Genomic DNA, 57,671 nt, shown 5'->3' on the forward strand with positions numbered 1-57,671 from the left:
ATTGCGGATTGGGATCATTCGTGCGAAGCATAAAAAAACACCGCGCTTTCTGTGGGATGGTTACTAACTACATTATACCATATTAACGCGGTGATTTATTGAAGTTTATAACTTTCTCAACAGCCTGGAATTCGCGGCTGTTTTTTTGTTTCCGGGTTTTATTCCGCGGCTCCGCTGGGGGAGGGAGATTACTCGTGTGGGTAACGACGAATGGAATCGGATGAGCAGGGGAGGGAGAGTAACCGGGTTTTCAGATGTGCGTGGTGGGGCGGTGGAAGGGTCGTGTTCGAGGGAGTCAGGTTTTCTAGAGTAACTAGTTAGTCGATTTCGTTCGTGTGTGGTGCGGCGGTGAGGCTGATGTTCGTGTACAGGAGTGCGAGGACTGGCGTGCGTACCTACCCGCTCGCTCGCTTGCTCGAAATAGCGGCATTTTCGGAGTTATTTTTATGTGTGAAGGAGGGGTGGCTGGGAATAGCGGCAATAATACCGTTATTTTTGAGGGCAGCTGGATAATCGGGCGATATGGGCTGCAATAAAGGTAAAATCGCCGCTATTCTCAAATCAAGGGTAGTTTGGTCAAAAATAAGGGTACTATGTCCGCTATTTCATCCCATTTCTTCTATTCCGGAACGGCTGTGGCAGGACTCACCTCTCCCTCGCAGCCGATGCCGGCTAAAGAAGCAATAGCGCCGACGGCTGAAGCTCGTACCGTACTGTTCGTCTACTGTCTGCCCCAGTTATCCCTCGAAACCACCCTTCATCCGTTAATTGCTGCATCTTGCGAATCGCCGTTTTCTGATTGATGCGAAGATGGCTCACTACGTCGATGGGACGAAGCGGGCGCGCAAGCGTGCAAGCTAGCCGAATGATCTCGCGCGTTGCCGCGAAATCGTGATTAAGCGGTGTAGGAGTGACCTGAAACCGGCTCATCACCATGCGAAGCAGCGTGATGCACACCTCGGGCCGGTGGGCGACATCGTCGTAGGAGAACGAGATGACCTGGTAGCCCATGGCGACGAGGAAGGTTTCCCTATTGAGCTCCTTGCAGTACTTCTGCCGATCCATATCGCGGACATGGGGGCCGAAGCCTTTGATTTCGATAACGAGCCGGACTGACCGCGTAATCCACAAAAAGTCGCAAAAATAAGATTGGCCGCGCCAGTGGAGCACCTCGTATTCCGGATGTAAATGCTCAAGGCTGCCGACCAAGGGCCACCAGACGTTTTGGCAAAATAACCTCTCCGCTTCCCGGTGCCCTCGCTCCAAACGTCCGCGTCTCTCGCCGCTCCTCCTCTCCAAGTGCTGCCGCAAAAATGCTTCATGCGCTTCATCAAATGTCATGTTCCTTCCTGCCTCCTTAAGAAAATAAAAACGTCCCGTCTCCATTCGCCAAGGAATGAAGCGGGACGTTCTTCGTCATCTGCCTCCTATTATAGTTGTCCGGCGCGCGGAGGTCCATCTGATTATTGGGATCGGCGCTTGTGGGAAGATGTTAGTATGAAATTGATGTTGTGAGATTACGATATATCGCATAGACTAAAGGTGTTAAACTAATGCGATATATCGTATCTGCAATTTGTGATTAGAACGAAACACGGAATGAGCTGCGGTCTGTGCCAAATGGCATGAAGCATACGGCGATGAAGTGAAGCATGTAAAAACAGTTAGTACGCAATTTTTGCCGGATTGAAGACGGAAGACGATTAATGTTTACGGTATACGACACAAAGGAGCCAAGATCCATGAACCAAAGCTGGACACCCGAGGAGCAATTGTTCCTCAATCATGGCGCCGGGCGGGAGCGAAGCTCTTCGGGACGGCGGTTCTTCACGAGAGGCGGCGTCAAATACGCGCTGCTCGAGCTGCTCACGGCGGAGCCGATGCACGGCTACCAGATGATGAAGTCGCTGGAGGAGCAGTCGGGAGGGACGTACAAACCGTCGGCGGGCTCGATCTACCCGACGCTGCAGATGCTGCGGGACCAAGGCTTCGTCACGTCTTACAAGCAAGAGGACGGGAAGAAGATATTCGCCATAACGGAGGAAGGAAAGACGTTCCTCCGGGAGGAAGCAAGCAGCATGCTGCTGCAGCAGATGGATGAACGCAGCCGTACAGGGCGCGGCTTCGAGGAGGAGCGCGAGGAATGCCGGTTTGATCGGGGGCACGACCACCAGCACGCCCCCCAGCACGAGCACGAGCAGGAACCCGAGCAAGAGCGAAAGCGTAACCGCCGATTGACCCCGGCGGGCAAGGAGCTGCTTCATCTGCTTAAGGCGGCCGAAAAATCGGCGATGGAGGATGCGGCCAAGGCGGTCAAGCTCCGCGCGATTCTAGCCGAGCTCAAACAATCTTTATCCGACATAGCGGAGAGGGGAGACGCGACATGAGAGGAGACCAAGGCTTACAGCAGAATGCCGTGAATGCAGCAAGAGGAATGGGCGTCCGAAAATTCGGCTCGGGCGAGAAGGTGAAGCCGGCCAGCATCTATTCCATGTTCCTCCGCATCTTCGACCACGCGAGGACGGAGTGGAAATCGCTTGCGATCGCGCTCGCGAGCATCATCCTGATCTCGCTGCTCGAATTCGTCGTGCCGCAGCTAACGAAATATACGATCGACACGGTTATTCCCGGGAAGCTGTTCGGGAAGCTGGCGTTGATCGGTGCGGGCGTGTTAGGTGCGGCCATCGCGCTCGGCATCCTCCGGTATCTAAGCACTTCCGTCATGGCATCGATCGGGCAGAAGGTGCTCTACAAGCTGCGCAACGACTTATACCGCCATCTTCAGCGGCTCGACGTTGCGTATTACGACCGCAACCGAACGGGAGACCTGATGTCCAGGGTGACGAACGACGTCAGCATTCTCCAACAGTTGATTTCCTCCAGCATGATGCAATTGTTCACCGACGTATTCACGTTCACGGCCATTGCCGTATATATGCTTGCCATAGACTGGAAGCTGACGGTGCTCCTGCTCGCGACGTTCCCGTTCATGATCTGGACGACCCGGCTGTTCGGCAAGCGGATCCGGGCGTCGTTCCGCAAGGTGCAGGAGTCGCTTGCCGACGTGAGCGACCATCTGCAGACGACGCTTACGGGCATCCGTCTGGTGAAGTCGTTCACCGCGGAGGACTTCGAAGCGGAGCGCTTCTCCGAGCGGACGCAGCGGAACATGGACGCGAACGTGCAGGTCGTGCGGCTTCGCGCCATGTACGAGCCGATCATCGACTTCATTAATTTCGCGGGGCTGGCAATCGTGCTCGTCTTCGGCGCTTGGCTAGTCATGAAGGATGCAATGACCGTCGGGACGGTCGTCGCCTTCATCGCCTACCTGCGACTGCTGCAAAATCCGGTGCGCCATTTCAGCCGTATCCTGAATACGATTCAGCAGGCGGCGGCCGCGTACGAACGCGTAATGGAGGTATTGAATACGAAAGCGATCATCACCGATAAGCCGAACGCCATCGAGCTTCCGCCCGCGAACGGCCGAATCCTCTTCCGCGACGTCAGCTTCTCCTATTCGCAAGCGGCCCATTCCGAGGTGCTCCGCGGCTTCAATCTGGAGCTGAAGCCCGGCGAGGTAACGGCGCTTGTCGGTTCCTCCGGCTCGGGCAAAACGACGATCGCCCATCTCGTGACGAGATTTTACGATGTGCAGGACGGCAGCGTGACAGTCGACGGCCGCGACGTGAGGGACGTGACCTTGCATTCTCTAAGAGAACAGATCGGCATCGTGTCGCAGGACATCGTGTTGTTCAACGGAACGATCGAAGAGAACATCCGGTACGGGCACCAGGACGCGACGGATGAAGAGGTGCGAGCCGCGGCCGAAGCGGCGAACGCGGCGGAATTCATTCAAGTGTTCCCGGAAGGCTACCGGACCCAGATCGGCGAGCGCGGCGTCAGGCTGTCCGGCGGACAGAAGCAGCGCATTTCCATCGCGAGGGCGATTCTGAAAAACCCGAAAATCATCATCCTAGACGAAGCGACGGCTTCGCTCGATACGGAATCGGAGCAGCTCATCCAAGCGGCGCTGGCCAAGCTGCTGAAGGGCCGGACCTGCCTCGTAATCGCCCACCGTCTCTCTACCATTCAGCAAGCGGATCATATTTACGTGCTGGAGAACGGGCAGATCGAGGAGCATGGCACGCATGACGAGCTATTGGAGCGGAGAGGCAGGTACCGCGAGCTGTATGAGCTGCAATTCCCGGCCGCGACCGATTCCGCATCGATATAGTAACAGAAGGCAACGGTTCCGTTGCCTTTTTGCATAATTTTGCACACGATTTTGATAGAAATAGATGGTTTCTGATCTTGTAGAACCTAGCAGCGGAAGGTAGAATGGAAAAAAGATGCAATGATTCAAGCGCTTATATAAAAATGGAGGCGAAAAATAGTGACGCTAGCTGAATCGGACATCATTGTCGCGAGCGGAATCAAACGCACCTTCGGCAAAGGCTCGGGCTCTGTTCATGTGCTCAAAGGCGTCGACCTTGCCATTCCTTCCGGTTCGTTAGTCGCGTTCAAGGGCAGGTCCGGGTCGGGCAAGACGACTCTCATCAACCTGCTGAGCGCGCTGGATCGTCCGACCGAAGGAACGATCACGTTCGAAGGCCGCGAGCTGTCCGGCTTGTCGAACAAGGAACGCGACAACGTGAGGCGCACGCGGATGGGGCTGATTTTCCAATCCTTTGCGCTTATACCGTTAATGTCCGCCTACGAGAACGTGGAATTTATTCTTCGCGTATCCGGATTCCCGGCGGCCGACAGGAAGCTTGCCGCGACGACGGCGCTCGAGCAGGTGGGGCTTGGGCCGCGGATGAACCACCGGCCGTTCGAGCTGTCGGGAGGCGAGCAGCAGCGTACGGCCATCGCCAGGGCGATCGCCCATAAGCCAAGCCTGCTTCTGGCGGACGAACCGACCGCGGAGCTGGACAGCAAGACCGGGCTGCAAATTATGAAAGTGTTCCGGAACCTGGTCGAATCATCCGGAATGACCATCATCATGACCACGCACGACCCCGCCATTATGGAGATTGTAGATCATGTGTACGAATTGGAGGATGGACAAATTGTCGTTCCGAGCTAAAAACAGCGCATTCGCCGCTCTTGCAATGAGTTTTATGATAGCGCTTACCGGGTGTACGCTTCTTCCCGCGGAGGAAGAGCCGCTTAAGCCTCCTCTCGTCAAGCCGAAGCAGGAAAATTACCGGACCACGGCCGTCGTGAAGGGATCGATCGCCCAAGAGGTGAAGGGCAACGGCACGCTCGAGTCGTACGAATCCGACTCGATCTCGTTCAAATCCGAGGGCGGCCGCGTCAAGGAAATGCTGGTCCGCGCGGGAGCCGAAGTGAAGCGAGGCGACGTGCTTGTTCAGCTGGACGTCGGCGACATGGACATTACGCTGAAGCAGCTGGAGATGAATCTGCTCTTGTCCAAGGCGAAGGTAAGGGACGCGAAGCTCGCGGGAGACGACGAAGCGCTTCGCATTGCCCAGCTGCAGCAGGAGATCGACGGGATGAAGTACGAGCGCATGCTGGAGTCGGTGAACGGCAAGCAGATTGTCGCCACGATGGACGGGACGGTGACGTTCGTGGCCCCGCTGGAGGAAGGGAATATCGTGAAGCCGTATGAGACGATTGTCATCATCTCGGATCCATCGAAGCTTCGCGTTTCATTCCAGGTGAGCTCCACCGCGGATGCCAGCAAGGTAGGCGTCGGCTTCAATGCTTCGCTAAAGCTCGGGGCGGACGAACCGATTGAAGGCAAAGTCTCGCAAACGCCTTCAAGCGCGCCTCTGACGGAGGACGAGATGCTGAGGGAGCGGTACAAAAGCCATGTCTACGTAGAGACGGACCAGCTCCCGGCAACGGCAAAAATCGGAGACCGCGTCGACGTCACGATCCGCCTCCAGGAGAGGGACGGCGCGCTTATTATTCCGAAGAGCGGATTGCGCAATTATTTGGGCAGAACGTTCGTGCGCGTGCTGGAGGATGGCGATAAGATCCGCGAGATCGACGTCGAACAAGGCATCGTCGGCTCGACCGAGGTGGAGATTACGAAAGGCGTGGAAGAGGGGCAGCTTATTATTTTGCAATAACGCCAAGGTTCCGCGCCACGGCACTTCGGTCCAGGGAGGTTAATTGAAGCATGGCTTTATTCGTAATGATTATTCGCAAGATGGTGCAGAACAAATGGCTCGTATTCAGCTTGCTTATCGGCATTATCATGTCCGTCGCGCTCGTCAGCAGCATGCCGATCTATTCGGAGGCGATTCTGTCCCGCATGCTGAAGAAGGATCTGGAGATGTCGCAGACGGCCTCGGGGCGGTATCCGGGCGCGGTCTACTCGTCTATCTACCTCCCGAACAACAAACCGGAGCAGCATCTCCCGATGTTCGAACGCGTGGATCGGGTCATCAAGGAAGAAGCGGCCCCCGGGTTCCGGCTTCCCATTCAAGCGCTTGTGACGGACCTGGTCTCCTCCTCGATGCGGATGAAGCTGGCGGACAATCCGGATACGAGCTCAAGATCCTATTTCTCCATGAACGTCAAGGCGTTCACCGATATAGAGGATCATATTAAGCTCAAGGACGGCAAATTACCGGCCGCCGAGCCGGTCGACGGCATTTACGAGGTGCTAGTCACGGAGCAGGCTCTGAACAAATTCAAGACGGTGCTGGGTGCCGTATTCGCCGTGGAAGACGACAAAGTGGCGGAGAGAATGCTGTTCAAGCCCGTTGGCGTCATCGAGAAGGCGAAGGACGATGATCTTTATTTCCGCAACGCCAATCTTAGCGATCTAGGGAGCAGCTTCATTCTTCCGTATGAGACGGCGGAGACCTTGCTGCTGCACGAGCATCGGATACCGGCGGCCAGCTCGGGCTGGTATCTGGTCATGGATTATTCCAAAATCGAATATCAGCATATTGAATCCTATCTCCGCACGCACGAGCTGTTAAGCGAGACGCTGCTTAAGACGGTGTCGCTGTATCAGCTGAAGCTTGAGGCGCTTGCCTTCGATACGATCGAAAAGTATTTGGTGCGCGCCGAAAATTTGAACGTGCTGATGTGGGCGCTCAACGTCCCGGTGCTTATCATGCTGGCGTTCTATATGTTCATGGTCGCGAATCTGATCGCCGGCAGGCAGAAAAGCGAAATCGCGGTGCTCCGGAGCCGCGGCGCCGCCCGCTGGCAGATCATCGCTTCCTATCTGGTGGAAGGCGTTCTGCTCTGCGGAATCGCGGTCGCCCTAGGGCCCTTCTTAGGGGCGATGCTCACGAAGCTGCTCGGCGCGTCGAATGGCTTCATGGAGTTCGTGCAGCGCGTCAGCCTGCCGATTCGCATTACGGAGACCCCTTATCTATACGGCTTATGGGCCGCGCTGGCCTGTCTCGTCATTACCATTATTCCGATCATTCTGGCGACGAGAGTGTCGATCGTGGATCATAAGCAGCAGATGGCCAGATTAGTGAGGACGCCGATATGGCATAAGCTCTTCCTCGATGTCATTGCGCTTGCGCTCGCGGGCTACGGGCTGTACACGTTCAAGAAGAGACTCGCCGATATCCAGTCTTTGGGGCTTGGGGCGACGGACCTCAACATCGACCCGCTGCAGTTCATCGTGCCCGCCCTGTTCATCATGGGCGCCGGATTGCTCTTGCTGAGGCTGTATCCTTGGGTGCTCAGGCTGATTTATTGGATCGGGAAGAAGTGGTGGCCGCCTTCCTTGTACGCTACGCTCATTCAGGTGGGGAGATCCAGCAGCCAATACCAATTTTTGATGATCTTCCTTATTATGACGATCGCGACGGGCGTGTTCAGCGCGTCGGCCGCTCGGACGATTAATCTGAATACGGAGGATCGCATTCGATACGGCAACGGGGCGGACATCGTCATGAACGTGAATTGGGTGAATGACGCGCCGCCGCCCGAAATGGCGGGCCCTCCCGGCGCCGGCGGAGGCGAGGCCGCGGTTCAAGCCGCGCCGGATCAAATCAATTATTTGGAGCCGCCGTTCGAGCCGTTCCTGGAGCTGCCCGGCGTCGAGTACGGGGCGAAGGTATTCACGAAGGAGAAAGCGTATTTCTCCAAAGACCAGACCATGGCGCAGGTTACGCTCATGGGGATCGACACGGATCAATTCGGCATGACGACCTGGTTCAGGGATTCGCTGCTTGATTATCCGCTGAACGATTATTTGAACCTGATGGCTTCGGAGACCGATGCGGTCTTAATATCCCGGACCGTCGCGGAGCAGAAGGAAGTTAAAGCAGGCGACACGATCTGGATCGGGTGGGAAGGCGTATCCCAGCAGCCGTTCCGGGTGTTCGGGATTATCGATTATTTCCCAACCTTTAACCCGCTGCCTCCCGAAGGCTTGATCGATTTGAACGACGAGAGCAGGGCGCCGATGCTCATCGTCGGCCATCTGTCGCGCATTCAGCTGCAGCTTGCGCTGGAGCCTTATCAGGTGTGGCTGAAGCTGAAGCCGGACGCGACGGTAGCCGAGTTTTATCAGGGCATCGAGGACAGCGAATTATCCGTGCAAAGCATCGTGAATACGAGGGACGACCTCGTGATGGCCAAAAACGATCCGTTCCTGCTCGCCTTGAACGGCATCCTGACGCTAGGCTTCGTTATTTCGCTGCTCGTCAGCTTTATCGGCTTCCTGCTGTACTGGGTGCTGTCGCTTCGCGGCAGAACGCTGCAGAACGGCATTTTGCGGGCGATCGGTTTATCCGTCAAACATCTGATCGCCATGCTTGCGGTCGAGCAGCTGCTGACGTCCGGCGTGGCGGTCTTGCTCGGGATCGTCGTCGGCAACGTCGCCAGCATGCTCTACGTGCCGAATTTTCAAATCGTCTTTAATCCGAACAGCCTCGTGCCGCCGTTCCTCGTGCAAATCGAGGAGGGCGATCTGCAGCGCATTTACGTCATCGTGGGTCTCATGCTCGCGGTCGGAATCGGCATTCTCGCATACATGCTGTCCAGGCTCCGCATTCATCAGGCGCTTAAGCTCGGGGAGGATTAGGAATGATTCATTGCGAAGGACTCGTCAAAATATACAAAACCGCCGATTTGGAAGTGTTCGCGCTGCAAGGCCTCGATCTTCACATCGAGGACGGCGAGCTCATGGCCATTATCGGGAACAGCGGAAGCGGGAAGTCGACGCTGCTCAACATGCTCGGCGGCCTCGACCGGCCGACCGCGGGCAAGCTGCTCGTGGATGGCAAGGATATGCTGAAGTTCACGGAGCGCGATCTGGTCCGGTACAAACGGAAGAGCGTAGGGTTCGTCTGGCAAAATAATGCCCGAAACCTGATCCCGTACCTGACCGCGCTGGAAAACGTCGAGCTTCCGATTCTGCTTACGGGCAGCCGCAAGCGCTGGCGGGCGAAGGAGCTGCTCGACGCGGTCGGTCTCAGCCACCGGGCGAACAACAAGCTGTATGAGCTGTCCGGCGGGGAGCAGCAGAGGGTCGCCATCGCCATCGCGCTGGCCAACCATCCGAAGCTGCTTCTGGCGGATGAGCCGACGGGCTCGGTCGACTCCAAGATGTCGAACCAAATTCTAGACCTGTTCCGTGAATTGAACCGGTCTATCGGCATTACGATCGTCATCGTCACGCATGATCCCGAGCTTGCGAAGAAGGTAGACCGCGTGGCGGCTATTCGCGACGGGAAAATTTCCTCGGAAATGCTGAGGAGAACCTCGTATGCCGAGGAGCTGGCCGCCCTCGAGCAGGAGGAGGAATCGCATGTGGAATATGCGATTCTGGACAAGGCGGGCCGGCTGCAGGTGCCGGCCGGCTACCTGGATTCGCTGGGGCTGAAGAACAGCAACAAGGTAAGGCTGGAGCTGGCGGAAGGGAAAATCATGATCCTCCCGCCGGAGGAGGAAGGGGAATCATAGGCCGATGCAAAGCTTATTCGCTTTCGTCTCGGGAGCTGCTGTATGGCAGCTTCTCGGGGGCTGGCGAGTAAGCTTTTTTTTCGCGTGCTCCCAGCTTTAAAGCCGCACAGGCGATTGCTCGTAGTGGAGCGGGAGCTTTGAGCATGGGTGAGGCACGTTTGTATCGCATTCCTCATACTCGAGCCCGACTAACCAACTAGTTACTCCGATCCCCCCTCCGCCTGCCACCAGCCATTCCGCATAGCTTCCGCTCCCCGGCCGCATAACGACCGGCACCGAAATAGCGGACATAGTACCTTTATTTTAAGCTAACTTCCCCACTTTTGCGTAAATAGCGGCGATTTTACCGTTACTGCGGTCCATATTAATCAAACGGCCTTCTTCCCTCAAAATTAACGGTATAATGGCCGCTATTCCTAATCAATCGGCTGCATCCAAGAAAATAACTCCGAAAACGCCGCTATTTTCGAGCAGCGGACACAGCAATTAGGGCGGGAACACGTAGTGAGCGGGAACGTGTAGTGCGGAGCGAGCAGATTTCTCGCATTTAAGGTTGACTTTCCGGTAGCATAATTAATAATAAGTTATATAACAAATGAATGGGAAAACGGACAAAGAAGGAGAATCGGACAGCGATGCAAATCGATCTAAACGGAAAAACGGCGTTAATTACGGGGGCTACCGGCGATCTGGGACGGGTAATGGCGCGCACTCTCGCCTCCTGCGGGGCGGATATTGTTATTCACTACCATGCTAACGAGAAGAAAGCGGCGGAGCTTCAGAACGAAATCCGGCAGCTCGGCAAAAGGGCGATCACGGTTCAAGGCGACGTGACGAAGGAAGCGGACGTGCTACGAATGAAGGAGACGGCCAGCGCGCAGTTGGGCCATGTCGACATCGTCGTAGCCAACGCCGTGATCCAATATGAGTGGACAACCGTGCTGGAGCAGCCGATCGGCGACTACATCAGCCAGTTCGAGTCCTGCGTGCTGCAGAGCGTATTCCTCGCCAAAGCGTTCGTGCCGGCCATGAAGGAGAAGAAGAGCGGCCGATTCATCGGCATCAACACGGAATGCGCGATGCAGAACTTCGTGAACCAATCCGCCTATACGGCCGGCAAGCGCGGCATGGACGGCGTATTCCGCGTGCTAGCCAAGGAAGTCGGCGAATACCAGATTACGGTCAACCAAGTGGCGCCGGGCTGGACGATCAGCGACAGGGATCGGGATAACGGAACCGAGGTCAGCGAAGGCTACAGCTCCACGGTGCCGATGAAGCGCAGAGGCACGGACCAGGAAATCGCGAATGCTGTCGCCTTCCTCTCGTCGGATCTGGCTAGCTTCATTACGGGAGCCTTCGTGCCCGTGAACGGCGGCAACGTAATGCCGGCGATATGATATGAGCCTACGGAGAGTCTTCTCGCGCGCGGGAGGCGCGATCGGCAGCCTCAGGATGGAGCGGAAGCTGTTTCTCGTTTTCCTGGTGCTGATTTCGCTCCCGCTTTCTTTTATCGGCTATATTACGTACAGCAACTACTCGGCTTCCATCGAAGAGAAAACGACGGTATTCTCGGCGACGATGCAGGAAGCGATGATGGCGCGGATCGACGATTACATCGAGGATATGATCCGCATCTCCTCCATTCCCGCCTATCAGGATGACATCAAGCAGAACCTGATCCGCTCGAACCGCTATTACGAACGAATGGGCGAGGCGCAGGGAGACGACGAGAGCACCTTCATCCCCGAGGATTTCAACCTGCTGCTGTCGATACAGAGAGGAATCGAAGACAACGTCTCCTTCATCAATATGATTAAGCGAGGCTCCAACACCGTCTATGTGTTCGATCAGTACGGCAACGGCTACTATTCGACCGTGAGCGGGAACATCCGCTTGGACATTAAGGAGAGCTACGAGTTTTGGAGCGAGCAGCTCGAGGCTTCCAGCGGCGAAGAGATGATATTCGGCACGCAGAAGTACATCAGCAACCTGCAAAGCGAGAAATTCGCGTTCACGGTCGCGCGCAAAGTCATCGACAAGTCGCTTCAGCCCATCGGGCTCATCGCGGTAGACGCGAACGTAAGCGTCGTGGAGGACGGGATTGGGGAGCTGGATACCGCGACGAAAGGAAGCTCGATTATTTTCGACGAAGCGGGTACGGTCATCTACGACAGCACCGGCGAGCGGACGGCGGCGGGCATTGGGGACGACCCTGTCATTAAGCGCGCCAAAGGGATTAAGGGCAGCTTCTATGAGAAGCTGGACGGAGTGAATCGCCTCTATATTTATTCCACCTCTTCGAAGACGGGCTGGAAGATCATGACCGCGATACCGGAGAGCGAGCTTACGAGAGACGCCGTGATCATCCGCCGGGTTACGTGGATCGCGACGATCGTAACGCTGCTCGTGGCGCTGCTTCTCTCGTTCATTCTCTCCTACGCGCTGACGAACCCGCTGCGCCGGATGACGAAATTGATGCGGAATGTTCAGGAAGGGGATTTCGCCGTGCAATTCCCGGTCAAATACCGGGACGAGGTCGGCCAGCTGGGCAATCAGTTCAACCGGATGATCGTGCGCATCGACCAGCTGATCCGGGATATTTACGAGATGGAGACGAAGAAGAAGGAAGCGGAACTGCAGGCGCTTCAGAATCAGATCAACCCTCATTTCATGTACAACACGCTCGAGACGATCCGCATGACGGCCGAAATTAACGACGATACGGATGCGGCGGATATGATCGCCATTCTCGGCAGGCTGCTTCGCTACAGCATCAGCGATCTGCACGAAGAGGTGACGTTGTCGGATGAAGCCGGTCATGTGCGCCATTACGTCGAGCTGCTGAATTATAGGTATCCCGGCCGTTTCGCGCTGACGGTGGATATTCCGGAGCATATGACCCGGTACGCGATGATCAAGCTGGCGCTTCAGCCGATTGTCGAGAACGCGATCTATCACGGACTCGACGAGACGAAGCAGGTCATGCATATTCGAATCGCGGCGGAGACGAGAGGCCATGAGGCCGTCGTTACGATACGGGATGACGGCATCGGTATGAATGAAGAAGAGCTTGAGAGGCTGAACCGGTCGCTCGCGGGATTGGATGGCGCGGGAAAGATCCGGAACGAGAAGGGCGGCGGCATCGGGCTGCGCAATATTAACGAACGGCTGAAGCTGCATTACGGAGCCGGTTATGGCATTCAAGCGTCGAGCAGGCCGGGAGAAGGCGCCGAAATTACGATACTGCTGCCGGCAGGGAAGGGGAGACAATCATGAAGGTCAAAGCGAAGGGCTGGTTTGCGCTGTTCACGGCAATCTTGTTGTTGATTGCCGGCTGCGATGAGCAGAATGCCGGCGTCAGACCGACTGCGACTGCCGGCGCTGACGATGAAGGCCAGCCGGTCGAGGAACAATCGCTGAGGGTGTTGACCAACAGGGTCGACCTGATCGAGAACGGCGTACTTGCCGGGTACGCCGAACGCTTCTCAGAGCTTCATCCCGGGGCGGTCATCGAGTTCGAAGGACTGACCAATTACGCCAGCGACATTATGGTCCGCTTGTCTACCCGTAATCTGGGAGACGTGCTGCTGCTCCCGAACAATATGAAGAACGAGTCGTTTCCTGACTATTTCGAGCCGCTCGGCGACGAGCTGTTCGAGGGAATGCGATTCGCGGATTTCAAGTCGCATCAAGGCAAGCGGTACGGCATCGCGACCGGGATCTCGACGTCGGGTATCGTCTACAACAAGGAGGCGTTCCGCAAGGCGGGCATCACGGACGTTCCGACGACGCTGGAGCAATTCTACGAAGCGTGCGAGAAGCTGAAAAGGGCGGGCATCGTGCCGGTTTATTTGAATTACGGGGCCAAGTGGCCGCTCATGTCCTGGGGCGAGGATCTAGTCAGCTACATGACGGGAGATCCTGAATATCTGAACAGGATGACGGAGACGGACGAGCCGTTCCGGGCGGATAACGCCTGGGGAGAAGCGATTACGATCGTTCGCACGCTCATCGAGAAGGGCTATGTCGAGCAGGGATTGATCTCCAACCAGTGGGAAACGTCCAAGCAGGAGCTGGCGAGCGGCAGGGCCGGCATGTATTTGATGGGCAACTGGGTCATTAATCAAGTGGTCTCCGCCGGAGCGGATTCGGATACGATCGGATTCTTCCCGTTCCCGTACGACAATAGCGGGAAGCGGTACGCGCCTCTAAGTCCGGACTGGTTCGCGGGCATTAGCAAATTCAGCGAGAACAAGGAGCTCGCGTCGGCTTGGATTACGTTCTTCGTGCGGGAATCGGGCTATGTGGACGCCTCCGGCTTCCTACCGGTAGAAGAAGCGAAGGAATCCGAGCTGCCGCAAATCCGGCAATTCATGTCCTACGAGCCGTTCATGGTGGAGAAAAGCGCGCCGAGCGACCGGCTGATGGAAATCGCGGCGGCGGCCCAAATCCCGTTCTGGTCGGGCGACAACATTCAGGAATGGATTGCCGCCCCGGAGCTGGAGGACGTATTCGGACAGTACAACGAGCGCTGGAGAGAAGCGCGCAACATAAGCGAAAGATAGGTGCATACCCATTATGTCGAGCAAAATTACGATGCAGCAAATCGCGGATTCGCTGGGCGTCTCCAAATTCGTCGTATCCAAGGCGCTTGCGGGGAAGGAAGGCGTCAGCGACGCGACGAGGGAGAAGGTCATCCAGGCCGCGACGAAGCTGGGGTACTTCGCTCAGAAGAATGCTTATATGAAAACGGTGAAGCACGAGCAACAGCCGAAAACGTCCAGACCGGGTCGTCAATCCGTGCTGGTGCTCATGCCGAATATTCGATTTCAAACACAGGAGTCGTTGTACTGGGGGCGGATCGTGGACGGCATATCGGCGAAGCTGGAGAAGGACGGCTACGGGATGGTCATCGTGTCGGAGCAGAGCGTAGACTCTTTCGTCCACTTCTTGAATCCGAGCGGCATATCGGGACTGATCGGCGTAGGGGAGATTTCGACCTCCCTGCTGCTCGAAATCCATCGTCTCGGCCTGCCGCTTGTGCTGGTGGACCATGAGGACCCTCTTATTCCAAGCGACACGCTGTTCGCGAACAACTTCGAAAGCGTCTATCGGCTGACCCGCCACTTGATCGGAATCGGCCATCGCAAGCTGGCTTTCGCCGGCAGCACGGACTATTCGCGAAGCTTCTATGACCGCTTCCTGGGCTTCCGAAGCGCCTTGGAGGACGAGGGTCTCTGGGATGAACGGGGTGGCGGTAAGGAAAATATTCTTATCGACGTAGACGGACTCCGGCACGAAGACGCCGAAGAGCCGGTGAAGCAATGGCTCGCGAAGCGGCTGCGCACGCGGGAGCTCCCGACGGCGCTTGTCTGCGCGAACGATATGATCGCGATCGGAGCCGTTCGCGCGGCGCAGTCTCACGGGTTGAACGTTCCCGCGGAGCTGTCCGTCGCGGGCTTCGATAACATCGAGGACGCCGCCAAGCTGGAGCCTGCGCTGACGACCGTTCACGTGCCGAAGGAGGCGCTCGGCCGGCGCGCGGTGGAGCGGCTGCTGCAGCGGATCGATGCGAAGGACGAGCCTGCTGAGAAAATTCTGCTCGCCTGCGAGCTGATGTACCGGGGGACGACCTCGGCCGTGGGGCGGCAGTCTGAATAAATGAACATAAGCGAAGGCGGCGCGGGATATAATCCTGCGCCGCCTTCGCTGCAGAAGCCCAACGGATCTCACAGACGCTATTTCCTTGATTTTCGGTGGTATGTGGCTCTTGCGGAACTGAACGCCGTTATTTGCATCATTTTGGTGGTGAACAAGGGTTTTTGGGGGAATAAGAGCTCCTGGTTCCGTAAGAATTCATAAATGCGATTTTTATCGCAAATAAGGTCTGTGAGTTCTGTTAGCTACTTCGATTATAATCTGTGAGGTGAGCGACCGGCTGCCGGTTTTATTGTAATTAAACTCCGACAGCTATGTTACATTTATGGTATCACTATTGGTTTGTTAAAGGAGGGTTTATATATGTCACTAAAACTGGTTCCGCTCCGGATTTCAAGCGGTTGGAGAGTAACTTATAATGAGTTTTTCGAGGCGGATCCTGACTCGTTTGTCGACGAGAATCATAAGCATGCGTGGGAGTTCAAAGAGGACCTGCTGCAGCTCGACCATGATCGTAAACGAACGCTTGATTTGGGCTGGTATCCCGAATTTAATCCCAAAGGGAAATATAGGCTTGTACTAATTGACTCAGAAGACAAGGAACAACCCGATTGGGAGAACCCTCTTTATGTCTTTGAGACGAGAAATTTCAAAGAGATTATTGAAAAAGTGGAGTTTGTATTAAATGAAGTAAGTTATTGCAGGATGTGAAAAGCTGTTATTAGCCATAGTTGTTTTAATAATGAGCATAGCTCCACGACATGACGGCAGCCGGCCACGCGATCGGTTGCCTTTGTTCGTTGAGTAACAGGAAACTGTTCCAATATGTGGTATGATCTAAGCAGTTGATAAATGAAGGGATGAAAATATTATTCGAAGGAGACCGGAGACGTAGCGGGTTATAAAATCTTAAAATATAAATTAGGAGTAGATGTTAGTGAAGATATGGATGTTGACTACCTCAGAGAAGTGTACCGCAATTGAATCGGAGAATCATGATGATTATGTGGATCATATAAAAACTTATTTTAATGATGAGATAAAAGAGTGGAAGCCTATTCGATTTTTGACTAGAAGAAAAGGAAATAAAAGTGATTGTGCTGAGTTTATGATAGGTTATCCCGTATTTATGAGGAAGGCGAAGGACGTATTGTCTCCGCTACTAGGCAGTGGAGTGGAATTTCTCCCTATTATCCATGATGTGCACGAAATGTATTTTGTTAAAGTGAAAAATCTCCAAGATTTCATTGATATGAGTAATCCGGTTGAAAGAAGGATTAATTATGGTTATTTCTCAGAATATGTCCATATTAAACGTGAAATGGTGAATCATTCAATTCCGATCTTCCGGATGCCTCCGCATCTGATGACAAGAATATATGTAACGGACGAATTCAAAAAAGTAGTCGAAGACAATAAGCTGAAGGGCTTTCACTTCGTTGAACTATGGGACACAGAGTACACGGAATACGACAGAAGAGAGCGGCTAAAGAAGTTCGATAGTTTCTATGAGGGAATCTCTTCGAGAAAGAAAGTAAATTATAGCGAAGCTGTAAAGCTCATCGAAGATGGAAAGCAAGTGCGCTCTGGAAAACACATTATGAAGGTTAAAGATGATTTATTTCTTATTGGTCAAATTCTAGAAGACGAATCCATTCAATGGGTGCATCCTACTTTTATCGCTCCTATTTTTTTTGAATTACAATGGCTTGTATACGACTATATAGAAGAGAATCGGATAAAAGAGGAGTTTATGGCTGAACTGTCTTATGAGATCAATGGTCCAAAGGGAAGTGCGGTAAGCTTTGAAGACTCGAGCCTCGAAACAATCATTCGCAGGGAACTGAATATATATAAGGATGTTCTAACTGAAGTCAATTTACTTAAATTAAGAAGTATTTCCCCAAACTATAAAGATTCACCTATTAGTAGCTTAAAAGGATTGATGTTTGCAAAGAATTTACGTGGTATTTCAATTGAAAATAATCCGGAGTTCAATATGAATGAACTAAGTCAATTACCATCTGGAATAGTTTCTTTATCTATTCGAAGCTGCGCAATTAATAACATATCTATTTTTAATGAGCTGGATCTTCCTATGTTATCTTGTATCTACTTAAACGAGAATCAGATAGAAGATTTATCGTGTCTTTGCCGATTTCAAATGTTATCTCATATTGATGTTATATCCAATCAAATTAAAGACATTAGACCGTTGAATGAAATGCTTAAATTAGATTGTATTAATTTGAGGGAGAATCCTGTAGAGAATATTCAAGAACTGCAGTTACCAAAAATTCGTTATCTATATTTAGATGGTATTCACGCAAATGATTGGAGTTTTCTACTGACAAACTTTCCTAAGTTAGAATACGTTTCGGTATCCCTAGAAGGGATGTCAGATGAGGAGATAAGGAGTATTAAGAACGTAAAGAAGCAAAAAAAATTCAAGGTTGTTTGGTCATAACTCCTTATCAATAGCTACCGCATTTTGTGGTGTTTCGAAAGACCATTTTGAAGGATTTAGTAACCAAACAAAGAGGTGCCTTTATGTCTGAATATTCCCAAATACAAACTTATATTAAGAGTACCCCGCAAAATTTTAAGAATGTTATTGAGCGATTTGCAACAGTTTTGGATACTGTGGGGCTTGATTTCAAATATTTCACAACTGATCAAGAATGGGAGCTTTTACACACTCTGTGGGTTGGTGGTGACGCAGAAGAACAGTTATATAATAATAATGGATACGAACTACATATTCGCCCATACGTGACGGGGTGGAGCCCAGAGGAAAGAAAAGAGTTTCAAGACACTTGGCTGGAAATTAGTCTACTATTCTTGACAGTAGAACTTGAAAATCGAATTGGACAGCTAAAAGATGAACACAAACCACTTGTATGGGCAATGATGGAGATATTCTCAAAGGAGTTTACGGAAAGCGGAGTATATCTCACAAACGAGGCTACGGATGGAATGCCTTTTGAAAATTTAATATCAAGAGAAAAAGAAAACATCTGGGAATTTGATGCAGCCATTCTACCTGAATTTTTGTCTCATACATATAAGGATTGTCCTGGTGAAATGTTCATTAACTCTAATGTAAACTCGATTTTTGTTGCCAGGAAGTCTAAATGGAGGACTGAACCTTGGCTGATGTTCGATTGAACTATCAAAGAACTATAGCTCAAAAAATGACACGACGGCAGCCATGCTCGGCTGCCGTTTTCTTAACAAAGCAGTATTAGTTCGTGTGTGCGACGGCGCTGATTTCGATCAGTTGCTCGGGAGACGCGAGGTAGTTCACGCCGATGCAGCTGCCAGCCGGCCTATGTTGTCCTATGTATTCCTTGAACAGACGAATGCATGGCTCGAAATGCTCTTGCGCGTTAGTCAGATAGACCTCTACGTAAGCAAGGTTCGATTTCGTGACACCAAATCCCGCCAGCACGCGATCGAGATTTTCCAGCGTCTGCCGTGTCTGTGCCTCGATATCCCCCACACCAACAAACGCACCTTCTGTATCGTGGGAAAACTGCCCCGAAATGTAAATGGTGCCATTGACGCTATAGCCCTGGGTGATGCCGTGATCCCAGAGATCGTGATTGTAAGTTTTAACATTCATCATTTTTTTTCGCTCCTTTACTTCAAAGTAAGGCTAGTATAAGATGAGCGAATATAAAAATATAGTACGCACTTTATTGATAGGTACTATCGGAAAGGATAGTGGGACTTTGGGTATGGCTGAGTATAAAGGCAAAGTTAAAACGATTCAGGATACGCCTTTTGGCTACACGTTGTCCGTTATCGGCGGCAAATGGAAAATGGTTATTATGTACCTTCTAGCAGAAAACCAACCGGTTCGCTTTAATGATCTGAAAAGACAGATCGGATCTATCACGTATAAAATGCTGAGTGCACAGCTTAAAGAATTAGAAGCGGATGGTCTGGTGAGAAGGAAAGAGTATCCTCAGGTCCCCCCTAAAGTCGAGTATAGCCTTACAGACAAAGCGGAAACGCTCCTACCTGTCTTGGAACAGTTATGTGAGTGGGGAGTTAAAAATCAACCCTAGAAGAAATCCGTGATTGGGCTAGTCTTTATTTTCAGAGAAACTAGGATCAGGACCGTATTTGGCTGCTCGGCCCTTCGGTTCCTCCCAGCCCTCTTGTCGGCCGAGTGCCGTCTCATCAAGGAAGTAGTAAGCCCCGCCAGACTGCTCGAGCCCACGGGCATAGACGGAATACGTGTGAAACACATCGTTCCCGTCCCGTAGGAAACAGCTTCTTCCAGGTTGTTCGAGGGACTCGCCCTCCTTGATGTGCAAAGGCTTGCCTAATTGCTCGAACTCCGCCTTGGTCCGGTAGTTATATACGATCGGGGCAACCGACTCATCCAGCGTGACATGGAAATCATAGTTAAAGTCGCTGCCGTACGAAGAGTACCACGGGAAGGTCCATCCCTTCCGGGTCTTGAAGGCGTCGAGCTTGGTCAGAGGGGCGCGAGAAACCAGGACGAACGAAGTATCGCGGGCGTTCAGATGCTTCAGGAAGCCATCGGAAATTTCATCGGCTCCGGCCGTGCAGCCCGGGCAGCCCTTCTCCCAGCTCGGATCGAACATGAAGTGGACGACTATGAGCTGAGAACGGCCGTCGAACATGTCAAGCAAACTAATCTTGCCCTCCGGACCCTCGAAGACGTATTCTTTCTCGATCTTGACCATGGGTAACCGGCGTCGCTCAGCGTTCAAGGCATCCCTTGCCCGCATCGCTTCTTTTTCCTTTTTAAGCAGCTCCGTGCGCGCAGCAAGCCATTCGTCGCGAGTCACAACTTGGGGATAATGGCTAATGTCTTGATTCGTTGTCATTATAATCAGCCCCTTCCTTTGGTAACTCGAATGTATCACATTCGACTGCCATGGATTTCTTTTGGATTGCTAATGAGTTTAATTAGTAAGAAAAAAGGTTGCCGTTAAATGCCGGCAACCTACTTATGTCCCAATTGTTGTCAATGATCATACATATTTACTTATACTTTAAATACGCTGACGCTTTGATTCAGTTCTTCCGCAAGCTTTGCAAGGGACTGGGATGTTGCGGCAGTCTCCTCTGTCGCGGCAGCCGTTTCTTGACTAATCGCAGCGATCGATTCAATCGATTCCGCCACTTGAGTAGTTTGGGCTGCTTGTTCTTCGCAGGCTGCGGCAATCATCGTGATTTGTTCGGAAGTTTCGTTTACTTTTTTCATAATGAGTTCAAAAGACGATTGGGTTTGTCTCGAATGGTGCACGCCTTCCGAAACTGCCGATACGCAGTTTTTCGTATTCTCCTGCATCTCGCGTATGATGCTCGCAATTTGTTTCGTGGCGTCAATGCTTCGTTCGGCAAGCTTGCGCACTTCATCAGCCACGACGGCAAAGCCGCGGCCCTGTTCACCCGCTCGAGCCGCTTCGATTGCCGCATTAAGCGCAAGCAAATTCGTTTGAGACGAGATTTCGTCAATCACCCTAATAATTTCCCCAATTCGCTCCGAATCATTCTCCAGCAGTTTCATTTTAACGTTCACGTCATCCATCCCTACAATGGATGATCTGATAATAGCGTCGCCTTCCTCCGCGATCGATACTGTATGGGCGGATAGCGTTGCCGCATCCTCAGCCCGCATCGCGACATCATTTATTGCAATGGACAGCTCCTTGAACAATTCCGTAATGGTCTGGGTATCTTCGGATTGTTTCATGTTGCCGACAGCCACTTCTTCCGCGCTTGCTGAAATTTGTTCGCTAGATGCCGCTACATTGCCCGAGGAATCCGAAATGGTGTTGATCATGGCTCGTAGATTCGTCACAGTCGTGTTGACGGACTCGCAAAGCTGGCCAATCTCATCCTTAGATTTGTAATCTGCAACCGCAGTCAGGTCGTTATCTCTGATCCGAGACATTACGTCTTTAACCTTTTGAATGGGTTTAGTAATGGAGCGTGCAATAAACCAGCCAATCAATCCGCATAGCAGAACAGCGAGAATTACGATTGTGATCGTGAGTTGGTTTGATTCTTGCGCGCTGCTAATGCTTTCCTCATAGAACGTCTTGGCATCATTTTGCTGATCTTTGACGATGGTGTCGATTGCATTAATCATATCTTTGCGAATGGGCTTTAATTGGTTAGTGAAAACCTTATAAGCTTCTTCTTTGTTGCCGGCGGCGAGGTAGTCGTCGAATTGTTTTTTTGCGTCATTGTTCTTAAGAATCAACGATTTGAAAAGCAAGTATTGTTCCTGGACATTGGCTGTCATAGGGATGGCTTCAAATGTTTTTTGTATCGCAATGTTATCCTGTACGCGATCATTGATCTGTTTCAACTGAAAATCGTTATTCGAGACGCTTGGATTTATAAGTCTATCCAAATTATGTGAATCGATTTGCGAATTGTTGAACAAGATACGTTGAACCAGCCCCGAAGCTATCATCTTTTCTTCATACATTTTTTTAGACTTTTCCGTAACGCTCTCTAGAGACAGATAGTTTGAAATCCCGATAACGATCAGAAAAATAATCGAGAGAGTGATTAGGCTGATAATCTTCGTGGATACTTTCCAATTCCTCAGAAACATGGTGTCCCTCCTAAGATGAATGAGTAATAAGTATATCGACAACGCGTATGATTATGTGCACATGAAAAAAGTGGAAACATGCTAGAAATCGGTAGTTCCCTCTTGTCTTTATGCTCAAGATAATGGTAATATTTATAAGAACATATGTTTGTTTTTGTATGGAATGGTTAAGGGGAGCCGATGTGTACATGATCCAATTGACGAAGCGTCAGGCACGGCAATTTCTGCTATTGAAGCACGGGTTGTTGGGCGAATATCAGTTTACCGGAAAGCAGGGAGTATTGGATTTTGTGCGGCAGGCCGGCTGTATTCAATACGATCCCATCGATGTGTGCGGGAAAAACGCCGAATTGGTGCTGCAGTCGCGAATCAAAGGATTTACCAAGGGCATGCTCGCCGAGCTGCTGTACCAAGATAGATCTCTAGTGGATTATCCTGACAAAAATTTGGCCATTATCCCTGTCGAAGACTGGCCGTATTTTGAGCGGTACAGGCAGGCCGCAAGACAACATGCCAAGCGCTATCCCGAAATGGAAGCGTTGATCGAGCAAGTACGGTCTCACATTGAAAATCACGGCGCGGTAAGTTCGGATGATTTGAAATTGGAAGGAAATTTCGTTTGGCAATCGGCCATCCACTGGAGCGGCGGAAACAATGCGTCCCGTTCGGTGCTGGAGCAGATGTACTCGACAGGTGAATTGATCATCCATCACAAACGAGGAACGCGTAATATTACGATTTCGCCAAGAAGTACATACAGCCTAATCTGCTGAATGCGCCGGAGCCGCTGGAGAGCGAGCTTGAGCATCACAAGTGGCGGGTACTGCGTCGAATCGGCGCAGTTGGCCTGTTATGGAATCGCTCCTCCGATGCCTTGCTGAATATATGGGGATTGAAAGCGGGGCAGCGCAACGAGGTATTCCGCCAATTGCTGCAGGAAGCTCGCATTGCTGCCGTCGCGGTGGATCAAGTGAAGGATACCCTATATTGCCGTGCGGAGGACTTGCCGCTTATTGAAGCCGTTCTGCAAAATCCAGCGCCGGAATGGCGCTGCGAGCTGGTTGCCCCGCTAGATAACTTCATATGGGATAGAAAACTGATCAACGAATTGTTTGGATTCGATTACACTTGGGAGATTTACACGCCTGCTAGCAAACGGAAATTCGGGTATTATGTGCTGCCTCTATTATACGGAGAAAGCTTCATCGGACGGGCCGAGGCAGTTGCAGAGCGAAAAACCGGAACTCTCTTTGTTAAAAACATTTGGTACGAGAACGACGTAAAACCAACAAAGCAATTGCGAACAGCCTTGAACCGTTGTTTTCAGAAATTTGCATTATTCAACGGCTGCGTGACGATTTCGATAGAGTCTAATTATAATTACAGGAGGTAGAGACATGCTGAAACTATTCGAGTATAACTGGCAAGTTCGCGAAGATTGGCTGGACTGGTGCGATACGGTGAGCGAGGAAGAGTTGTTGAAAAGACGCACCGGCGGGATCGGAAATATTCTATATACGCTGTATCACATCGTGACAGTCGAATATGCCTGGTTGTGCGGGGATTTGCAAGGGAAAGAGCTGGAGATCCCTTCCTTCGAGGATTGCGCCAGCGTGCAAGGATTAAGGGAATATTCAGCCAGGTGCCATCTGGAAGTAGCACCCTTCGTCTACGCTTGGAATGAAAGCTTGGAAGACCGTATCCTATTAGACACCAACCAAGACGGGGAACGGGAAAGCTTTACATTCGGCGAAGTGATGCGGCACGTGATTGCCCACGAAATTCATCATATCGGTCAATTGTCTATATGGTCGCGGGAAATCGGAAAAGAGCCGGTTACTGCAAACTTGATTCGCAGAGGGCTATTCGGTAATTAACGCGTTAGCCTAAAACAGCGACAGCCTTGAACTTCCTCGGCTGTCGCTGTTTCGATTTATAGCCCTATGAACGGCCCGCCAGCTCCAGATTGCGGTCGATCAACGCAAGGCGCTGCTGGACGCAAGCGTAGGAGCGGAGCGGATCCTCCGGCGTATTCATGACATAGTCGAGCAGGCGGTCTACCGTGCTCGTCGCGACGTGGCAGCGAGTGTCGGAGGAGGCGTAGTAGATGTACACTTCGCCATTATCGAGCGCGACGGCGCCATTGCAGAATACGACGTTGGACACGTCGCCGACGCGCTCGATGCCTTCGGGAGCGAGGAGATGGCCGGCCGGGCGATGCGTCACCTTGCTCGGTTCGTTCAGATCGGATAGGAAGGCGTACAGCACGTAACGGAGTCCCGCGGCCGTGTTGCGGACGCCATGCGCGATATGCAGCCAGCCCTTGTCGGTCTTGATCGGAGCGGGGCCTTGCCCGTTTTTCACTTCCTTGATCGTATGGTAATGCCGCTCGTCGATAATGATCTCCCGGTCGATGACCGCGTTCTCGATCGTGTCGGACAAGCCCCAGCCGATGCCGCCACCGGAGCCGGTATCGATGAAGCCGTCCTGCGGGCGGGTATAAAACGCGTATTTGCCTTCGACGAATTCCGGATGCAGCACCACGTTACGCTGCTGGTTGGAGCCGGTCTTCAGGTCCGCAAGCCGCTCCCAGGCGATCAAGTCCTTCGTGCGAACGATGCCGCATTGAGCCACCGCGCTGGAAAGGTCGCCGCGCGGCGCGTCCGGATCCTTGCGCTCGGTGCAGAACAGGCCGTAGATCCAGCCGTCTTCATGCTGAACGAGCCGCATGTCGTAGACGTTCACGTCCGGATCGTCCGTCTCGGGCAGCACGATCGGGCGATCCCAGAAGCGGAAGCCGTCCACGCCGCTCGCGCTCTCCGCGATGGCGAAGAACGACTTGCGATCCGCGCCTTCCACGCGGGCTACGAGGTAGAACTTCCCGTTCAGATGAATCGCGCCGGGGTTGAAGACGCAATGGACGCCGATTCGCTCCATGAAATATGGGTTGGTCTCCGGCGAGAAGTCGTATTTCCAATGCAGCGGAGCATGCTCTGCCGTCAGCACGGGATATTCATAACGTTCGAAGATGCCGTTGCCCAGCTCTTCGGGGCGGTTGCGGCGGGCGATCAACGCTTCGTAACGTTCGGTTAGCTTTGATTTGCGTTCCTGAAATAATGTCATAATAAAATTCCTCCAATGTATGAATATATGATGCTTGCAGCTTTGAACCGCAACTATCCGTTTATGTGATGATGGCCTAATCGCTCGAGCATCTCGAAGCAGGCTCGGCCGTTATGGTAAGGGCACTTCCACGCGCTGATTTTTTCCGGATTGTCGCTCGGCTTGCCTTCCTTCGTCACGCTCCAGAACCATTCTCCGAACTCCCGGTCCACCATATGCTCCTCGATGTAACGCCAGGCTCCCGCCGCGGCTTCCTTATACTTGGTCTCGCCCGTCAATTGATAGGCGTTGTAGAAGCCGACCACGGCTTCCGCCTGCGGCCACCAGTCCTTGTCCGTATCCAGCAGCCCCTCCGGTCCGGCTTCATTGAAGATGCCGCCGTCCTTGTCGACGCCTTCCCGATAAGTGACCTCCGCCATGCGGACGGCGACGCCCTTGACCCTCTCCAGAAGCTCAGCATCCCCGAGCACCTCCGCGGCTTCGTGAAGCAGCCAGCTTCCTTCGATATCGTGCCCGTAGGAGACGTGATCCGTCTGGCTGTTCCACTCCAGATCGAAGAAGAGTAGAAAATGCGCGGTTTCGTTATCGACGATGCGGTCTACGGTCACTTCGATCAGCTCGCGCAGCTTAGGTTTAAGCTCATCTGACGGCCAGATGCGGAACAGGTTCGTGTAAGCCTCGAGGACGTGAAGATGGGTGTTCATCGATTTCTTCGTGTTCAGATCCTTCGAGCTCAAGCTGTTGTCGTCCGTCTCCGTCCAGTCTCTAGCCAGCGCTTCCAGGTATCCCTTGTTCACGGGATCATAGCTATATCGCTCAAGCACGCGGAACAGCGAAATGGCCAGCTCAAGCGCAGCGTCATTGCCGGTGGCGCGGTAATATTCGGAGAACGCGTAGATGGCGAAAGCTTGGCCATACACCTGCTTTTTGTCCGAGGCGGGCTGCCCTTCGGAAGTGACGGACCAGAATAGGCCTCCGTGCTCCCGGTCGGTAAAATGGTCGATGACGTAGCGATAAGCTCTGTCCGCCATTTCCAAATAACGCTCATCCCCGTACAGACGGTACGCCGAAGCGAACGTCCAGAGGATGCGAGTGTTCAGCACGAGGCTTCTGTCCGCATCATGCTTCACCTCGAGCGACCGGCTGACGTAGCCGTGGAAGCCGCCGCTCGCTTCGTCGGGCGCGTGCTCCATCCAAAACTTCAGAATGTTGTCCTTCAATTCCCGTTCAATCGCGGCCGCCCATTGTACATCCGTTTTCGCGGTCATTCGTTTTCCCTCCTAGATTTTCGGATCAGCCATTTTTTTGGTGTAATAGCCGCGTACGAACCGCTCGGACGTCTTGCCGTATAGGCAGTAATCGTCATTAGCGGCAGCGACCGATTCGTCGTACAGGCGGGCGGGCCAATCCCATAGCATGAAGCCCCGGACCCAATCCCGTTTGTCGCAGCTCCCGAACATCTCCTCGTAATACTCCAGCTGCGCCGCCTGGTCGGGCGCGCCCGCTAGGCCCCAATCGTTCGGGAGATGCTGCGAGCCGTCGCGGCTTGGACAGCCGGCTTCCATGAAGAAGAACGGTTTGCCGTGACGGCTTACGACCTTCTCGATTCGGTCCAGCTGCTCCTCCCAATGCCCGACGGGATAATAGCCGCTGGATGAGATAACGTCCACGGCATCCCACCAGCCCACGTTGTCTTCCTGATATTTGTCGCAATTATACGTAATGATGCCCGAATAGAACTCGCGGACCTTCGCGATTAGAGCTCGCCATTCGCTCTCTCTTCGGTCGGTCTGAACCATTTCGCAGCCTACGCACAGCATCTCGCAGCCGGTTTCTTCCGCGATGCGCGCATAGTGGACCATAAACTCCGTGTAGGACGAGAACCATTCCGACCACTTGGGCTCGCAAGGAACGTCCTTGTCGAAGAAATTAATGTGCGCCCGCCAAGTGCCGTTCGCGCAGTTGACGACCGGCTTCAGACATACCTGCAGGCCAAGCTGCTTGGCATGGGCGATCGCCGCTCGAACTTCTTCGTCCGTCACGGTCGGCTCGTCGCGGTAACGGATTTCGGTTGCCTGAGGGTGGTCCTGCAGGGCCCCAAATGTTATTGCCGTCCAATTGACGCTTAGTCTTTCTTGCATAAGCCTCATCGATCGTTCGGCATCCTCGCCTGTCCATGTGCCGCGGATGCCGGTCCAGCCCCAAGTCATTCCCGCGACGAATGGCAACTGTAACGTCATGTTGGTTTCACCTCGTAATTTTGTGTTTGTTATTACTAAAATAACTTTTGTTATATAACAAGTTAACACTAAGCCCGTGCTTTTGGCAATATGCCGGAGATTAAAGTTGCAATTAGAGGGGGGCCCTGCTCCTCAGTCGAAAGCGTCCCTTATTTTTAATAGTAATGATCGGTTTTTCAACATTGACAGCGATTTCAAAAATGTCATTACAAGACTAGAAATGATAGCAGAAACCATTTAGAACAATAACGGATTCCAGTACACTTACTCTTGTAAGCGGAATCAAAATATAGAAACGAAGGGGATTTAAGCGATGAAAAAGACGATTTCAGCACTGGTTTCCGTATTTGTTATGCTAACAGTTTTGGCTGCATGCAGCTCGGGAACGGACTCGAACAACGGGAATGCCGGCAACTCAAGCGACGCGACCGCTACTTCCGAAGCATCGGCGACGCCGGCGGCGGAAGGGGGCGACTCAGCCATTACTGGAGAAGTTGTCTACCTAACGAACCGTACCGACATGATCGACAAGGAATACGTCGATTACGAGAAGCGCTTTGAAGCGAAGTATCCGGACGTCGACCTGAAGTTCGAAGCGATCACCGATTACGACAAAACGCTCAAAATCCGGATGGCTTCAGGCGAGTTCCCTGACGTGGTGCTGCTCCCGACTATTCCGAACAACGAATTGCCCGACTATTTCGCTCCGCTCGACGACATTAAGTTTTCCGGCGATATTTATTTCAAGGAGCTGAAGGCGCACGAAGGCAGCATGTACGGCGTATCGTCCGGCGGCTCCAGCGTCGGTATCGTCTATAACAAGAAGGCGTTCGAGAAAGCCGGCATTACGGATATTCCGAAAACATATGAGGAGTTTCTTGCAGCCGCTCAGAAGCTGAAGGACGCGGGCATCGTGCCGCTGGCCTCCAACTTCAAAGACAAGTGGCCGCTGGACGCCTGGCTATATGATGTGCCGACGCTGGTAGGCGCCGCATCCGACCATCAAAACAAACGGGCCGAGTCGGACGCGCCGTACACGATGGACAATGCTTACGGGAAGTCCTGGAGCATACTTCGCGAGCTGAACGAAAAAGGATTTTTGGAGAAGGACATCAACTCGACGAACTGGGAGCAGTCCAAAAAGGATGTCGCAACAGGCAAGTTCGGCATGTATCTGCTCGGCAACTGGGTCATTAACCAAATCGTCGAGAACGGAGCGGCCTCGGAAGATATCGGTTTCTTCCCGTTCCCGGTCGATAACTCGGGACAGGCGAAAGCCCCGCTTAACCCGGATTGGTTCTACGGCGTCAACAAAGACGGCAACGTAGAGGCGGCGAAAGCGTTCGTGCAATGGATGATCGAGGAATCCGGCTTCGAGGAATTCGCGGGCTTCATCCCGACCTTGAAGGACAGACAGCCGAAGCTGCCGCAATTGGCCGAGTTCAACAGCTTTAATCCGACTTACTTCGAGCCGGCTCCTCCCGTGGATGCCGCAACGCAAATCCAGAACAAAGCGCAGCTTGACCAAGGCGCAGCCCTGCAGGAGTTCGTCCTGTCCAAAGACCCTCAGAAGGTGCTCGACAAGATCAACGAGAGCTGGGCGAAAGCGAAAAAGGATTTAGGCCTGTAGCGATACGCTAGGCGTAGCGCTGGAGAAAAGGTATGGCCGGAGGAGTCTACGTCCGCCTTTAAACGTCGTGTTCGAACCTTATATCTCATCTGAAGGAACACGATGTTTAACAGCGGCCGGAGGCCATACCTTTTTGGAAGCGCGAAGCCGCTTTGCGGCTCTAAAAAAAGAAAAGGAGCGAATGCGCATGTTCGGCGGAATGTCCATCCAGAGACAACGCAAGCTTGTCATTTTTTCGTTTATAACCGTTCCGCTTCTTCTTCTGCTGACCTTTGCCTATTATCCGGCGCTGGAGCTCATCCGGCTAAGCTTTACGGACTGGGACGGGATCAGCGCGGACAAATCGTTTATCGGATGGGCCAATTACAAGGAGGTATTCTCGAATCCGGACATATTCGGCGTGTTCAAGAACAACGTCGCTTATTTTGTCGTCGGGCTCGTGCAGAACGTCGTCGCGATTTATTTTGCGGTCGTGCTCAACGGGAAGCTGAAAGGGAAAAACGCCTTCCGGCTGCTGCTGTTCCTGCCTTATATTCTGAACGGAGTAGCCGTCGCTTACCTGTTCGGTTACGTCTACGACACAACGAACGGCTCTCTGAACCTGATGCTCGGGCAGCTGGGCTTCGACAAGCTGGCTGGAACGAGCTGGCTGGGCCAATCGACGATCGTCGATTATTCGCTCGCTTCGATCAGCTTCTGGCGGTTCATGGGCTTTAACATGGTCATCTATCTGGCGGCGCTGCAGTCGATTCCAAGCGATTTGTACGAAGCGGCTTCGATCGACGGAGCGAACGGCTGGCAGAAGTTCGCGTATATTACGCTTCCGAATATTTACAAGATCATCGAGCTCAATTTGTTCCTGACGGTAACGGGAGCGCTCGAGGTGTTCGACTTGCCGTTCGTCCTCACGAAGGGCGGCCCGGCCGGCGCCAGCGAGACGTTCGTGCTTCAGATCGTGGAGACCGCGTTCCAGTTCAATAATTACGGGCTGGCTTCGGCGATGAGCGTCGTCCTGCTGGTATTCGTCATCATCGTGCTGTCGATCCAGCGTTACTTGCTCAAAGGAAAGGGGGAATAGCGGAATGAACAACGAACGAATAGGCTGGACGATCCTTAAATACGCGTCTCTCGCGCTCGCCGTTTTCGCGATCCTGTTCCCGCCTTATATCATCATCGTGAACGCCTTCAAAACGACCGAGGAGTTTTTCGGGAAAGCGGCCACCGCATTGCCCGACAGCTTCCTGCATTTCGCCAATTTCGCGGAAGCGTTCGAGAAGGCCGACATGCCGAGGGCATTCGGCAATACGTCCATCATCATCGTGCTGTCGCTTGTACTCAATATCCTCATCGGCTCGGCTTTCTGTTACGCCGTCGGCCGGTTTCAATTCAAGCTTCGCGGACCGCTGGTCGGCTTGTTCTTGTTCGCGACGATTATCCCGACCATCACGACGCAGGTCGTCAATTACAAGACGATCCAATCGCTGGAGCTGACGAATAACTTGCTCGGGCCCGTTTTGTTATATGTGGGAGCCGACATTTTGCAAATTTATATTTACATGCAGTTCATTCGCAACATTCCGTACGAGCTCGACGAAAGCGCGATGATCGAAGGGGCGTCCTTGTTCCGGATTTACCGCACCATCATCTTCCCGCTGCTCGGCCCGGCTACGGCGACCATTATTATCCTGAAGACGATCAGCATCTATAACGATATGTTCGTGCCCTATCTGTATTTGCCGCGGCCGGAGCACGTCGTCGTCTCCACGTCGCTCATGCGGTTCTTCAGCGTCAACAGCGGCGACTGGCAGCTGGTCTCCGCGGCGATTCTGATCATAATGATTCCGACGGCGCTGCTGTATCTGTTCCTGCAGAAATACATTTTCGCCGGGGTGACGAGCGGAGCCGTGAAGTAAGCGCTTGTGATTTGACCTCCCATGAAGCAAACTAGAGGAAGCATGCCCGAGGGGGAAGATGAATTTGAAGGTCATGATCGTGGACGACGAGGAAATGATCAGGCGGGGACTGAACAAAATATTGAGCAACATGGGACTCGACATTAACGTTATCGGGTCCTATGGAAACGGACAAGACGCCTGGACGCATATATCCATGCTGGAGGACGGAGAGCTCGACGTTCTGATTACCGATATCAAAATGCCGATGATGGACGGACTGACGCTGGTGGAGAAGGTGAAGGGCAAGCCGATCAAAACGATCGTGCTCAGCGGCTTCAGCGAATTCGAATACGCCCGCAAAGCATTGCGGCACGGCGTCATGGATTACTTGCTTAAGCCCGTGGACAAAAGCTCCCTGCACCAGCTTCTGCTCGAGGCGAGACAAGCGAAAGAGAAAGCGGATTCCGCGCAGCCCGCGGAGCGGGAGAAGGATTATTCCGCCGTCTCGCGCGTGCGCGCCATTCTGGAAGCCGAGTACGGCAATTGCCCGGAAATGGAGGAGCTGGCCGAGCACGTCGGAATGAGCGCGAATTACTTGAGCCGCTTGTTCAAGCAGGAGACCGGCGAGACGATTACGGACTATTTGATCGGAGTTCGGATCGCCAAAGCGAAGCAATTCCTGCATGATCATCCCCATATGAAAAATTACGAGATCGCGCAGCTGGTCGGCTACGGCGATCCCGTTTATTTCAATAAACTGTTCAAGAAGATGGTCGGCGTAACGCCAAAAGAATATCGGTCCCGCGCCGAATAGCAAGCAATCGGCGGGCCTTGTGTCACAAATGGATAAATGTTTCACCAAATTGCACATTTACTGTTCCTTCTCCCCGTCGTATGATGGTGTCCGTAGCATGGCAGACAGGAAAGATAGAGAGCGAATGCTGCGGAAGGATGAGAGGAATGGCAGAAAGCACGGCAGGAATAAGGCGGGGGAAAGGGCTCGGAAGCACCTTCGAGCAGGCGGCGCTGGAGAAGGAAGCCAGTCCGCTTCGATTTTTATTTTCGATTTACAAAGGCAATTTCACCAATTTAGCCATTTCGTTTTTGTTTTTGATCGTCAAGAGCTTGCCGGTCTACGTGCTGCCGATCGTTACCGCGAATATCATCAATATCGCGACCGATCCCGACAGTCATTCGATCAACGGGCTGTGGATTAATTTTGCGGTCATCATGATCGTGATTCTCCAGAACATTCCGACGCACGCGGCGTATATTTCGTTCTTGAGCCGGGCGATCCGGTACGTGGAGGCGGGCCTCAGAAGCGCGCTCGTCCGCAAGCTGCAGCAGCTGTCCATCAATTCGCATCGGGAGCTGCCAGCCGGGAAGCTGCAGTCGAAGGTGCTTCGAGACGTTGAAGCGGTCGAGATGATGTCGAAGCAAATCATGATCGCGCTTATGCCAGCCATACTCAACATCGTAATCGCCTTTTCGATTACGCTGAGCTACAGCTGGATGGTCTCGATATTTTTTGTGCTGACGATTCCGATGTCGGTGTTGCTGGTGTCGATGTTCAGACGGAAGATCCGGCTTAAGAACAAGGAATTCCGTCAGGAGATCGAGCAGATGTCGTCCCGCGTCTCGGAGATGGTCGAGATGATTCCGGTGACGAAGGCGCATGGGCTCGAGAAGGTGGAGATCCGCAAGATCGACTCGACCCTCCGCAATATACAGGGCAAGGGCTACAGGCTGGATCTTGTCGAGGCGTATTTCGGCGCGTCCAACTGGGTGTCGTTTCAAATTTTCCAAGTGTTCTGCTTGCTGTTCACCGCCTATCTCGCTTACAAGGGCTTGATCCCCGTGGGAGATGTGGTCATGTACCAAGGCTACTTCGGCATGATCCTAGGTTCGGTGACGGGGCTCATCACGATTTACCCCCAGCTCGCCAAAGGCTTCGAATCGATATCCTCCATTCGGGAAATTCTTATGTCGCCGGATATCGAGGATAACAAGGGCAAGATGAAGCTGACGGAGGTGCGAGGCGAGTTCCGGTTCGAGGATGTAGAGCTATCCTACCCTGGCAGCGAGCATCATGTGCTGGAGCATTTGACGCTGGACGTGAAGGCTGGAGAGAGCATTGCTTTTGTCGGAGCTTCGGGAGCGGGGAAATCGACTGTTCTCAATCTCGTGATCGGATTCTTGCATCCGACGGCAGGCCGAGTGCTTATGGACGGAATCGACTTGCAGAATGTGAATTTAACCAGCTACAGGCGGCATCTTGCGGTCGTTCCGCAGACGAATATCCTGTTCTCGGGCACAATTCGGGATAACATCACCTATGGACTTACTGATATTACGGAGGAACAAGTAGAGCGGGTAGTCGGTATGGCGAATTTAAAAGAGTTCATCCATCAGCTGCCGAACGGCCTGGACACGCTGGTCGGCGAGCACGGCGGCAAGCTGTCCGGCGGGCAGCGTCAGCGAATCGCGATCGCAAGAGCGCTTATCCGCGATCCGAAAATCATTATTTTGGATGAAGCGACGTCCGCGCTCGACAACGAATCCGAATATCATGTCCAGAAAGCGATGCAGGAGCTGATCAAAGGAAGAACGACGTTTGTCGTCGCGCATCGGCTGTCCACGATCCGGGATGCCGACCGCATCGCCGTCATGAAGCACGGCCGAATCGTTGAGATCGGCACGTTCGACGAGCTCATGGAAGCCAAGGGAGAGTTTTATCAGCTGAAGAAGCTGCAGCTGTAACAACGGGAAAGGGACGAGGCAGATGGAGAATCTGCTTCGTCCCTTTTTTTGGCGGGGATGCAACTGGAGATCGACTAGCCCAGCTCCCACCATTTCATATACTCGTAAGGGTTGGTCGGGGCGTAAGAAGGCGTGCGCTTGTACATGCCGAAGTGAAGATGCGGGAGGAACTTGCCGCTTGTTCCTTCCGGACCGTAGCCGGTGCTGCCGACGTAGCCGATCAGCTGGCCTGCGGTCACTTGAACGCCTTCCTTCATGCCGGACGCATACTTGGACATATGAGCGTAATAGAATTCCGTATTGTCATCGACGCGAATCGTCAGGCGCCAGCCGCCGTATTCGTTCCAGCCGGCTTTGACGACGGTGCCTCCCATCGACGCGTATACAGGCGTTCCTTCCTTGGCGAAGATGTCTACCCCTTCATGCGTGCGGGCCTGCGTGCCGTCCGGATTCCAGCTGCGTCCGTCCGCGTAGGTCGACGTATAAGCGGTATAGGTGCCGGCCTTGAGCGGATGTACTCCGTTCAAATAAGCGGACGGCTTCTTCGGAATGTTGATGGACAATCCGGCCCAGATATTGTTCGGGTTCGCAATTTGCGGGTTGGCCGCGATCAGCTTGTTAAGCGGCACGGAATACCGAACGGCGATCTTCCACATCGTGTCGCCCGCTTGCACCGTCGCCGAATTGAAACCGTCCGGCGTTGGGAGCTTGAGCGTCTGGCCGACGTAAAGCATGTCCGACGTGAGTCCGTTTAATGCTTTGAGCTCGGCGATCGTCGTTCCGTATTGCGTGCTGATTTTCCAGAGGTTATCGCCCGATTTGACAGTATACGTTGTAGCTGCCGAAGCGATTGGCGAGGCAACCAATAACGACAACAAAGCGGATGCGGTAATAAGCTTCTTCATTCTCTTGTTCATGCTGTCTCTCCCTCGAAGCAAGTTTAGTAGATAGCTATACACTCTACTATTGTAAGTGGAGAGCCGCCGGAAAGTTAGCGGTAAATAATAGTTTTAAAGAAAAATCCCCTCCGCTGCGTCAGCGGAAGGGGATTGTATTATCGCAAGTATAATCTGCTCGTCGCTTCCCAGATTTCGCCGGATTCAAGCGCAAGGCAGCCTGTCTGCTCGTACGGCAAATCGACGTTCGGCGCGTTCACGAGATTGACCTGCGGCTCGGGGCAGAAGAAGCCCGGCGTCGCGCCGTTGTTCCAGATCATCCACTGCTTGTATTCGGTGCCCGCATCGTAAACAAGCGTCGTACCGATCCGGTTGTCGGTAAGCTCCATCTTGTTGCGGCCGTTCTTCGTGGAGCTGGTGTAATGGTTGTCCATCGAAGCCCAGAACGGAGAGAGGCCGGTTGTTCGCATTTGCTCTTCTTCCGGCAGAAGAGGCTGGAACTTGCCTGTTGGCAGCATCCGATCGTTCAGCTCCCAGCGCTCTTTGGTCGTCATCGTAAACGTATAATCGTCCGATGTGCTTCCCGGCGCGAACGGAGCGTTAATCGTTGTGTGGAAGGCAATCATGCAAGGCATCGCGTCCTTGCCTTCGTTCTTCACGAGCACATGCTGCAGAAGTCCGTTATCGCTTAAGGAGTAGCGCAGCGAAATCGTGAAATGATGCGGCAGATATTCATAAATCGGATGGTTCTCGTTAATCGTAATGCTTAAAGTCACATAGCTCTCGAGCTCGGAAACGCCGTAATTGTCCACGCGCCACGCGACGTTGTGGAAGAAGCCGTGCAAGTGGTTGCCCGTGCTCTCTTCATTCACCGGGAAGCTGTAGGTTTTGCCGTTCCAAGTGAAGGTTCCGTCCTGGAAGCGGTTCGGCGGGAACAGAACCGGAATGCCGTGAACGAACGGACGCTCGCGGAACGTATCCATCTCGTCCGCCGCTGGCTCTCTTAGCAGAGTGAACTGCTTGTCCTTCTCGCGGAAGGCGACCAGGTTGGCGCCGACCCCCGGAAGCACCGCAGCCTCGTAAGGCCCCCATTGCAGCCAAACGGCCGCTTCGTCGTGAAACCGTTGTTCATAAGCTTTGCCTTGAACGTTCATTATGTACTTATCCTCCTCATATGAATGGCGATATATACAGCATAGCAGGGCTCGCCGAAACGAACAATAGCCCGGCTCAAGTTGAGCCGGGACTATATGTCGATTATCGCGGCGGCCTCCAATCAGGCTTTGCGGGTCACCAGCTGCTCGATGACGACTTGCTGACGTCTATTGACGGGCAGCTGCTTGCCATCCGAGTTGACCGGGCCGAAATAAATCGTGCCGCTCGCGATGTTTTTGATTTTGCCGATGTTGATGTAACAGCTCGAGCTGATCTGGAAGTATCCGTTCCTCCCGGTAAGCTCGCGAATTTCTTCAGCAGTCATTCTCTTCTTTCTATTGTAGTTTCTGCCGTGGAAGCTGACTAGGCCGTGCGCGCCGATCTTGAAGAACAGCACATCCTTCTCGAGATCAAAGTCCTCATACACGTTACGTTCTTGCAGCGCTACATTCATCATCCCAAATCCCCCTTCAGAAAAGTGATAGCGTGAAATGTTAGCGCTTACATTGTAGCATACCTTTTTTCATTTGTGAAGCGTCCTTTCGAAAAAAGACATTGTTTCGCTAGAAAGCATGTGCTAAGGTCACTTTAAAGCGATTAATTGACACGAAGGGAATGAGAAGTTGATGGACGAGCAAAGGTCAGGCTGGAGCAGCGGATTGTTCTACGTCGGTTCTTACGGAGAAAAAAAGGAGGCCACGATCCATGTATGCCGGATGAACAAGGAAACGGGGGAGCTCAGCGTTCTGCAGGAAGTATCAGGCGTTGAGAACGCGTCGTTCTTAGCCTTGCATCCGAACGGAAGCCGGCTGTATGCGGTGAAGGAGCTGGCGGAATCGAACGGTGCCGCAGGAGGAGAAGTGGCGGCTGTGGCGGTTGATTCGGACAGCGGATTGCTAGGCGATGTGACGAGCTTCGCCTCGACGATCGGCGCGCATCCATGCTACGTGAGCGTGAATGCGGACGGCACGGCGCTTTATACGGCGAATTATACGGGAGGCAGCATTACGATGCATCCTCTAACCGTGGAGGGAGAGGTGCTGGCGGCAGCTTCGTTCATTCAGCATGAATGCGAGCCGGGCCCCGTGGGAGACAGGCAGGAAGCTCCTCACGCGCACTGCATCTCGCCGCTGCCGGGGACTTCCTTTGTCTGCGCCGTCGATCTGGGCATGGACGCGGTCGTTACATACCGGCATGACAATGAAGCTCTTGTTAAGGTAAGCGAAGCGAAGCTGCCGGGGGGAGCGGGACCTCGGCATATTGCTTATCATCCGGCGCTTAACGCGGCCTTCGTGGCGAACGAGCTGGCTTCGACCGTATCGGTGCTGAGCGTGGATCAAGAATCCGGAGCGTTGACCCTGGCGAAAACCTATTCCACGCTGCCCTCTGATTATAACGGCTACAACGATTGCGCGGACATTCACGTCTCGCCGGACGGGCGATTCCTGTACGTCTCGAACCGAGGACATAACAGCATTGCCTTGTTCGCGATAGATGCCGAAACCGCCGAATTGACGCTTGTGGAGAATACGGGAAGCGGCGGCGAGCTGCCGCGCAACTTCGGCATTGCGCCGGGCGGAGATTTCCTGCTTGCGGCGAACGGCAAGACCGGCAATATCGCCGTCTTCCGAAGAGCTTCGGAGACGGGAAGGCTGACGCCGGCCGGACATGAGCTGAAGCTCGGAACTCCCGTCTGCATTCGTTTCGCGCTTAGCTAATACGAGCTCCACTGACATTTTCGAAAGCTAGATTACCGAAAGGCAGGTCCTGCAACTTGTCCAGTCCGTCAACCGTGGCCAAACCGGCGAACGATACCGTACGCGCGGCCACCGTGTATGCCATCTTATTCGCGATCAGCTCGGTCCATCTGCTGAACGACGCGATGCAAACCGTTGTCGTCGCCCTGTTCCCTATATTCGAGGAATCCCTTAAGCTCTCGTACGGCCAGATCGGATGGATCGCGTTCACGTTAAATATGACGTCATCCGTTATGCAGCCGGTAGTGGGCATGCTCTCGGACAAATGGCCGAAGCCCTGGATGCTGCCGGTCGGCATGCTGTGCAGCATGGCGGGGATGGCCGGTCTCGCCGTCGCGCCGAACTTCGCGCTTCTCATTCTGTCCGTCGTGTTCGTTGGGCTAGGCTCGGCCGTGTTCCATCCGGAGGGGTCTCGCGTCGTCCACCTGGCGGCGGGGAACCGCAGGGCTTTCTCGCAGTCGATCTACCAGGTAGGCGGCAACTTCGGCCAGTCTCTCGGTCCGATCATGACGGCGATGATCTTCATTCCTCTCGGCCAGCGCGGCGCCGCGTGGGGCATGCTCCTCGCGGCCGTCGCGATCGCGGTGTTGTTCAAGGTCGTGCCTTGGTACGCGAAGAGGCTCGCCGAGCACGGCGGTCAAGTGCCGAAGAAGAAGCCGGCCGCGGCGTCGGGAAGCGGCGGATTATCCGCGAATAACCGGATCATCGCACTGGCCTTATCCATTCTTCTGCTTGTCGTCTTCGCCCGTTCTTGGTATGGCGCGGCCATCGGCAGCTTCTATCAGTTTTATGCTAGGGATACGTATGGCATCACGATTCAGAGCGCGCAGATCATCTTGTTCCTCTTCATGATCTTCGGAGTCGCCGGAACCTTCTTCGGGGGGATCATGGCGGATCGAATCGGCAGGAAGAAGATGATGCTCATCTCGATTCTGGGCGCGGCGCCGTTCGCGCTGGTGCTGCCGCATCTTCCGCTGTTCTGGGCTTATCCCGTAATCGCGGTTATGGGCTTTATTCTGCAGTCCGGATTCTCCGTCAGCGTCGTCTACGCCCAGGAGCTTCTGCCCGGCAAGGTCGGGATGGCGTCGGGTCTCATCACGGGGCTTGCTTTCGGCATGGGGGCGCTCGGTTCGGTTGTGCTCGGCAATATGGCGGATGCCCGGGGCATGGAGAGCGTCATGCTGCTCGTCAGCTTCCTGCCGCTGATCGGACTGCTTGCCCTATGGCTGCCTAAGGATCGCAGGGAATCTTAGAGATAGGGACCTAAAAAAGATCGCATCTTTACCGGATATTCGCCGGTTGGATGCGATCTTTTTTTGGCTTGCGGTTGCGATTTGTTAGACGCTCTTGATCTTGGCGATGAACCGGCTGATGGCGTAATAGGCCGCGCCGCGCACGGCGGCTTCGTCCTTGAGCTCGGCGAATAAAAGGTCAAGCTTCTCCCTATGATAAGGGAGCGTGCGCCGATCGACGGATTCGTGCAGCGAGGGGGCGATCCACTCCGCGGCGCGGCTCATTCGGTTGCCTATGATGACGGCGCTCGGATTGAACACGTTCACGATATTCGCGATGCCGGCCCCAAGATAGGAACCTATGCCCTGGAACAACGTCCGCACTTGCTCGTCGCCTGATTCCGCGGCCTGCAGCAGCTCCTCCAGGCCATCGAAGCCTAGGGAAGAAGCTTGCTCCAGAAGAGCGTTCTCGGACGCGTACAGCTCCCAGCAGCCGTTATTCCCGCAGGAGCAGGGCTTGCCGTCATATTGAATGGAGAGATGGCCCAGCTCCCCGGAAAATCCCGACGAGCCTTTGAACAGCTCACCATTCAGAATGATGCCCGTTCCGATGCCGATGCCGACGCTGACGTAAATTTGATTGGGGATGTTTTTTCCGGCCCCGTATTTCTGCTCGCCCTGAGCGCCCGCGTTCGCTTCGTTGTCGATCGTGACAGGCAGCCCGAACCGTTCTTCGAGCAGGCGCCTCAATTCGATTTGGCGCCATTTCATATTGGGGGCGAACAGGATGGTTCCTTCTTCGTCCACGATGCCGGGCACGCCGACTCCGATGCCGACGATGCCGTATTCGCTCGCAGGCGCGCTGCCCATCAGCGTTTCGATTGTTGTGGCCAGATGCTCCAAGGCGTTCTCCGTCTGCGAAGGCTTCAGCTTAAGCGAGCGCTCCGCGATGACGTTTCCCGAAAGATCGGCCAGAATGCCTTTAATATAGTTGACCCCAAGGTCAATGCCGACGGCATAGCCGGTTTTCTCGTGGAAGAGCAGCAGAGTCGGCTTGCGTCCGCCGCTCGATTCGCCGGGCCCGATCTCCTGCACGAGATGGTTGTCGATCAAATCCTGCACGAGATTGGAGACGGTCGCTTTATTCAGCCCCGTCTTCTCGGATATTTGGGCGCGCGACAAAGGCGCGTGCTGAATGACGGCTTCGAGTACGATGGCGGTGTTCATTTTTTTGATGAGCGCTAGGTCTCCGGTTGATTTCGTTTTCACTCCTGGTGCCTCCGTCCTATCTACTTAAGATAGCATAACGTAAAGATACCTGAAAAAAGAGTTTTTGTCGAACTTAGTTTGTTTAATAGACAAACTAAGTTAGGCGTGGTATTCTGATCATGTAAACGGATACGAAAAAGCAACCAAACACATATAAGGGAGGATTTATTCATGACTTATTTCCAAGGCATTAACAAAATCCAATTCGAAGGCAAAGGCTCGGACAACCCGCTGGCGTTCAAGCATTACGATCCGAAGCAAGTCGTTCTCGGCAAAACGATGGAAGAGCATCTTCGTTTCGCGGTCGCTTACTGGCATACCTTTAACGCGAACGGCACGGATCCGTTCGGCGTGGGCACGATGGTTCGCGGTTGGGATTCCTATGACGGTCTTGACCGTTCCAAGGCGCGCGTAGAAGCAAACTTCGAGTTCATGGAGAAGCTCGACATGCCTTACTACTGTTTCCATGACGTAGACATTGCTCCGGAAGGCGCGACTCTGCAAGAAACGAACAAAAACCTCGACGTTATCGTCGCCATGCTGAAAGACAACATGAAAACAAGCGGCAGAAAGCTGCTTTGGAACACGGTTAACATGTTCTCCAACCCACGTTACGTGCATGGCGCGGGCACGACTCCTAATGCGGAAGTATACGCTTATGCAGCGGCTCAGCTGAAGAAAGGTCTGGAAGTGGGCAAAGAGCTCGGCGCTGAAAACTATGTATTCTGGGGCGGCCGCGAAGGCTACGAGACGCTTCTGAACACGGACATGGGCTTCGAGCTGGATAACCTGGCCCGCTTGTACCACATGGCTATCGCTTACGCGAAGGAAATCGGCTTCGACGCGCAATTCCTGATCGAGCCTAAGCCGAAAGAGCCAACGAAGCACCAATACGACTTCGACGCGGCTACAACAATCGCGTTCCTGCAGAAGTACGGCCTGAAGGACCACTTTAAATTGAACCTGGAAGCGAACCATGCGACGCTTGCGGGCCACACATTCGAGCACGAAATCCGCACGGCGGCAATCAACGGCATGCTGGGATCGCTTGACGCGAACCAAGGCGACTTGCTGCTGGGCTGGGATACCGACGAATTCCCGACGGACCTGTACTCCACAACGTTGACGATGTACGAAGTGCTGAAAGCCGGCGGCATCGGCCGCGGCGGCGTTAACTTCGACGCCAAAGTGCGCCGCGGTTCGTTCGAAGCGGAAGATCTCTTCCTCGCGCATATCGCAGGTATGGACAGCTTCGCTTGGGGCCTGAAAGCAGCCGCTAAGCTGATCGAAGAGAAAACGCTCGACAGCATTGTGGAAGACCGTTACGCAAGCTTCAAAACAGGCATCGGCGCGGAGATCGTATCCGGCAAAGCAACGCTTGCTTCCCTGGAGCAATACGCGCTGCAGAACAACCCGATCGTGAACAAGTCCGGCCGCCAAGAGCGCATTCGCCTCATGCTGAGCGAAGTGATCTTCAGCGTATAATTTAAATACAAATTCAAAAAGTCCGGTTTTCAGCACCGAGAAAGTTGAATGAAGCTAGGAAGTGAGGAGCGGAGCGTAGCTGGAAGCTACGTGAGCACCTGCAATGTTTCCGGAGGAAACATACTTCGTAAGCATACGCTTGTTCCGGCTGAATTCAAATTTCGATGTCGAGCATGCTCCATGAGAATACTTCGTGATCAAAACTGGGCTTTTTGAATTACCTCTATAAGGAGGCTTGTATAGCCATGAGTTACGTAATAGGAATCGATCTCGGGACGAGCGCCGTCAAGGCGCTCCTGGTCGACCGCGATGGAACGGTTGCGGCGGAAGCTTCGCGAAGCTATCCGCTCTTCCACGAGCGCTCCGGCTGGAGCGAGCAGCGCGCGGATGACTGGGTAGAGGGGACGCTGGAAGCCATCGCCGAATTGGTATCCGGCATCGATGCTTCCTCCGTGGAAGGCATCAGCTTCTCCGGTCAGATGCACGGTCTGGTCCTGCTGGACCAAGCCGGCAACCCGGTTCGGAACGCGATTCTGTGGAACGATACGCGCACGACGGAGCAATGCCGCGAGATCGAACACACGCTTGGCGACAAGCTGCTGTCCGTTACGCGGAATCCGGCGCTCGAAGGGTTTACGCTGCCGAAGATTCTATGGGTTCGCCAATATGAACCGGATGCCTTCAACCAGGCCGTCAGCTTCCTTCTTCCGAAGGATTACGTTCGCTACCGGCTAACGGGCCAACTGCACATGGATTACTCCGATGCTGCCGGAACGCTGATGCTTGACGTTGCGGGCAAGGAGTGGAGCCAGGACGTCCTTGAAGCGTTCGGCTTGCCGGCAAGCTTCTGCCCGCCGCTCGTCGAGTCGCACGGTTTTGTCGGCAGCTTGCTGCCCGAAGCGGCTGCGAAAGCCGGCTTATCCGAATTGACGAAAGTGTTCGCGGGCGGCGCGGATAACGCTTGCGGCGCGATCGGCTCCGGCATCCTGTCGGAGGGGCTGACCCTTTGCAGCATCGGCACGTCCGGCGTTATTCTTTCCTACGAGAACGACGAGAGCAGCGATTACAAGGGCAAGGTCCATTTCTTCAACCACGGCAAAGAAGACGCCTTCTACGCGATGGGCGTCACGCTGGCGGCAGGCTATAGCCTGAGCTGGTTCAAGAAGACTTTCGCTCCAACAGAATCGTTCGACCAGCTGCTTGATGGCGTGGGAGAAGTGAAACCCGGAGCGGGAGGACTGCTCTTCACCCCTTATTTGGTCGGCGAACGTACGCCGCATGCGGATTCGGCGATCCGCGCCAGCTTCATCGGCGTAGACGGCTCGCATGAGCGCATTCATTTCGCCCGCGCGGTGATGGAAGGCATCACGTTCTCGTTGAACGAGTCCGTGGACATGCTGAGAAGCGCCGGCAAGTCGGTCGAGAAGATCGTCTCCATCGGAGGCGGAGCGCAGAATCCGGTTTGGCTGCAGATGCAGGCGAACATTTTCGACGCTACCGTCGTATCGCTGGAGAACGAGCAAGGACCGGGCCTCGGCGCGGCGATGCTTGCGGCGTATGGCTGCGGCTGGTTCGAAAGCCTGGAGGCTTGCTCCGAGCGTTTCGTGAAGTACGCGAGCGAGTATACGCCGGAGCCGGAAGCGGTTCAGACGTACCGCGAGCTGTTCGGCATCTATCAACAGGTTTATGGGCAGACCAAAGGCTTGAACGAAGCGCTAGTTGCTTTCCGGTAAGACCTACGAAATCCGTCTTCCCCTTCGGGGGAAGGCGGATTTTTTGTTTTTAATTAAACTGTTGGTTGAAAAATTCCAAACGGGATGATAATATGTCTATGTAATTAGTAGATGAATTTAAATGTTGTTTATTAAAAATGCAAACAACTTGATGGAATGTTTGCTTGAAAGGCGTGAGCGCAATGGGAATGAGTCTGGATGAACGCTTCTGGGAAGCGTCGCTATCCGATATGAAGCAAGGATTCATGTATGAGCAGGAGGATTCGTTCGCCGGCTATTGCTGCTTGATCTGCGGCGCGCGGTTCGAGGAGGGTGAAATTTTCAAGCTTCCCGGAGAAGAGCGGTTCTTCGAAGCCCGCAAATATGCCGAGTATCATGTGAACATGGAGCACGGCTCGATGCTGGGGTACTTGCTCAGTCTGGATAAGAAAGCTACGGGCCTGACGGACGTTCAGAAGGATATGATTCGCGATTTCGCGGCGGGGCTCGCGGATAACGAAATCGTGAAGAGAACTGGGGGCAGCGCTTCGACGGTCCGCAACCATCGGTTCGTGCTGAAGGAGAAAGCGAAGCAAGCGAAGCTGCTGCTGGCGATCATGGAGCTCATGGACGCCGGAGCGAAGGAGGCGCCGAGGTTTGTTCCGATTCATCGTACTGCAACGGTTATCGATGAGCGCTTTGCCGTGACGGAGGAGGAGTACGAAGCGATCATCCGGCAGTATTTTCCGGATGGGCCGGACGGTCCGCTGGATTCGCTCCCGCGCAAAGAGAAGCGGAAGGCGGCGGTGCTGCGCCATATCGCTTCCTTCTTCCAAATAGGCGTCTCGTATTCAGAAACGGAAGTGAGCGAGAGATTGAGACGGGTCTCGGTCGAGGATTATGTGACGATCCGGCGCTATTTGGTCGATTACGGATATTTGAGCAGGAAAGAAGACGGCTCCGTTTACTGGGTGCCGGTTATGGGAAAGGATGATACTAGAATGATAGAGCAAGAGAGAGGCAAGCAGGCGGCGGCAGGCGGAGCAAAACAGAAGCCTGAGAAGGCGGAGAGCATGCAGGCCGAGACGACGAAGCCCGCCGTAGAGGCGAAGCCCGATAAAGCGGCCCGAAAGGCGCTCACGGCAGAATATCAGGAACGGGAACGGGAGATGGGCGTCTACCAGATCAAAAACGAAGCGAACGGCCGTTTGTTTGTCGGAGCGTCTACCAATCTGAACGGATTATGGAACAAAGAGAAATTCGTCCTCGGAATGGGCTCGCATATGAACAAAGAGCTTCAGAAGGAGTGGAAGCAATTCGGGGAGGAGCAGTTCTCGTTTCTCGTTCTCGAGACCGTTAAAACGGATGGAAGCGTCCGCTATGATTATAAGGATGTCTACGACGCGGAGGGCAAAGAGCTTAAGCATGTCTCCAAAGGCTATAAGCGAGAGGTCGAATCGCTGAAAGAGAAATGGCTTGAGAAGCTGCAGCCGTTCGGGGACAAAGGCTATAACTAAATTAGGGAGTGAGATCAAGCGATGATGGATCAAGCAATGCCGGCGAGGCCGGCGGGCCATTTGTTTCGCAACCGGTTTTTTCAAACGATTTTATTTTCGAACGTGCTGCTGCAAATCGGGATATGGGTACGGAACTTCGCCATCCTGATGTACGTGACGGATATGACGAACGACGATCCGTTTGCGGTCGGCCTGATGAGCTTCGTGGAGTTTCTTCCGATCTTCGTGTTCTCCTTCATCGGAGGAACGTTCGCGGACCGCTGGAAGCCTAGATTGACGATGATATGGTGCGATTTGCTGTCGGCCGTATCGGTGTTCGCCGTATTGCTTACGTTGATGTACGGCTCGTGGCACATGGTTTATCTGGTTACGTTCATCTCGGCGATCTTGTCGCAATTCTCTCAGCCGTCCGCGATGAAGCTGTTCAAGCAGCATATCGAACCGGGACAGCTGCAGCAGGCGATGGCGCTGTTCCAGTCGCTCATCGCGATCTTTATGGTAATCGGGCCTTCGCTCGGGGTCATATGCTATCAGCGGTTAGGCATAGAGGCGTCGGTCGGCATTATGGGCGTCGCGTTTTTGCTGTCGGCGATCGTATTGTACCGGATTCCCCGCGATCGCAAGATCGAGCGTTCGGCTGGCGGGGAGGCTAGCAAATTTTGGACGGAAATGGCGGACGGTCTGAAGTATGTATGGCGCAGCCCCGTGCTGAAGTCGCTTGGCGCTTGTTTTGCGCTGGCGGGCATTGCCGTCGGCACCGTGCAGACGCTCGGATTGTTCGTGGTGATCGAGCGTTTGGGACAGGAGAAGGAGTTTCTTCAATATTTGCTGATGGTAAACGGCGTTGCTATGCTGGTCGGCGGGGGCGCGGTCATGGCGCTGGCGAAGAAGGTTTCGCCGCAGAAGCTGCTTGCTCTTGGCATGCTGATCAGCTCCATTACGATGGTGGGTATCGGGCTGTCGACGAATGTTCCGTCCACCTTCGTACTGCAGTTCATCAGCGGCCTGGGGTTCCCGTGTATTCAAATCGGCATCAGCACGATGATTCTCCAGTGGACCGAAGAGAAATTCGTGGGACGCGTCAACGGGGTTCTTGGGCCGATGTTTATGGGCATGATGGTCATTATGACGCTGGTGGCAGGTCAGCTTAAGAAAGTATTCCCGCTCGTCGGCATCTACGGCGCGGCCGGCATTCTCATGTTCCTGGGCATGCTCGTGCTTGTTCCGCTGTTCAAGCATAAGCCGCAGCCGCGTGTTGATGCGGTCGAGGGAGCGGTTTAGAGAGAATTTATGAACAGTCATTTATTGACAGGCTGCCGGCTCCTGAAGTAATCTATGGAAAGAAGAACATCGTCGAAATTTGATGATTCATAGTCCGGGCGAAGCGAAGCACGCTTGCTCCTTGTTGTTACATGACAGGGAGAAGTGTGCTTTTTTGCGTTCCCTTCGCATCTAAAAATAAGAATTGGCAAGGAGTGTATAAGCATGTTACAACTGAAACGAACCGTACTTTTGGCTATGTTTGCCATTGTAGTCAGCCTAAGCGCTTTTATCGTATGGAGCGGCTTCTCCTCGGTTTACGCTTCGGAGAGGGCGGTCGTTACCAAAACCTTTCAGCTGTCCGAGGATGTCGAAACGTTGACGTTAACCGTGGAAGGCTACGATGGCTCGTTTGGCTCCCGGTTGGAGCTGCCGGATGGTCACGAGATTAAGGGAAAGGACAGCACCCGGATTCTAGGGGCTGACCGAACCTATTGGGCGACTGCTTATACGATTTCGCCTGCTCGGAAGGGCGACTATACGATAACGATCGACGCGCCGGTCAAAGCTTTCTATAACCTAATCGTTGACGTGCCTCACTTCTCGGATACGGCTTTACACTGGGCGAAGGCGGACATTGACGGTTATGTGGAGAGAGGCATCGTTAAAGGATATGGCAACGGAAAGTTCGGTCCGGAGGACGCGGTTACCGGCGAGGCTTTCATTAAGATGCTGGTGCTGGCCTTGACCGAGGAACAGCCGAACGGTCTCCGCCAGTGGTCGCCGTTATTCCGGTGGAAGATGAAGGATGAAGAGAAGAGCCTGGAGCTAGGATGGAAGGAATACGACTTCCTGAGGGAAACGAGCGGTGAATGGTCTGCTCCGTATGTAAGCGCGGCGGCGGATCTAGGCATAACAAGCCGTTGGGAAGAGAAGCAGCTCCGGGCACCTTTTAAGCGGAAGGACGCAGCGCTGCTGTGTGCCAATATCATGAATTTGCTCGCTGTGGACAAGCCGAAGGTAGCAAGCTTCAATGACGTGTCGAAGCTGGAGAAGGAATACATGGCCGCTATTAACTTGGTTAGCAGTCAAAGCATTATTTCCGGCTATCCTGACCGGACGTTCCGGCCGGAGGCCCTCGTAACGCGAGCAGAGACGATTAAGATCCTTACGAGACTTGAAGCGTTTCTTAAATAACCAACATTGGAGGAACTACGAATGAAGAAAGTTATTATCGCTCTGGCGTTATTGCTGGGTTCTATCGCGCCTATTGGACAAGCTCAAGCTGAGGCTGATGTTGCCGCTACTGACGAAATGCCGTTCACGGATATCGCAAAGCATTGGGCGAAGGACAATATCTTAAAAGCCTACGAAAGCGGCCTCGTCGATGGATTCCCGGATGGCACCTTCCGCCCGGATGACGTTGTGACGGCGGATCAGTTTCTAGTGATGATGCTACGTGCACATAGCGTGACGGTGGACGGGAAAACGGAGTTTGATCCGGAGTGGTATAGAGAGTTAGGGGCTGTACAACCGGGACACTTGAACACTATTAAATCTACAGTAAGTAGGCAAAAGTTTAATTTCCAATCTGCGTCGGCAGGTTACTGGGCAAAGCCCTTCATTGATTTTATTTTTGAGACTCCATTTATTTATACAAACGATTTAGTTTTTCCTAAGGACTACAATCGGTTTAAGAAGCAGATTATGAGGGAAGAAGCATCCTATTTACTTGGGAGCTGGTTTACTACCTTCGACTTCAGGCTGCAGATCCAATACGCTGAACACATACTGAAAAACTCTGGACTCAAAGATTTTAACAATTTTGGAGTTGATGCGGGTACTTACCGTGCTGATGTTTTGGCTGCTGGCTTAATGAACGGGTATCCAACCAACAATTTTTATCCGAAGAGATATGTCACAAGGGCCGAGGCATTAACAATGGCACAGCGTCTTAGAGAACCAGCACTAAGAATACCATTTAAGCCCAGCCTAAAGGGCCTGTATTATACAGAGAATGAAGGGACAGTCTTCTTGTTTAGCGATAAGACCAAATATGACTTTTACAATAAGTTCGTTGCATTGGCTTCCCAACATATTAAAACAGGTTATATCTATAAATTCGGCGGTAGCGGGCTCCAGATTTTTAAATCCGAAGATGATTATGAAAAATGGATCTATATGACTAAGACCATGCAGTTTGAAAATCGGCCAACCGCAGAACTTATTGTTCAAGTTGATCCAGATACTTATAAGACGGCCGGCATTGTTTTCCCGTACGATACGACATTTCCAAATACGAAGAACTATTTGGCATCCGTTTACGATATGCTCGCCGGTCCTGGAATGGGGAGTGGGCTTAAAAAACAGGTTGATTTATTAATGGCCGATGGTATTAGCAAAAGTTTCACCTATAACGGAAAGAATTTCGAATATAAGAATCTAGGTAAGTTGATTTCAGTAACGCTATATTACTAGGGAGGAACTTTAGGTGACCATAAGGATTCGCAAAAGAATCATTTGGACGCTGTTAGTCGCATTTTTATTCTCATTCAGTTCATTTGTATATTGGCCAAAAGAACATGCGACGGCAGCAACTGTATCAACTCCAACTTCCATTAATGGTTATCCTAATAAGTGTAAATATAATACCTCAGTCGACGGCCCTATACCCGAAGGCGTTGCCCCTTGTTCGTTACCATCAGAGGATAACAAAAATGGTTTCAAGTTCAATTCTAAGTTTTATTTTGATCCCGTCATTATAGACAATGATCCATACACCGTTCTTCCGGCTCGCAAGCTTATCGTATATGGTACACCGTTTACTGTCCCTTCAAAGATCCAAAGCTTTAAAAAAGGAATGCAACCGGACGGTGGCGTAATTATCCCGGGTCAAGGCCACTTTTACGTATATAGCAATGAACATGGTGGCTATGTATTTGGGGAATATCGCTACCTCGGATTCACCTATGATAACAACCTCTATTCAAATATCAACTTTATCGTAGACATGGATTTAGGAGTCCCCATCCAAAATAAACATTGGATATACTTGCCTTGGAAAGAGCTTCCGAATGACTACGCACGTAAACCATCTACTCCAGGTGCGGTATACGATGGCCGTGAAGATGTAACGAGTAGAGATTTCGACCAAATTAGAGAATACATTCAAAACAAGCTTAATTTTACAATGACTCAGAGCGTTAGATACTCGGACCGGTATAAGGTTTTAACTGGTTTTCAATATCGTGACCCAAGGCAGTACATGTCCCTACACCAATCACCAACAACCAAGGAACGTGGTATTGGCACGATGTATCATTACAGCTGGGACAGTAACTCCATTTGGTATCAAACGTTCTTCATGCCGAAATTGGATGAAACAACAAAGGATCGCGAACGAGTAGAGGCTTCCTGCGCTGTAGTGCCGGTAAGCAACAAACCAATTCCCATTGGGAAAAGCAAGAAAGTGAAAGTAGAAGTAAAATTGACCGGAACCTTGCTTGACGAGGATTATTACGGGGAGCCATTAGACGAATTCCTTTACTATACTCGAAAGGATATAGACTACTGGCGCTTGGATATGAGCAACCCAGCAGGCGGGGGATATACGCAGCTCGCTTCCAACAAAGCCAAGGATGGTGTTGTCGTAAAAAGTAACACCGCTTCAGCTGTGTACACCATCGAAATTGATACTCAAAAGCTGGATCGGTCGAGTGACGATGTATGGAAATTCAAATCAAATGCGGGCGTTTTCGCGTTCTATTATGACCATACCTACAGCAATCCATCATATTCGTCTCAATACTGTAACCTTGAAGTTAATTTTGAACCGACTGAAAAACAACCGATGCTTAGCAGCTTCGGTGTCGTTCCTGAAATTCAGTTCGAGCGTTTATCGCAGTTTACAAGCGCGATGGTTGGATATGAAGATTTCTCCTATGGAGAAGACGTCGATTATTACGAATTCGAAATTACAAATATCAGTGACGGAAGCAAAGCAACGAGAAAATTTGATCCTGCAATCCCGGAAGTCAAAGCCCCAAAGGCTGGGTATCTTGATCAAGCTGCCGTACAAAATTTCTTGCACAATTTTATGAAATCAAAGTTCTCACAAGAAATGGTTTCCGATTCAATAGCGCGACAATTCGAGATTAAGCAAACAATTGTTGACAAGGACGCAACCGTGAATAACAAGTCCATGGCATTACAAAGCGTAACGGTCATACATACTCCCGTAGCCGGTTGCGGAGTAGACCACGACACATTGCCAGCTCCACCGCAGTACATTTCGCCGAAAGCTGACTGGCCGTTTGATTGGTATGACGTCGTGCCTTTCCCCGTAACCGATTCGGCTCCAGATTTGATTCCGCATAAAGGCTGCGAGGATCCAGTAGGATATGACGAGTTTACCAAACGGGTATTTATCGATGGAGCTGAAATTGATGCCGAGGAATTTTACAACGGCGACTATATCTTTGGCGAAGACAAATTAGGTATCAGGGAAGTGAAGACGACATTCACGGCCCCGGACGGCACCGAGTCGTTCAAAATCCAGCATGTCGTCATTCATGAATCGAAACCCCGAGTTTCCCTTAAACTTGAAGGTTTGTATAAGCAAAACCGTACGATGACGGCCATCGATCGATCGGCCGCCAGCAATGATCAATGGGTGGAGCAAAATTCGCCGCTAGAAATTACTTCATTCAGCTTCGTTAAACCTAGCGATCCGAATTTGAAATGTCGTACAGGCTATTGCGAATCGAATAAGTCTGAAAAAATGTATATGTACAAGGAGCCTGGCCATTATAAAATGAGCATTGCGGCCAAGCGCGTTATTACTTATGACGGCGGCAAAACGATTACACGTTATTCCGATCCGTATGTGGTTGATTACGAAATCATGCCTGACCATAAACCCGCCGTTGCGGTCCATGCCTATAACACGGAGATAAGCCGCCTTGATCAATTGGAGCTGCTTTATGATGTAGTTAGCACGGATGGGGACTTTATCGCTGAGCAAAACATGAAGGTATATCACGATTCGGATAATGACGGCGATTTTGACGATCTTGTATTCGAAACGGATGAACCGATTACGCAGCTGCCTCAGCTGAGTAAGCTCGGTCAGTACCAAATCGTAGCCTATGCGAAAGAAGGAACAACTCAAAATCGACTCATGGAGTTTGTTTCTCCAGCTGACGATAAGACGCATACGGTAGAATCGTATTTCTTCATCGATAACTACGCGCCGTCGAGCGATCTGTACTTGGACGTTCCAAATGAAAAAGCAGATATGGACGTCTACTTCATGCTCGACGCGAACCTTAAGCAAGAATCAACGGATTATGTACGCGGAAACAAGGTGACGCTTACCAATGCCTTTAACAGCGCGAACATGCTGGCCAACATCGGCATTTGGGATATGAAGACGTATACGTACAGCCAGTCGGCAAGTACAAGCAGAAGTACCGGCACATCATATCCGCCAAGTACCACGACATACAGCTCAGAAGGTTATTCCGGGACATTGACGAGAACCAGTGTTTCAAACTCTCCGTACTCGGTGGATGAAGGGAAATATGTTTCCAAAACAGATTCAAAGACCGCAACAGGTTCATGTTCAAGTTCCGTTACTACCTATTATGACGAAAAGGGCAATTATGATAGTTCGAGTAGTTGGAACAATTGTGGAGGCTCCCAATCATACAGTGACGGGCAATATAGCGGTACGTTATCCCGTACAGGCGAATCACCGAACGGCCCGAGTTGTGGCTCTACGGGACCAAAGAATGGCTCTTGCTCCCGTGGTTGGACGGCCTACTATTCGGGTACGGTTTACTGGACTCGTGACGTATGGGAACCCAAAATGGTATCGTACGACAGCTATACCGGCTTCTACAGCGGCACGATTTACAAAGACGTGCGGCAGCCATTCGATACGAGCTTTATGCGCGCCGTTCCGACTAAATATGTCATCTATATTTCAGATGGCGGGGCGACTCAGTTATCAGACCTGCAAAATGTGATGAACAAACACAACGCCCATCTAATCCTTGTAGGATCGGATATTCTTGAATCGCAGATTAGTCATGAAAAGTTCATTGCCCATGATGACTCTATTGAAAATGTAGTGGACGACGTCATCCAATATATCGCGGAAAGCAATCCCGCGAATCCAAAAGTGCTGAAGCTTATCGGAGAAACAATTGAAACGGCCACGGCCACGTTTGATGCTGAAAAGGATTCGATTCCTGAAGAGAACGACCAGCTTCAGATCACGCAGGAGCCGAACTATTACGATAACTCGATGGGCTTCGACACGTTCGGCGGGAAGCAACTCATATCCGATAAAAGCTCGGCAAACTGGCAACCCTACCAATCAGCGATAACACTGAATAAGCCAGGCAAGTACCAGTTCATTCGACGTACCAAAGACTTACCAAGCACTGATCCTAACTTCGCGGACTATTCTTACTACTCTAATGAATCCGTCATAGATGTTTACGTCCATCGCAAACCGATTCCGGACGTCGCGCTGGATTTCGACTACATTTTGTCAGAGAATCGCTACCGGACTTCATGGATCGATCTTAGCTACGACCTCGATCACAGCATAACGAGAGCGGCTACGGATCGCGGTATCCAAGCGCGAGCGATTAAACTGACGAACGAAGGAACCGGCGAAGTATATACGAGAATCCCGGAATCGGTTGAACCGGGCTCCTATATATTGGACTACACGGTCCAGGACATTGAAGGCGTTTGGTCGGACCCCATTCGGCGCACTTATATTTTGCCGACGACCGTTCCTGTACAAATGAAATCAAACCTAAAAACGACTTACCCCGGTTTCTCATTGGCAAGCGTACCGGCCAGCGAGAGCCTGACGGCTTATGATTTGTGGACGCGCTATCCGTACGCCATCCATCTCCAGTTCAATATGGGGAGCATTCTTTCAAGAAACGTTCCGTATTACACGGGGACGAAGACGGGCAACGATATTCGCTGGGCGGACGAAACGTTTACGATTCCGAATACGACGCCGGACGGGCCTTATACGTTCTCGATTCGCGGCAACGGCACGGTGGCGGGTTCGACGGCGGTGCAGACGTATTCCGTTAACGTCGAAACGCCGATTCAATTAACAGGCAGAGTTGATTCGCTAGACTCGGCTATCCAAGATGTCGATACCGTTGTAGTGGGAGACAGCTACAAGCTATATGCACATACGACCAAGTATCCGGATCAGTTGGCGAACCCTTCGGCAACCACGGTTGTCATTTTCAAAGGGACGGCTTATCAGCGCACGATCGTATTGGCATCCGAGCTGGAATCATCGACCGGCTATGGAGCGAAAAGTTGGAATGGAGCCATCACTATAGGCAATATGCCAAACGGGCGATATACATTCGAGTGGAGATCGCGCACTCCAAACGGGAACATGGAAACCGTCGCCAAACAAATTGAAGTCGTAAACAACCGTCCCCCAACAGCGGACTTATTATGGTCGCCGAATCCCGTATATGAAGGGGATACGGTTCAATTGGCTTCAAGCATACGCGATCTGGACGACGATACTTTAATGGTAAATTATGAAACCATCAGTCCAAGCGGCTCAAGACGGACATTCCAGTATACGCTTGATCCGGATTACGAACATACGGAGCCGCAGCTTCGGATGGTAGAAACCGGTAATTGGCTAGTAAGGCTGACCGTAAGCGACGGCAAGGCTCCGTCCGTTGTCGTGGAGAAGACGATCCCGGTAAGGACGCTGCATGTCGGCGGGGAAGTGCTTCATACCGAGCTGTGGAACAGCCATCGACAAGCCTATAATCGTAAGAAAAGCGGAAATCCGGATTCGCCGCGCGGCTATGACGTATTCTGGGCGGGGGAGAAGTTTGTTCTTCGTGCGGATACGACCATGACGGGAACGCCGACCCGGGCGCAACGGGTAGAGGTCGCTTTCGGTATCTATGAGGCGGTTCTTTCGGCGGAGGACGCAGCACAAACCATCTGGAACGGTGAGCTGTGGGACGAAGCGTTCGAGGGGCTGGAGGACGGCCCGGCACGCTTTGTGTTTACGGCATATTATTCGAACGGCACCGTCAAGACGACGGAGGTTGAAATCCAGCTGCAAGGGAGCGCTTCGGAAATCATCGGGGTTCATCGGGTGAAATAAGTACTATATCGATTAAGCGTAAAGAATGCGCCGTACTTCCTGAAGGAAGAACGACGCTTATTTTTGTTTTAAGGGGCGAATGGGATGGATTTCGAAAAACAATTCGAATTATTTGTGGAGCAGCAGCGCGCTGGTGCCAGCGGGCTGAGACTAGAGCGGCTGTCGGGCGATTTGACGGGCACCAAAAAAATGTTCAAGGAAGCGTTGTGGCCGGTTTTCCAAACCTTTGAAGGCTTTGTCTTGGAATATGAGCTAATGAACAGCCCGGATCAGCCTTTGTTTGTCAACGCGCTGAACGTGCCGTATTGGACAGGCTTCGAAAGCGAAGATTATTTTGCGTATGTCGAGACTTTAACGAATGAGCAGTTCAACACGGAGCAGCTGCGAATCCGCCATATGGTCATGCTTGGAATCTTATATTGCCCATTCAGCTGGGATGAGCTTGACATGCAACCGGAGCTTTGCCGCGAGTCCGTTCATACGTTATTGGTAAAGCACAGCCGCCGAGCGTCAATCGAGCTGAGCTTGACGGAGAAGGAAGCACTGGTTGCCCTGCGGATGATGGGCAGGCCGTTTCGAATGAAAGACGTCAATGATTGTTTGGGAAACCAAGACCAGGCGAGTTTAATGGTCATACGAAAGCTGCTGGATAAAAAACTGATTTTGCCTTTGCACGACGGGAAGGCGAAAAATCATTATTTTATTATCAACAATGAAGAGCTTCGAAAACTGATGCGTTAAACATGATTTTCCGAAAAATTGGCATGCTATTGCTATGACGAGTAAGTGTCACATCATATTGAGCTAGCGAAAGGGAGATGACCGTTGTCACAGCATTCGGCGATAATGTTCGACTTCAGCGATAACAGAAGCGCGGATTTGGCGAGAAGCATGCTGCAGGAGCTGGGCTATGACCCCGTCATGCACAGCGATACGCGCATGCACATCCACGTAGACGGGGGAGACCTGACTTCAGCGCTCGAAATTGCGCAATCGCATGGCGGGCAACTAGTGGAGCAGTCGGCGATCCGGAACGAAGCGATTACCAACACGGCATACGCGCTGGATGGGATTACCATCCCGGCTCATGTCGTGAATGAGGACTGGGTGGCCCAAGAGGATCAGCAGGAATACCACAACCATGACGGCGCGGGGAAATACGGCGAGGACGAGTTCAGGCCCGATCCCGAGCATTACAATCATTTTTCCGGCGATGTCCACACGTAAACGCAATAAAGGTACAGCCTTCTGATGGAGGCTGTACCTTTCTTTGGCTATGGTTATGTCAATAAGGTTCTAGTTGTGATAGCAACGGAACAGAGAAGCCTTATTTCGGATAAAACCGCATCATTTCGAATGGTAACGGAACTGTGCGCCGTTATTCGCCTGTTTTCAGTGCGATTCTACCCCAATTGCGGGTAATAACGTCGCTCAGTTCCGTTAGGTCCCGAAAAGCCCACGTTTTCCGCAAAATAACGTCGCTCAGTTCCGTTACTCGCTCACCAAAGCCCACCAACGATCGCCCACCGGGGTGCCCACCAACGATCCCCCACCGGGAGCGCTCGCCGAGAGTCGCCCACTCCCTACGCTCCCGGGATCCATGACGGTAGACATGCGACTACTCGCTGAGCAAATGTTCCCTTACCTTCGGCTTTCCGCGGCATGCTTGCCGGCGTTGTAGCCGGTCGTAAAGGCAGCCGTAATGTTGTAGCCGCCAGTGTAGCCGTGGATGTCTAATATTTCGCCGCAGAAGTACAGTCCGTCCATCAGCTTCGACTGAAGGGTTCGCGGATCGATTTCCTTCAGATGGACGCCGCCGCCGGTGACGAACGCCTCTTCGATGGACAGCGTGCCATTCACCATGACGGGGAATGCCTTTGCCGTCTTAGCCAGCTCGAGCCACGCCTGCTTCGGGATGTTGTCGTACGTGATGTCTTCGCGTACGCCGGCTTTGCTCAGCAAGAGCGGAATCAGCCGCTCGGGGAAAAAGCCTTTGACGGCGTTTTTCACCGTCTTGCGTGATTCGTTCCGACACAAAGCCAGCGTCTCGCTGTAGATTTCGTCGGCGGACTTGTCCGGGAAGAGGTCGATCGTCGTCCGGACGGGCTCGCCGCCGTTCTGCTTAAGCCCCTTCACGACGAACTGGCTGCATCGCAGCGCGATCGGGCCCGAGAGGCCGAAATGGGTGAAGATCATATCGCCTTCGTGCTCAATGGTTTTTTTTCCTTTGGCATTCCAGACCGATAACGAGACCCCGCGCAGCGATAAGCCTTGCAGCTCCTTGCTGCGGATGAACGGCTCCTTCGACGTGAGCGGCACCTCGGTAGGAAATAGCTCTACGATCGTATGGCCCGCTTCCTCCGCCCATGCGTAACCGTCTCCCGTAGAGCCGGTATGAGGGACGGACTTGCCGCCGACGGCGACGATGACCGCGCCGCCGCGGATGGTTTCGCCCGATTTCAGCTTCACGCCGACGGCGCGTCCATCCTCGTAGAGCACGCGATCGACGGGGCTGTTCACCCGAATGTCGACGCCAAGCGACCGGACCTTGCCCACCAGGGCGTCGACGACCGTCTTGGCTTTGTCGCTGATCGGGAACATTCTCCCGTTATCCTCTTCCTTCAGCCGAATGCCGAGCTCCTCGAAGAAGCCGATAATATGCTTGTTACCGAAGGCTGCAAGAGCGCTGTGCAAATATTTGCCGTTGCCCGGTATGTTTTTGATCAGCTCGTCCAGCTCTTTGGCATTGGTCACGTTGCAGCGGCCGCCGCCGGAAATTCCAAGCTTGCGTCCCAGCTTATCTCCTTTGTCCAGCAGCAGCACCTTCGCGCCGCTCTCTCCCGCCGATACGCTGGCCATCAGTCCCGCTGATCCCGCGCCGACTACAATAACGTCAAAATTCATTTCACTTTTTAACTCCCTGCATGGTTAACGCTATCAAAGTAGTTAACTTTTTCTATATTCAAATTTATGATTTCCAGTATAATTTAATTAGATAAAAGGGGCAAGGAGGCCGAGCCGCCATGTTACGGGAAGAGTGGCAAGTTCACGGGATATCCGGTCGCAAGCTGTACGTCAGGGAGTGGAAACCTGCGGAGATCAAGGCCCAGGCCGTCGCCGTGATCGTTCACGGTCATGGCGAGCAGGGAGAACGATACCGGCACGTGGCGGAACGGATGACGGACTCGGGGATCGTTGTCGTCGGCTATGATTTGCAGGGACACGGCCGCTCGGAAGGCGCGCGGGGCCATATCGCCAGCATCGAGGAAGCGATCGATGACACGATGGCGATCCTTGCGGAGGCGAAGGAGAGGCATCCCGGTCTGCCCGTCTATTTGTACGGACATAGCATGGGAGGCAATATCGCGCTGAATACGG

The 57,671-nt window shown here is 52.7% G+C and carries 46 protein-coding genes (1 of these 46 running past the window's edge); 34 read left to right on the forward strand and 12 right to left on the reverse strand.

From position 1 onward, the window contains the following. Nucleotides 1-672: 672 nt before the first annotated feature. Nucleotides 673-1,341: a DUF559 domain-containing protein gene (locus NQZ67_RS19450; RefSeq protein ID WP_257449167.1), complete on the reverse strand. Its 669-nt coding sequence runs from the start codon at nucleotides 1,339-1,341 to the stop codon at nucleotides 673-675. Between the two features lie 401 nt (nucleotides 1,342-1,742). Between NQZ67_RS19450 and NQZ67_RS19455 the strand changes: the two genes are divergently transcribed. From NQZ67_RS19455 to NQZ67_RS19515, 13 genes are all read left to right on the forward strand, one after another. Beyond that, the gene (locus NQZ67_RS19455) at nucleotides 1,743-2,387 is read left to right on the forward strand and encodes a PadR family transcriptional regulator (RefSeq protein ID WP_257449169.1); all 645 of its coding nucleotides are present in this window, start codon (nucleotides 1,743-1,745) and stop codon (nucleotides 2,385-2,387) included. Continuing rightward, the gene (locus NQZ67_RS19460) at nucleotides 2,384-4,234 is read left to right on the forward strand and encodes an ABC transporter ATP-binding protein (protein WP_257449171.1); all 1,851 of its coding nucleotides are present in this window, start codon (nucleotides 2,384-2,386) and stop codon (nucleotides 4,232-4,234) included. Before NQZ67_RS19455 ends, NQZ67_RS19460 begins: the two co-directional genes overlap by 4 nt. 159 nt (nucleotides 4,235-4,393) lie before the next feature. Continuing rightward, the gene (locus tag NQZ67_RS19465) at nucleotides 4,394-5,086 is read left to right on the forward strand and encodes an ABC transporter ATP-binding protein (protein ID WP_257449172.1); all 693 of its coding nucleotides are present in this window, start codon (nucleotides 4,394-4,396) and stop codon (nucleotides 5,084-5,086) included. Then, entirely contained in the window at nucleotides 5,070-6,098 is a 1,029-nt protein-coding gene (locus NQZ67_RS19470; protein ID WP_257449174.1) for an efflux RND transporter periplasmic adaptor subunit, read from the forward strand. Before NQZ67_RS19465 ends, NQZ67_RS19470 begins: the two co-directional genes overlap by 17 nt. 50 nt (nucleotides 6,099-6,148) lie before the next feature. Then, entirely contained in the window at nucleotides 6,149-9,031 is a 2,883-nt protein-coding gene (locus tag NQZ67_RS19475; protein ID WP_257449175.1) for an ABC transporter permease, read from the forward strand. Nucleotides 9,032-9,033: 2 nt separating this feature from the next. Next, nucleotides 9,034-9,912: an ABC transporter ATP-binding protein gene (locus NQZ67_RS19480; protein ID WP_257449177.1), complete on the forward strand. Its 879-nt coding sequence runs from the start codon at nucleotides 9,034-9,036 to the stop codon at nucleotides 9,910-9,912. Nucleotides 9,913-10,547: 635 nt separating this feature from the next. After that, nucleotides 10,548-11,309: an SDR family NAD(P)-dependent oxidoreductase gene (locus tag NQZ67_RS19485; protein WP_257449179.1), complete on the forward strand. Its 762-nt coding sequence runs from the start codon at nucleotides 10,548-10,550 to the stop codon at nucleotides 11,307-11,309. Between the two features lies 1 nt (nucleotide 11,310). Then, nucleotides 11,311-13,188: a cache domain-containing sensor histidine kinase gene (locus NQZ67_RS19490; protein ID WP_257449181.1), complete on the forward strand. Its 1,878-nt coding sequence runs from the start codon at nucleotides 11,311-11,313 to the stop codon at nucleotides 13,186-13,188. Further along, the gene (locus NQZ67_RS19495) at nucleotides 13,185-14,477 is read left to right on the forward strand and encodes an ABC transporter substrate-binding protein (protein WP_257449183.1); all 1,293 of its coding nucleotides are present in this window, start codon (nucleotides 13,185-13,187) and stop codon (nucleotides 14,475-14,477) included. The genes NQZ67_RS19490 and NQZ67_RS19495 overlap by 4 nt, the downstream gene beginning before the upstream one ends. Before the next feature lie 13 nt (nucleotides 14,478-14,490). Continuing rightward, nucleotides 14,491-15,573: a LacI family DNA-binding transcriptional regulator gene (locus NQZ67_RS19500; protein ID WP_257449185.1), complete on the forward strand. Its 1,083-nt coding sequence runs from the start codon at nucleotides 14,491-14,493 to the stop codon at nucleotides 15,571-15,573. 360 nt (nucleotides 15,574-15,933) lie between these two features. Continuing rightward, nucleotides 15,934-16,281, forward strand: coding sequence for a hypothetical protein (locus NQZ67_RS19505; RefSeq protein WP_257449188.1), 348 nt, complete (start codon nucleotides 15,934-15,936; stop codon nucleotides 16,279-16,281). 226 nt (nucleotides 16,282-16,507) lie between these two features. Continuing rightward, nucleotides 16,508-18,037 carry a leucine-rich repeat domain-containing protein gene (locus NQZ67_RS19510; RefSeq protein WP_257449190.1) on the forward strand — a complete coding sequence of 510 codons (1,530 nt, stop codon included), beginning with the start codon at nucleotides 16,508-16,510 and terminating at the stop codon, nucleotides 18,035-18,037. Between the two features lie 83 nt (nucleotides 18,038-18,120). Further along, complete coding sequence (locus NQZ67_RS19515) at nucleotides 18,121-18,738, forward strand: hypothetical protein (RefSeq protein WP_257449192.1); 618 nt, start codon at nucleotides 18,121-18,123, stop codon at nucleotides 18,736-18,738. Nucleotides 18,739-18,814: 76 nt separating this feature from the next. On the opposite strand, the gene NQZ67_RS19520 is transcribed toward NQZ67_RS19515, so the two are convergent. Next, nucleotides 18,815-19,198: a RidA family protein gene (locus tag NQZ67_RS19520; protein ID WP_257449194.1), complete on the reverse strand. Its 384-nt coding sequence runs from the start codon at nucleotides 19,196-19,198 to the stop codon at nucleotides 18,815-18,817. Nucleotides 19,199-19,304: 106 nt separating this feature from the next. On the opposite strand from NQZ67_RS19520, the gene NQZ67_RS19525 reads away from it, so the two are divergent. Then, complete coding sequence (locus NQZ67_RS19525) at nucleotides 19,305-19,643, forward strand: winged helix-turn-helix transcriptional regulator (RefSeq protein WP_257449504.1); 339 nt, start codon at nucleotides 19,305-19,307, stop codon at nucleotides 19,641-19,643. Between the two features lie 18 nt (nucleotides 19,644-19,661). Here NQZ67_RS19525 and NQZ67_RS19530 read toward each other — a convergent pair whose 3' ends face one another. Continuing rightward, nucleotides 19,662-20,435, reverse strand: a complete 774-nt coding sequence (locus tag NQZ67_RS19530) for a DUF899 domain-containing protein (protein ID WP_257449195.1) — start codon at nucleotides 20,433-20,435, stop codon at nucleotides 19,662-19,664. Between the two features lie 161 nt (nucleotides 20,436-20,596). Next, entirely contained in the window at nucleotides 20,597-22,180 is a 1,584-nt protein-coding gene (locus tag NQZ67_RS19535) for a methyl-accepting chemotaxis protein (protein WP_257449198.1), read from the reverse strand. A 188-nt stretch (nucleotides 22,181-22,368) separates the two neighbouring features. Here NQZ67_RS19535 and NQZ67_RS19540 point away from each other — a divergent pair, with 188 nt between their 5' ends. Genes NQZ67_RS19540 through NQZ67_RS19550 form a run of 3 tightly spaced genes read left to right on the forward strand, consistent with a single transcriptional unit; the run spans nucleotide 22,369 to nucleotide 24,057 of the window. Beyond that, nucleotides 22,369-22,953, forward strand: a complete 585-nt coding sequence (locus NQZ67_RS19540) for a DNA glycosylase AlkZ-like family protein (protein WP_257449200.1) — start codon at nucleotides 22,369-22,371, stop codon at nucleotides 22,951-22,953. A 59-nt stretch (nucleotides 22,954-23,012) separates the two neighbouring features. After that, nucleotides 23,013-23,573 (forward strand): DNA glycosylase AlkZ-like family protein, encoded by a 561-nt coding sequence (locus NQZ67_RS19545; protein WP_503636301.1) that lies wholly within the window; start codon nucleotides 23,013-23,015, stop codon nucleotides 23,571-23,573. A gap of 4 nt (nucleotides 23,574-23,577) precedes the next feature. Then, a complete protein-coding gene (locus NQZ67_RS19550) occupies nucleotides 23,578-24,057 on the forward strand; it encodes a DinB family protein (protein ID WP_257449202.1) in 480 nt (159 codons plus the stop codon). Between the two features lie 64 nt (nucleotides 24,058-24,121). Here NQZ67_RS19550 and NQZ67_RS19555 read toward each other — a convergent pair whose 3' ends face one another. Genes NQZ67_RS19555 through NQZ67_RS19565 form a run of 3 tightly spaced genes read right to left on the reverse strand, consistent with a single transcriptional unit; the run spans nucleotide 24,122 to nucleotide 27,543 of the window. Beyond that, entirely contained in the window at nucleotides 24,122-25,303 is a 1,182-nt protein-coding gene (locus NQZ67_RS19555; protein WP_257449204.1) for a glycoside hydrolase family 130 protein, read from the reverse strand. A 53-nt stretch (nucleotides 25,304-25,356) separates the two neighbouring features. Then, a complete protein-coding gene (locus tag NQZ67_RS19560) occupies nucleotides 25,357-26,571 on the reverse strand; it encodes an AGE family epimerase/isomerase (RefSeq protein WP_257449206.1) in 1,215 nt (404 codons plus the stop codon). A 12-nt stretch (nucleotides 26,572-26,583) separates the two neighbouring features. Further along, nucleotides 26,584-27,543, reverse strand: coding sequence for a glycoside hydrolase family 113 (locus tag NQZ67_RS19565; protein WP_257449208.1), 960 nt, complete (start codon nucleotides 27,541-27,543; stop codon nucleotides 26,584-26,586). A 313-nt stretch (nucleotides 27,544-27,856) separates the two neighbouring features. Here NQZ67_RS19565 and NQZ67_RS19570 point away from each other — a divergent pair, with 313 nt between their 5' ends. The 5 genes from NQZ67_RS19570 to NQZ67_RS19590 all read left to right on the forward strand — a co-directional run bounded on the left by NQZ67_RS19570 (nucleotide 27,857) and on the right by NQZ67_RS19590 (nucleotide 33,828). After that, entirely contained in the window at nucleotides 27,857-29,173 is a 1,317-nt protein-coding gene (locus tag NQZ67_RS19570; RefSeq protein WP_257449210.1) for an ABC transporter substrate-binding protein, read from the forward strand. A gap of 187 nt (nucleotides 29,174-29,360) precedes the next feature. Continuing rightward, entirely contained in the window at nucleotides 29,361-30,251 is an 891-nt protein-coding gene (locus NQZ67_RS19575; RefSeq protein ID WP_257449212.1) for a carbohydrate ABC transporter permease, read from the forward strand. 4 nt (nucleotides 30,252-30,255) lie between these two features. Continuing rightward, nucleotides 30,256-31,086 carry a carbohydrate ABC transporter permease gene (locus NQZ67_RS19580; RefSeq protein WP_257449214.1) on the forward strand — a complete coding sequence of 277 codons (831 nt, stop codon included), beginning with the start codon at nucleotides 30,256-30,258 and terminating at the stop codon, nucleotides 31,084-31,086. 73 nt (nucleotides 31,087-31,159) lie between these two features. After that, nucleotides 31,160-31,882: a response regulator transcription factor gene (locus tag NQZ67_RS19585; RefSeq protein WP_257449508.1), complete on the forward strand. Its 723-nt coding sequence runs from the start codon at nucleotides 31,160-31,162 to the stop codon at nucleotides 31,880-31,882. A 146-nt stretch (nucleotides 31,883-32,028) separates the two neighbouring features. Then, nucleotides 32,029-33,828 carry an ABC transporter ATP-binding protein gene (locus NQZ67_RS19590; RefSeq protein WP_257449216.1) on the forward strand — a complete coding sequence of 600 codons (1,800 nt, stop codon included), beginning with the start codon at nucleotides 32,029-32,031 and terminating at the stop codon, nucleotides 33,826-33,828. A gap of 74 nt (nucleotides 33,829-33,902) precedes the next feature. Here the strand turns inward: NQZ67_RS19590 and NQZ67_RS19595 are convergent, their stop codons facing one another. The 3 genes from NQZ67_RS19595 to NQZ67_RS19610 form a co-directional block, all read right to left on the reverse strand. After that, nucleotides 33,903-34,745, reverse strand: coding sequence for a M23 family metallopeptidase (locus NQZ67_RS19595; protein ID WP_306812965.1), 843 nt, complete (start codon nucleotides 34,743-34,745; stop codon nucleotides 33,903-33,905). 137 nt (nucleotides 34,746-34,882) lie between these two features. After that, on the reverse strand, nucleotides 34,883-35,878 hold the full coding sequence (locus NQZ67_RS19605) for an aldose 1-epimerase (RefSeq protein ID WP_257449218.1): 996 nt from the start codon (nucleotides 35,876-35,878) through the stop codon (nucleotides 34,883-34,885). A gap of 122 nt (nucleotides 35,879-36,000) precedes the next feature. After that, a complete protein-coding gene (locus NQZ67_RS19610; RefSeq protein WP_257449220.1) occupies nucleotides 36,001-36,336 on the reverse strand; it encodes a LytTR family transcriptional regulator DNA-binding domain-containing protein in 336 nt (111 codons plus the stop codon). 169 nt (nucleotides 36,337-36,505) lie between these two features. Here NQZ67_RS19610 and NQZ67_RS19615 point away from each other — a divergent pair, with 169 nt between their 5' ends. Further along, nucleotides 36,506-37,597, forward strand: a complete 1,092-nt coding sequence (locus NQZ67_RS19615; protein WP_257449222.1) for a lactonase family protein — start codon at nucleotides 36,506-36,508, stop codon at nucleotides 37,595-37,597. Between the two features lie 56 nt (nucleotides 37,598-37,653). Further along, entirely contained in the window at nucleotides 37,654-38,889 is a 1,236-nt protein-coding gene (locus tag NQZ67_RS19620) for an MFS transporter (RefSeq protein ID WP_257449224.1), read from the forward strand. A gap of 84 nt (nucleotides 38,890-38,973) precedes the next feature. Here the strand turns inward: NQZ67_RS19620 and NQZ67_RS19625 are convergent, their stop codons facing one another. Beyond that, on the reverse strand, nucleotides 38,974-40,137 hold the full coding sequence (locus tag NQZ67_RS19625) for an ROK family protein (RefSeq protein ID WP_257449226.1): 1,164 nt from the start codon (nucleotides 40,135-40,137) through the stop codon (nucleotides 38,974-38,976). Nucleotides 40,138-40,308: 171 nt separating this feature from the next. Between NQZ67_RS19625 and xylA the strand changes: the two genes are divergently transcribed. The 9 genes from xylA (at nucleotide 40,309) to NQZ67_RS19670 (ending at nucleotide 55,520) form a co-directional block, all read left to right on the forward strand. Continuing rightward, nucleotides 40,309-41,622, forward strand: a complete 1,314-nt coding sequence (gene xylA / locus NQZ67_RS19630) for a xylose isomerase (RefSeq protein WP_257449228.1) — start codon at nucleotides 40,309-40,311, stop codon at nucleotides 41,620-41,622. 245 nt (nucleotides 41,623-41,867) lie between these two features. Continuing rightward, nucleotides 41,868-43,355, forward strand: coding sequence for a xylulokinase (xylB, locus tag NQZ67_RS19635; protein WP_257449230.1), 1,488 nt, complete (start codon nucleotides 41,868-41,870; stop codon nucleotides 43,353-43,355). Between the two features lie 182 nt (nucleotides 43,356-43,537). After that, entirely contained in the window at nucleotides 43,538-44,851 is a 1,314-nt protein-coding gene (locus NQZ67_RS19640) for a DUF2087 domain-containing protein (RefSeq protein ID WP_257449232.1), read from the forward strand. A gap of 24 nt (nucleotides 44,852-44,875) precedes the next feature. Further along, nucleotides 44,876-46,132, forward strand: coding sequence for an MFS transporter (locus NQZ67_RS19645; protein ID WP_257449512.1), 1,257 nt, complete (start codon nucleotides 44,876-44,878; stop codon nucleotides 46,130-46,132). Between the two features lie 204 nt (nucleotides 46,133-46,336). Further along, a complete protein-coding gene (locus NQZ67_RS19650) occupies nucleotides 46,337-47,308 on the forward strand; it encodes an S-layer homology domain-containing protein (RefSeq protein WP_257449234.1) in 972 nt (323 codons plus the stop codon). A gap of 21 nt (nucleotides 47,309-47,329) precedes the next feature. After that, nucleotides 47,330-48,589 carry an S-layer homology domain-containing protein gene (locus NQZ67_RS19655; RefSeq protein ID WP_257449236.1) on the forward strand — a complete coding sequence of 420 codons (1,260 nt, stop codon included), beginning with the start codon at nucleotides 47,330-47,332 and terminating at the stop codon, nucleotides 48,587-48,589. Between the two features lie 13 nt (nucleotides 48,590-48,602). Continuing rightward, entirely contained in the window at nucleotides 48,603-54,293 is a 5,691-nt protein-coding gene (locus NQZ67_RS19660) for an Athe_2463 domain-containing protein (RefSeq protein WP_257449238.1), read from the forward strand. Nucleotides 54,294-54,377: 84 nt separating this feature from the next. After that, a complete protein-coding gene (locus NQZ67_RS19665; protein ID WP_257449240.1) occupies nucleotides 54,378-55,034 on the forward strand; it encodes a hypothetical protein in 657 nt (218 codons plus the stop codon). 84 nt (nucleotides 55,035-55,118) lie between these two features. After that, on the forward strand, nucleotides 55,119-55,520 hold the full coding sequence (locus tag NQZ67_RS19670; protein WP_257449242.1) for a hypothetical protein: 402 nt from the start codon (nucleotides 55,119-55,121) through the stop codon (nucleotides 55,518-55,520). Nucleotides 55,521-55,934: 414 nt separating this feature from the next. On the opposite strand, the gene NQZ67_RS19675 is transcribed toward NQZ67_RS19670, so the two are convergent. Then, complete coding sequence (locus NQZ67_RS19675; RefSeq protein WP_257449244.1) at nucleotides 55,935-57,197, reverse strand: BaiN/RdsA family NAD(P)/FAD-dependent oxidoreductase; 1,263 nt, start codon at nucleotides 57,195-57,197, stop codon at nucleotides 55,935-55,937. Nucleotides 57,198-57,316: 119 nt separating this feature from the next. On the opposite strand from NQZ67_RS19675, the gene NQZ67_RS19680 reads away from it, so the two are divergent. Continuing rightward, on the forward strand, nucleotides 57,317-57,671 hold the beginning of the coding sequence (locus tag NQZ67_RS19680) for an alpha/beta hydrolase (protein WP_257449246.1). Its footprint extends 500 nt past the window's final position; the window shows 355 of its 855 coding nt (coding positions 1-355); its start codon is at nucleotides 57,317-57,319; its stop codon lies off the right edge, out of view.

It is taken from the genome of Paenibacillus soyae, assembly GCF_024623455.1.
GTDB lineage: Bacteria > Bacillota > Bacilli > Paenibacillales > Paenibacillaceae > Pristimantibacillus > Pristimantibacillus soyae.

Bases quoted from the DNA above. Each gene is read 5' to 3' on its own strand.
- NQZ67_RS19675 (WP_257449244.1), bottom strand. From the start codon at position 57,197: ATGAATTTTGACGTTATTGTAGTCGGCGCGGGATCAGCGGGACTGATG.
- NQZ67_RS19485 (WP_257449179.1), top strand. From the start codon at position 10,548: ATGCAAATCGATCTAAACGGAAAAACGGCGTTAATTACGGGGGCTACC.
- xylA (WP_257449228.1), top strand. From the start codon at position 40,309: ATGACTTATTTCCAAGGCATTAACAAAATCCAATTCGAAGGCAAAGGC.
- NQZ67_RS19535 (WP_257449198.1), bottom strand. From the start codon at position 22,180: ATGTTTCTGAGGAATTGGAAAGTATCCACGAAGATTATCAGCCTAATC.
- NQZ67_RS19645 (WP_257449512.1), top strand. From the start codon at position 44,876: ATGGATCAAGCAATGCCGGCGAGGCCGGCGGGCCATTTGTTTCGCAAC.
- NQZ67_RS19605 (WP_257449218.1), bottom strand. From the start codon at position 35,878: ATGAACGTTCAAGGCAAAGCTTATGAACAACGGTTTCACGACGAAGCG.
- NQZ67_RS19500 (WP_257449185.1), top strand. From the start codon at position 14,491: ATGTCGAGCAAAATTACGATGCAGCAAATCGCGGATTCGCTGGGCGTC.
- NQZ67_RS19495 (WP_257449183.1), top strand. From the start codon at position 13,185: ATGAAGGTCAAAGCGAAGGGCTGGTTTGCGCTGTTCACGGCAATCTTG.
- NQZ67_RS19460 (WP_257449171.1), top strand. From the start codon at position 2,384: ATGAGAGGAGACCAAGGCTTACAGCAGAATGCCGTGAATGCAGCAAGA.
- NQZ67_RS19665 (WP_257449240.1), top strand. From the start codon at position 54,378: ATGGATTTCGAAAAACAATTCGAATTATTTGTGGAGCAGCAGCGCGCT.
- NQZ67_RS19515 (WP_257449192.1), top strand. From the start codon at position 18,121: ATGTCTGAATATTCCCAAATACAAACTTATATTAAGAGTACCCCGCAA.
- NQZ67_RS19540 (WP_257449200.1), top strand. From the start codon at position 22,369: ATGATCCAATTGACGAAGCGTCAGGCACGGCAATTTCTGCTATTGAAG.
- NQZ67_RS19560 (WP_257449206.1), bottom strand. From the start codon at position 26,571: ATGACCGCGAAAACGGATGTACAATGGGCGGCCGCGATTGAACGGGAA.
- NQZ67_RS19505 (WP_257449188.1), top strand. From the start codon at position 15,934: ATGTCACTAAAACTGGTTCCGCTCCGGATTTCAAGCGGTTGGAGAGTA.
- NQZ67_RS19520 (WP_257449194.1), bottom strand. From the start codon at position 19,198: ATGATGAATGTTAAAACTTACAATCACGATCTCTGGGATCACGGCATC.
- NQZ67_RS19480 (WP_257449177.1), top strand. From the start codon at position 9,034: ATGATTCATTGCGAAGGACTCGTCAAAATATACAAAACCGCCGATTTG.
- NQZ67_RS19550 (WP_257449202.1), top strand. From the start codon at position 23,578: ATGCTGAAACTATTCGAGTATAACTGGCAAGTTCGCGAAGATTGGCTG.
- NQZ67_RS19475 (WP_257449175.1), top strand. From the start codon at position 6,149: ATGGCTTTATTCGTAATGATTATTCGCAAGATGGTGCAGAACAAATGG.
- NQZ67_RS19580 (WP_257449214.1), top strand. From the start codon at position 30,256: ATGAACAACGAACGAATAGGCTGGACGATCCTTAAATACGCGTCTCTC.
- NQZ67_RS19590 (WP_257449216.1), top strand. From the start codon at position 32,029: ATGGCAGAAAGCACGGCAGGAATAAGGCGGGGGAAAGGGCTCGGAAGC.
- NQZ67_RS19555 (WP_257449204.1), bottom strand. From the start codon at position 25,303: ATGACATTATTTCAGGAACGCAAATCAAAGCTAACCGAACGTTACGAA.
- NQZ67_RS19530 (WP_257449195.1), bottom strand. From the start codon at position 20,435: ATGACAACGAATCAAGACATTAGCCATTATCCCCAAGTTGTGACTCGC.
- NQZ67_RS19565 (WP_257449208.1), bottom strand. From the start codon at position 27,543: ATGACGTTACAGTTGCCATTCGTCGCGGGAATGACTTGGGGCTGGACC.
- NQZ67_RS19655 (WP_257449236.1), top strand. From the start codon at position 47,330: ATGAAGAAAGTTATTATCGCTCTGGCGTTATTGCTGGGTTCTATCGCG.
- NQZ67_RS19585 (WP_257449508.1), top strand. From the start codon at position 31,160: ATGATCGTGGACGACGAGGAAATGATCAGGCGGGGACTGAACAAAATA.
- NQZ67_RS19455 (WP_257449169.1), top strand. From the start codon at position 1,743: ATGAACCAAAGCTGGACACCCGAGGAGCAATTGTTCCTCAATCATGGC.
- NQZ67_RS19490 (WP_257449181.1), top strand. From the start codon at position 11,311: ATGAGCCTACGGAGAGTCTTCTCGCGCGCGGGAGGCGCGATCGGCAGC.
- NQZ67_RS19575 (WP_257449212.1), top strand. From the start codon at position 29,361: ATGTTCGGCGGAATGTCCATCCAGAGACAACGCAAGCTTGTCATTTTT.
- NQZ67_RS19570 (WP_257449210.1), top strand. From the start codon at position 27,857: ATGAAAAAGACGATTTCAGCACTGGTTTCCGTATTTGTTATGCTAACA.
- NQZ67_RS19650 (WP_257449234.1), top strand. From the start codon at position 46,337: ATGTTACAACTGAAACGAACCGTACTTTTGGCTATGTTTGCCATTGTA.
- NQZ67_RS19610 (WP_257449220.1), bottom strand. From the start codon at position 36,336: ATGATGAATGTAGCGCTGCAAGAACGTAACGTGTATGAGGACTTTGAT.
- NQZ67_RS19640 (WP_257449232.1), top strand. From the start codon at position 43,538: ATGGGAATGAGTCTGGATGAACGCTTCTGGGAAGCGTCGCTATCCGAT.
- xylB (WP_257449230.1), top strand. From the start codon at position 41,868: ATGAGTTACGTAATAGGAATCGATCTCGGGACGAGCGCCGTCAAGGCG.
- NQZ67_RS19450 (WP_257449167.1), bottom strand. From the start codon at position 1,341: ATGACATTTGATGAAGCGCATGAAGCATTTTTGCGGCAGCACTTGGAG.
- NQZ67_RS19615 (WP_257449222.1), top strand. From the start codon at position 36,506: ATGGACGAGCAAAGGTCAGGCTGGAGCAGCGGATTGTTCTACGTCGGT.
- NQZ67_RS19595 (WP_306812965.1), bottom strand. From the start codon at position 34,745: ATGAACAAGAGAATGAAGAAGCTTATTACCGCATCCGCTTTGTTGTCG.